Below are 42,314 nucleotides of genomic sequence, written 5' to 3' on the forward strand. Positions count from 1 at the left end.
ATGATGTTTTCCAATCACGTTCCGACACAATGGTTTCTTCAGTTCCATCCGTATAGACTATGCGAAGGTCTAAACAAAATGCCGGCCTTGCCCGCCACGGTGCATTGTGAAAATCCCAGACGGCAAGCGGTTGGTGGTTGTACCAACCATTCCCCAAAACTACGCCGACCGCATTTTTGCCAGATTGAAGCTGGGTGGTCACGTCGTGCACTACATAGAGGGTACGTCTATCAAAACGGGTATACATCGGATCCAGTCGATGATCGCCTACTCGTTCGCCATTTAGGGAGAGCTCATATAATCCGGCTACTGCTATATATGCCCGGGCGGACTCGATCTTCTTTTTTACATCAAACTGCTTTCGGAAATAGGGTGCTTCTTTATGATGGATATCCTGGTTATCGCTGATCCATGTTCCTTTCCAATTATTAGCATATAACATGCCCGTTTCAAAGATGGCTACGCCCGATGGTGTTGCCTTTCCATCTTTATCCCATACGGTCACCTTCCAAAAGTACCGTGTCTGCGCTGCCAGCTTTTGTCCAGCATAGGACACGAGAATATCTGCTTTGGACTGTTTGCCGCTATCCCAAATTCGCCCTTGGTTTTTAACAACTTTCATCGAGTCGGTATCCACAACTACTTGATAAGCTGTCTGTATAGCCCCTGGTCTATCATCGCAAAGCATCCACATCAACCGGGGATTCTTTAGGTCTATCCCTATAGGATTAACTAGATGCTCGCATTTCAGCTGAATGGGTTCACCGTTTACTGGAAAACTCTTTCCATACAGAGTTGTATTTAACATTACCACGGCCAACAGAAAAATTTTTCTCATATTCATACACAATTACTTTTGCGATTCATTTCATTTTCAGAATAGTTGAATTCCTGTTCTGCTTTACAAAAATCAAGTTTTTTAAAAACCATATTGTTGAGTGCTGATCTTTAAAGTTAGGTTTTTTTAACAGAATTATTGGTTAAAACTGCATTTCTATTCTACCATAAGGTGGATGGAAGAAAATACGCGGCTAAATCTGGCGGGTACGGTTTCCTAACACCGATCTAATTGGTTGATTGTTATTGTTAGCAAGCAATTTATCAAAAATGAAATATCAGTACGACGCGATATGACTTAACATATCCCTAACATTAAACTCTTAGATTTGCAAAGTGGTAAAGAGAACCGATATACAGGAACAAGAACTTTTGCAGCGGCTTTCCGAGGGCGATACCGTTGCATTCGATCGGTTGTTCCTGACCTATTACCACGGACTTCTCCGTTATGCAAAGAGCCTGATGCCCTATCCCAGCGATGCGGCGGAAGATATCGTGTGCAATATATTTGGACATCTGTGGGAACATCGCCTACGACTGAATATTTCCACTTCCATCGCTGCATATCTCTACACCTCTGTAAAAAACAAGATACTAAGGGAAATCAACAGGGATAAGTTATACGAACGAACAACTGATCGTACAGAACATATCGATATTGCCGATAGTATCCACTACGAACCGGACAATATTTTACAGTATAAGCAACTGGACGAACGTATCAGAGATCTGATCAACAAACTACCGCAACGCACAAAAATGGTATTCTTGATGAACAGGAATGACAAACTGACCTACGATGAAATAGCAGTATTATTGGATATCTCCATCCATTCTGTAAAAACACACATGTACCGTGCGTTATTGTTTTTAAAGAGCAGTGTTTATATTAAATAAATACATCCTTAACTTTTTGTTCATAAAACACCTCTTCATGTTATCTTTCTGTTAATCTTCATTTTTATTGTAAGGAGATAGAGCGGCCTGTGGCTCTTCGTATATAGTAGCCAGAAAATGGCATAGCTAGATACTATGGACGATCAGGAAATATACTTACTCATTACCCGTTACCTTGCACAGCAGACCACATGGGATGAAAATGAAAAACTCGCCGACTGGATTGCCCTTTCAAAGGAAAACGAAAGCGAGTTCCAGCAAGTAAAGACTATATGGCTGGCCGGAACAGAAGACAGCGATGAACAATCCGCATTAAAGGCACTCCATAAAACCAAGAAAAAGTATGACATTTCGGAAGCAGAGACTTATCAGGAGGAAAAACTGAAACAGAACAGACTGTGGTATTATTGGGGAGCATCGGCTGCGGCAGTTCTTTTATGCGTACTGTACTTTTTTAAATATCAATCCGATGTCCAGCCGCAAGAAGTCGTTTATATCGAAAAAACCACCTTGCCGAGACAGAAGCTCAAACTGACACTGGTAGACAGTACTGTGGTTTACCTGGCGCCAGAAAGCAAATTACGTTATCCTGCAACATTTGCTGCTGGCAAGCGACAGGTATTTTTAGAGGGGGAAGCCTTTTTTGAAGTAAAACGGGATACCTCACGCCCGTTCCTTGTCACCACCGAATTACTGACAACCAAAGTACTGGGAACATCGTTCAATATCAACGCTTTTCCTGGCAGCCCAGATATCCGCATATCTCTTTTTAGCGGAAAGGTGGAAGTATCCAAGGAAAACGAACCCAAACACGCTTATGCGCTTCACCCCGGGCAACAGCTATTATACGATCGCGGCGAGGGACGGATATACCGGCAAGACTTCGATCAAACTGTTGTTAATGGTTGGATGACCAATAAACTGGTTTTTAGAAATACCAAACTGGAGGAGGCTATCCGGAAAATCGAAATCCTGTACGGAGTTAAAATCGTACTGAGTGATAAAAACATCGCCGGTCGCCAATTGTGGGCAAGCTTCGACAATGAGCCTTTGGACAAAGTACTCGATTACCTCAAAATGGCAGGCGGCGTAAATTTCAGAAAAGAAGAGGATGTGATATATATAATCAGTAACAAAGCAATGTAAATAGACCAAAGTCACAAGCGGTAGGAAACTTGCCAGGCAGGTACCACCCCAAAAAAAACCGGCATCTGATCCATGCCGGCTTAACAACGTCATTCAAATCAGTAAAACTTAAAAAACGTATTCGATAAAAATATGAAAAAATACAATGTGGTACAGCATTCCTGTCCAAAAAAAAACACAACAGCATATGAATTTTTATACTTTATGAAGCTTACAGCGATCGGATTTTTCCTTAATACAATTTTCCTGACGGTACTTTCGGCAGCGGGGCATGCACAAAATATTAAAGATGTGCCTTATATCGCAACGAGTGGACAGAAGACACTGGCTGTTCTTTTCGAAGATATAGAAAAGCAGACAGGTTACGCTTTTCTATTGATGGACCAACATGCAAATACCCTCCTCAACAAATCCGTGTCCATCAACAAAGGCACCAATAATCTTGCAGCGGTGTTGAGCCAATTGGAACAAAACTCCCAACTTAAATTTACGGTCAAAGAAAAAAAAATCATTGTCAAACGTAAATCAGAGACAAGGGCTGCCCCTGTACCCCAACAGCCCGGCCGCATCTCCGGCAAGATACTCGATGACCGTGGCGAAACATTGCCCGGTGCCAGCGTTAAAACTTTACAGACCAACCAAACTGTACAGAGCAGTGTGGATGGAAGCTACAATTTCAGTATCGCCCCCGGTAACTACACCATCGAAGTAAGTTATATCTCTTTCCAGACCAAGCGCATCACGCAGGTAGAGGTAAAGGCAGGGCAATTGACCAGCCTTAATATTGTACTGAACCCTGCCACTAACGAACTGAGCCAGGCTACCGTAACTGGAAGCTTCAAAAAAGAAAGTGTCGCCGGATTGTATGCCACACAGAAAAATGCCGCTTCTGTAACCGATGGTATCTCTGCCGAGCAGATTGCACGTACACCCGATAATGATATGGGGCAGGTATTGAAGCGTGTGACGGGGCTGACAACCGTGAACAACCGAAGTGTAATTATAAGGGGAATGTCCGATCGCTATAACCAGGCCATGTTGGATGGTGTAGTCATACCAAGTACTTCGCAGAATAGACGCGATTTCTCCTTTGATATTATTCCTACCGAGATGGTAAGTTCGGTTGTGGTCAACAAAACGGCAACACCTGATGTATCGGCCGAGTTCTCCGGTGGACAGGTGTCGGTAAATACCATAGATATCCCTGAACAGAATTTTACCAGTATTCAATACGGTACAGGAGGTAATTCTCGTACCACAGGCAAAGACTTCTATCGTCTGGGCGAACGAAAGACCAGCGAGTACTTTGGCTTTTTCGATAAATCTGCCAAGATACCTGAAGGAATGAAGACCTGGGTATGGAACGGCAGATCATCACAACTGGATGCGCCTCCCGGTTACAATTTGACCGACCCCGAATTAAACGCCAGCCCGCTCAATCCAGCAGAATTCGGAAATGATGTTAAATTTAATGACCTCGATGCCATTTCCCAATCCAAAAAGCTGAACAATGATCCTTTGCGATTATACCGATATAAAGGTTCACCAAATCAAAATTTCCGCTTCTCGCTCGGACGTGTCTACGATCTGAAGAATGGAAACCGCTTTGGATTTACGGCATCTGCAAATTTCAGAAATGAGCAAAACATCGTGTCTTTCAACAATGTGAGAAAATCTCCTGCCGGTCACTATATAGACAGTTTAGGCCTTGGTGACAACGGTGCAGGCACATCTTATCGGTTTAACAGTAATGGGGGCTTGGTCGCAAATATGGGACTACAGGGGCAACATTTTAAGATCGTCTTGAAAAATATGTATGCGCGTACATACAGTGACAACTACAATGAGTCGATCCAGAAAGCTCGTGAAGAGTCTATTCCGACACCTACTAAAATTGTCTATCAATTGCCTGAAGCCATGTCTTTGCAACAGCACCAGTTAATTGGCGAATACCAGCTAAAATGGAAGATAAAAGCCGAAGGGATGTTTGCTATCAATAAAATCAAGCAGCAGATATTAGATGAGCGTAAACTCTCCTATAGATTAACCACAATAATTGCGGGCGAGCCTTATTTTCAGACACCGGGTTTAATGACTCATTCCACAGCCTCAACTGGTGCTTCCTTCAAGGACTGGCGCATGTGGACAAATATCGATGAAACGGATTACAATTGGAGTGCGGCATTTTCGCGCAGATTTGGAGAAGGTAAACAGGTGTCTACGCTGATCAAATTGGGCTATCAGGCATGGTCAAAAAAGCGATCGTTGGATGTATTCAAATTTGCTCCCTGGACAAGATCATGGGTGGAGGGTACCAGTCAGAAAGCCCCCACGATAGAGGCAAGCTATGAGCAAGTCTTCTCAACCGAAAACATCGGGAATGGCGAGGGCCAGGCTTATTACTATGCAGATGCACTGGGCGGGCGGTACTATAATGGAGATATGAGTTCGCATGCACTATATTTGATGGCCGATCAAAAACTTTGGGACAAACTCCGCTTAGTATATGGGGTACGTGCCGAGTATTTCGGTTTAAATTCGAAACAGGAGGAACTCTATAAGAGAAAACACGGCCCTGGTAAATCAGACCCTAACGCTATAGAAGCCGCAGAGAACAGGGTCAATGAAAATAACTGGCGATTCCTTCCCTCGATTAATGCGACCTATAGTTTGACACCTGAATTCAACATCCGCGGAAGTTATTCGAAAACTCTGATACGTCCTGACTTTAGAGAGGTTGGTCTTTTTGGGATGTATGATTTTGAAATAGATGGATCTGTACATGGTGAACATGTAGAATCCACCTTGATTGACAACTTGGATGTACGGTTAGAATGGTATCCTTCACCGGGTGAGATCATTTCCTTAACAGGATACCACAAAAAGTTGGATAAACCCATCGAATTGGTTCAATCCGAACCAGCCACCAATGCATACACATTTGCCAATATGGAAAATGCCAAAAATCTTGGACTGGAACTGGAGATCCGGAAAAACTTCAGCTTTATATCCGATCAGGATTGGGCTGAAGACCTGTTTATATCCGCAAACGGAACACTGCTCAAATCCAAGGTCAATGTATTGACACACTGGACGTGGGTCAATAATCCGGAAACACAGGTAGCCGAACGTGTCCAGCTGCGTTATCCCAACCAAGACAGACCTTTGATGGGCCAATCTCCCTGGTTATTGAATTTGGCATTAGGCTATTGGGGAGACTGTTTTGGCGCTACTGCAAGCTACAATCATCGTGGATATCGTACAAACCTCGCCAATGTTAACATGGCAAGAGTGGAGTATGAATTGGCACCAAAACAGCTGGATGCCCAATTTTATGCCCGCTTCTTAAAGAAAAAAATGGAGGTTAAACTCAATCTGACCAATCTACTGGACGATTGGACGCGTTACTATGTTAACATACACGATTACGAACAAGATGAAAACAACCTTTATGTATTAAAAGAAGGCAAATCTATCCAGTATAATAAGGAAGAAGGCGACAACATTACCTACCGTAAAAAAGATGGTCGACGTTTCAGTCTGAGTGTCAGTTATAATTTTTAATAAATCAATAATGAGTTTGAAGATCAAAAAATAAACAGATGAAAGCATATATAAGAAACAGTATCGTTATTGCCCTATTGTCGATAGGTTTATATTCCTGTCAGAAAGCAGAGTATGTAAATTCATTCCTGGAATTTGTCGATGTATATTTTGATGCTGATAAAACCGCACTGCGAAACAATGGAGCAGGTGCTCTTATTGCAGCCAGATACAACGGAAGTCCGATCGAATGGGATATACTTTCGAAAAACATCAGAGTGGTTGCAGGTGAAGGAAAATTTGAATTCTATGACACCCGCAATGGAAAAGTGGTTGCGGAAAAAGTGATCGATGTGAAGCTCGGTTCTAAAGAAACCTACATGCTATTCCAGCCTACGATGGATGCCCCGGTCTCTTTTATCGATCCGAGCGAACAGGATACCGAGAGTCCGGCTCCGGCTGGACATATCAAAGTGAAAGTAGCCAATTATGCCCAAGACCTTATTCCATTTGAAAATCTGGACCTCAAAGTTTTCATAAGTTATTTTGATGCCGATTTTAATACAGTGGTCGAGGAGGTTGGGACGATCAAAAATGTAAAAAACAGCGTTGACCAAGCCGAATATCACATCCTCCCCGATGGTCTGCCAAACCCTTTACCTGAATATGCTCACAACTACGTATTCGAATTTGTAAACGGTAGCACTGGGCAGCCCTTGCTCAACTATGGAGGAACAAACTATTCCAATATGGCATTTAGTCCTGCAGGCACTGATCCCATACCTGCCAAAAATATATTTACGTTATACATGATTTCTAGAGAAACCTGGGGAGAAACTCCTTTCTTTATAAAAAAGGGTGATACGTTCTATGAAATAGCCACCAGCGTACTTTTTGAAAAATAGAGCTATAACAATAAATGAAAGCCATCAGCAAGCGAGCGCACCAGGCAATCTTCGCCACGTTCAGACAAGCTCGAAACGTTGACGTTGAGTTCTTACGAGATTTCCGAAGTTTCTAACACTCGGAAATCTCCTTGTCCGCTGATGGCTTTTCTTGCTTCCATCGAGATACTAGTACAAAAGTACGAGCGCTACGAATACCTGCATTCGCAACCGGCATACTATATTGCGGAGTATGAGCTACTGCACAAAGAGGTAAGGATAAATGTGGTCGCAGCGACAGTTCCTATCATGTCATACCACTGTAAACATCTATATATCAATTATATTGATCTCTTAACTTAAGAACTACTAAGATATAGTTTGTAATTCGATGTTGCAAATTTACCCCCCAAAAAAATAATTACGCAATTCTTGCTCCTTTTCTTTCTGTCATAATTGCTCCATCAATTCTTTGATATTTATCCTGTTCATATAATTGGTATCAACAAATTTGTATGTAATGCTACCATTGGTATCTATTACGAAAACGGCAGGAACAGGCAATTCGTTATTATCATTTCCGTTGTATTCTGACAGCTCAATATCTAAACTACCATAAGTAGGAATAACATAATCCTGAAGTCCGAATGAAATACCAACCTGTTTAGCCAAAGCATTGTTTTTGTCCGTCAATAGTTCAAAACCTAAATTGTGATTACCCTTTAATTCTTCACTGTAATCGGGCGTTTGCGGTGAGATTTCCACAAGTGTTGCTTTTCTGTCGATAATCTGTTTTAGGTTCTCCTGCAATGCTTTCAATTCAAGATTGCAATAAGGACACCAACTGCCACGAAAAAAAGCCACAATCACTTTTCCGTTTTGTAGAAGCTCTTGTAACTTTAGAATTTCATTGTTTGTATTTGGCAGGCTGAAATCAGGGAACGTATCGCCTGTGGCAACGCTGTTTTCTTCGATGTTCTTGGTTTTCAAATCCTGAATAGATTTCCCGAATACCTCTAAAACTTCTGTCGGAAGTTGTTTTGCTAAATTTTCATTTAGTTCTTCTATTTGTTGCTTTAACTTTTTCATATCTTGTTTACTATTTTTGCAAAGTTTTGAAAGTAAATCCAGAACCACAATACCGCATATAATTATCCCTATGGGACAAAAAAGTCAATTTTATGAAAACAAAGGAACGAGCGATAGAAGAAAAAATTTGCCCGCTGGAAATAGCTGTTAATGCCATTAGCGGTAAATGGAAAATCCCGATTGTATGGCGTATAAACGAAGGCGAAAAACGTCCGAGCGAAATGCTAAGAGGTATCGCAAAAGTGGATAGACGTGTTTTAAACCAACATCTGAAAGAATTGGAGCAGGACGGAATTTTAAGCAAAAAAAACTTCAATGAATTACCGCCTCGTGTCGAATATTCTCTTACCCCACTTGGCAAACAATTAGTAGAGGTACTTTGGAAATTGAACGATTGGGGAAAAATACTATTAAACGAAAACACAAGAGATTAACTTCTTTTCTTTCCACATAAGCGACCAAAAAAAGAAGGAGAACACCGTTATATTGATATTGGATTTTAGATATTTCATAAATTTGCTGTATCATTAACAAATAAATAGCTCTAAGAATACAAAATACGCATTACGTATATTTACGAGTTGTAGCTAATGCAAAGAAAGCTTTGCATATTTGAAAGTATGGATAGATTAATAGAAAATATAAAAGTATATACACTGCTTAGTGAACCTGAAATTCAGTTGCTTCAAGATGCTGTAGATAAAAAAATCTATCAAAAGAATGAGATATTTTTTACCGAAGGAAAAATATCGGACGAAATCTATTTTGTTACAAAAGGGTGTGTAAGACTTTTTTATAATGTGGACGGTAACAATAAAACAGCGTTCTTTTATACTGAAGGACAATTTATATGTGCTGGGGAGAGCTATACTTTTAATATTCCCGCAATTGAAAATTATCAAGCAATTGAACAAACAGAGATATTTGTTTTTAGGAAATCACAAATCGAAACTTTATTAAAAGAAGTTCCCAAATTTGAAGTGATTGCCAGAATAGCCACAGAGAATGAACTAATTACTTGCCAAAAGGTCATTGCATCATTTGTGACAAAATCAGCAGAAGAACGCTACATTGATTTATTAAATACGAAGGGAGAACTATTCCAGCGTGTTCCACAACAATATATTGCATCGTTTTTAGGTGTATCTCCTGAAACTTTGAGTAGAATAAAAACTAGGGTATTCAACAAAGAAAAAAGTTCTTGACGATAGTCAAGAGAATGAAGATATGTAACCTCTAACTTTGTAATAAAAAAGATGAGTACAAAGAAAGTTTTAGTCGCAGGAGCAACTGGATATTTAGGACAATTTTTGGTAAGGGAACTTAAAAGTAGAGGTTTTTGGGTAAGAGTTTTGATTAGAAAAGAAGCCCAAAAAGACAAATTTAAAAATGTTGACGATTTTTTCATAGGTCAAATAACAGAACCCAATACTATAAAGGGAATAACAAATAATATTGATTGGATTTTTTCCTCAATTGGTATCACTCGTCAAAAGGATGGAATGACTTATATGGATGTTGACTATCAAGGAAATTCAAATTTATTGAAAGAGGCATTAAAAGATAAGGTTGAAGCATTCGAATATATTTCAGCAATAAATGGAGACAAGCTGAAACAGCTAAAAATATTTGAAGCCAAAGAAAAATTTGTTGATGAATTAAAAAGTTCAAGAATCAATTATTGTGTTTTACGTCCAAATGGATTCTTTTCTGACATGAAAGATTTTCTGAATATGGCAAAAGCTGGTCGGGTTTATTTATTTGGAGACGGAAAATTCAAATTAAATCCAATTCACGGTGAAGATTTGGCAAAAGTATGCGTTGATAAGATGATTGCTGGCGCTAAGGAAGAAACAGTAGGTGGAGCTGATATATTAACTCAGAATGAATTAGCAGAACTAGCATTGAACGCGTGGCATAAACCAATTAAAATAAGTCACCTGCCAGATTGGACAAGGCGATTTACAATTTGGTTTATGAGAACATTTACATCATCAAAAACTTATGGACCGATTGAGTTCTTTTTAACAGCGATGGCATTTGATAATATTGCAAACCAATACGGAACTAATCGACTTAAAGATTTTTTTAAATTTGAAGTGAAAAGAATGAAGGAATAACAAGCACTAGCTACAACATTTTGTATAAGTAATGGCAGGCAAAATACTAAATATCAAGGTTTGTAGCCCGCTCAAACTGCCACTACTCATACAATTTACCGATGCTCCTTTACCGACATCCTACATTGACAGCCAAACTACTTGACTTTAACAATTACTTTCCCTTTGGCACGACCACTTGAAACGTAGGACATTGCTTCGTTCATTTCTTCAAATGGAAAAACTTTATCAATGACAGAACGAATGACACCTGTTTCAATCAGCTTTCCAATTTCTGACAATTGTTTTCCATTGGCTTGCATAAAAAGAAACGAATAATCGACACCAAGTTTTTTTGCTTGTTTCCCCACTTTTCTGCTCAAAAAAGAAATCGCTGTTTTCATAAACCACGACAACCCTACTTCTTTTGCAAAATCCGTATCCGGAGGACCTGAAATAGAAATAACTTTTCCGCCTGGTTTTAATATTCGCAAAGACTTTTCCAATGTTTTCTCATCTTGACTGTTCAATACCAAATCATAATTTTTTAGTATTTTTTCAAAATCTTGCGTTTTGTAATCAATAACAACATCAGCACCAAGACTTTTGACAAAATCAAAATTACCGGCACTTGCCGTTGTGGCGACAGTCGCACCCAAATGTCTTGCCAACTGAATAGCAATCGTTCCGACACCACCCGAACCTGCCTGTATAAATACTTTTTGATCCTTTTTGAGTTTTGCTTTTTCAACGAAAGCTTGCCAAGCCGTTAAAGCAACCAACGGAATGGAAGCGGCTTCTTCCATTGAAATGTTTTTAGGTTTCAAAGCGACATCATTTTCATTGACCGCAATGTATTCGGCAAACGCACCGATTTTGAAATCGGCAGGACGAGCAAAAATTTCATCGCCAACTTTGAAACCACTAACTTTTGAACCCACTTTTGTAATAATTCCTGCGACATCGTGTCCTAAAATCAACGGAAATTTATATGGAAGTAACAACTTAAACTCACCACTTTTCAGTTTGACATCTAACGGATTGATACTTGCTGCGTGTATTTCTACCAAAACTTCACTTTCCTTAATATTCTGTTCTGGTATATTAACTAATTGCAGTTTTCCTTCTTTACTATACTTTGAAATACCATATGCTTTCATATCGAATATAATTAATTGACTAACAATTTTTTGTTATTTTTCTTTGAGTTAATCAAACCAAAGGCTACTTTTGGAAGCAAACGGTTCAATAAATAAATTACCTTGCTATCACCAATTCTAACAGTATATTTATTGTTTTCTAAACCATTAATCAGACCACTTATTAATTGTGAAGGACTTATTTTCTTATCATCTCTATTAGCAACCATATCTGTATCTACTAATGGTGGTAGCAGTTCAAAAATCTTAAGCTTACTGTTAATGATCTGCAAGTGTTTGCGCAATGACTGCACATAAAAAGCCAATGCCGTTTTAGAAGACGAATAAGTTGCTTCTATGGCAGACGGAACGATACTAAGAATTGATGTGGTATGGATTATAGCGGCTTCTTTTCTGTCTTTTAGCATATCCATAAAAAGATTGTTCAATCGTATCACACCAAAGTAATTAACTTCCATTTCATAAATGGCACCTTTTAAGTGATTGTTGTTGGGTACACCTAAATTTAAAGGTGGTACGCCAACACCTGCATTATGATACAAAATATCTATGCCGCCTAAGGCTTCTACTTCTTTGTACAAATCGTTTGCATCTTCTTCCTTTGAAGCATCACTTTGTATAGCGATAAGTGCTGGGTAGAGCTTTTTAGCATCTTCTAATTTGCTTTTATCCCTTCCTGTGATGATTACCTTTGCACCTTTCTGCAGAAACTGTCTGGTAGCTTCAAGCCCGATACCGGAACCTCCTCCGGTAATCAAAATCGTTTTATTTTTTAAATCCATTACTTAGGTTTTTATGATGATTTTATCTTCCGGAATGAATGATAATAAATTCATGAAATTTTTGACATTGCTTCTGCAATTGCTGTGGCATACTTTTTCGTTTCACCCACGGGCACATCGAACTGATTGTTTTCAAGAGCAATGAAAAACTCGTCTGCTACTTCTGCCGGTGGAATGCCGTTTGCTCCACCTATTTCTGCTGAAAATTCTGTATTCACCAATGGTGGGTAAATTTCGTACACCTGTATGTTTTTAGCTTCTTCGTATGTAATTCTCAAAGCCATTGTATATGCGTGAAGTGCCGCTTTTGTTGCTCCATAGGTAGGTAAAAACTTGTGGCTGCCAAAGACTGCGATAGAAGAAACATTAGCGACTGCAGCATCTTCTTTTTGCAATAGGTGAGGCAACATCAATTCAGTAAAATGAATGATAGCCAAATAATTCGTATTCATCTCAATGGCAGCTTTTTCGTGTGCGTTGGTAGTTTCGCTCAGTAAATATCCAAATGCTGCACCTGCATTATTGACAATCATATTTACCTCTGGATGATTAACTTTCAAATCTTCCGCAATGCGAATTCTATCTGCCTCTATCGATAAGTCGCCTTGAATGGCAACTGCATTTGAAAGCTCTGCAAGTGCTTTTTCAAGTCGTTCCTCACTACGTCCGTTAATGATAACCTTATTATCTGATGCGCTAAATTTTTTGGCAATTGCAAGACCTATTCCTGCACTTCCTCCACTGATAAAAATTGTATTCCCTGTTGTTTTCATTTTTTTGTTTTAAAAATTTTTGTATTTTTGCTTGCAATTTGCAAGTGCAAAGATATAAAACAACTTTCATTTTGCAAGTGATTTAAAAAATATTTTATGGCAGATAGTAAAAAGAGGTCGGATTGTCCCGTTAGTTGTTCCCTTGAGATTTGGGGCGACAAGTGGTCGTTGTTAATTGTGAGAGATTTAATGTTTGCAAAACAATGTACCTATGGCGATTTTTTAAAATCAGACGAAAAAATTGCGACCAACATTTTAGCTTCGCGGTTACAAACACTTGAGGAAAATGGAATTATTACAAAATTAAACCATCCAGACAGTAAAGCGAAAGTTTTATACAGACTGACACAAAAAGGAATTGATTTACTACCTTTAATGATCGAAATAAATTTGTGGGCCGAAAAGTATTATGACGTGCCTGCCGACATAAAAGCAACGCTGAAAGAGGTTAAAAAGGACAAGGGTAAATTTATCAAAACGGCAAGTAAAGACTTGAAAAAGCAGTAGTTGACAAGGAGTTTTAGGAGTGCTAAATTCGGTGATGGCTCTTCGATTTCTAGGCTGAAAGCCAAGAGGTTGGTGCAAAGGGGCATTTCTTTGTATCCTATTTTTTAATGATTATCTATGTTATGCAGGCTGTTGCGTCTTTACTTCTTGCTGTTGCTTTTCTTTTTTCCTCCCGGGAACATAACCCACAGTGACAATAATCCGAAAACAATTAAGTGTATAAGTTAACCATTTACCAACCTTTTCGATAAGTTGAATAGCAACCGACTTCTCATATATAAGGAAAAGCCTTCTGATCCTATAGCATCATGCCTGTAAATTTTCTACGGCTTATCCAATAGATAGGCCCTATCCCGATAACAGGCAGGATAATAATAATAATAATACCAAGCACTAATTGAGACACCATAAAATCTATTTTAATTTGCTACTAATATTACAAGCCTAATGGCTATAAAGCTTTTATAAACTCACCGTTGTCGTTCACAACCTGATTGCCCCATTTTGTAATAGCTTCTAAAACAGGAACAAGACTTTTTCCAAAATCGGTTAGACTATAAATAACTTTAACAGGCGGTTTGATACCATATACTTTTCTAAGTATCAAGCCGTCTTTTTCTAATTGCTTTAGTTGTAGGCTCAACGTCATTTCAGTAATGGCTGGCATTTCCTTGCGAAGCTCATTGTATCTCTTCGGCTCTTCCTTTAAATGGTAAAGAATAACTGCTTTCCATTTTCCGCCCACCAAATCCATCGTAAGACTTACGGTACAGGGATAAATCTTCCCTTTAAGTTTCACATAATCTCCAATGCACTCTGTCTTCATTTTATACTTTTTTAACCTCTCTATTTTGATAGTTATTGCAGATGCAATTTACTAAAAATACTTTTGTAACTAAAATAATTATAGTATGTCATTAGTAATTTTAGCACACCCGAAGTTTGATAAATCTTTTGCGAACAAAACAATTGTCGAAGAATTAAGGAACAGCAATATTGATATTGAAATGAGGGACATTCACGAATTATATCCTGATTACAAGGTTGATGTAAAAGCAGAACAGGAAGCATTGTTGCGACATAAGACTATCGTTTTCCAATATCCATTTTATTGGTACAGTATGCCTGCCATTTTAAAGCATTGGTTTGATGTAGTGTTGGAATATCAATTTGCCTATGGCTCCAAAGGAGATAAGCTTAAAGGCAAGAATTTTTTAGCAAGTTTTACGGTTGGTTCATCCCAAAACAGCTATACGGCATTAGGTTTTCAGCATTTTCGTGTGCATGAATTTTGCAAGCACCTAGAGCAGACAGCTTACCATATCCAAATGAACTACATTGACCCGATTTATTTTTATGGCACTTCGTTAGCAGCAGGCTATACTGAAGATGAAATAAGAGCCAACGCAAGGCAACACGTCAAAAAACTGATAAAAAAGTTGTTGGAATTGGGATAATCAAATACGAGTATAATACAGGCTACAAAAAAAATAAGTGGCTCGTCATTCGACTGGCCACTTAATCTTAAGAATAATTTTAAATGGACTGCACAACCTCATCCAATTCAAAACGGGATTTTGGAAAAACAGTCGGGTGCATCCAATCACTTAAATCAGCATAGCCTACAGTAACTGCAAATAATGGGACATATCCCTCTTGTGCTAATATCTGTCTATAGGCATCACGGTTGATGCCCTCCATTGGCGTAGCATCAAGTCCTATACTTATGCAGGCACTCAAAAAGTAGCCCAAGGAAAGATAAACCTGATGCTCCATCCACGATTTTACCGCAGCATCGCCATTCGATTTTACCATTGGTTCATAAAATCCTGTTATCCATCCCTCCGGAAGAATAGAAATATTGCGTTTCTCAAAATATTCAACATCTTCCATTACACTGAACACAACTAAAAGATCGACATCGTTAATCGATTGTTCATTCATATAGGATTGGGAAGCTAATTCCCTTTTCACATCTTCTGCTGTAACAAATGTAAATTTCCACGGCTGGCTGTTGATAGAAGATGGACTTAATCGGATTATTTCCTTCAGTTCGTCAATCTGTTCTGCCGAAATCTTTTTAATTGGGTCATACTTTTTGGTTGCATATCTGCGTTTTGCAAGATCTAAAAAATTCATATTTTCTACTTTTTAAAAGTACACTATACTTTTTACTGTTGCAAAACTAAGTATAGTACTTTATCTTTGCAATAACGGTCAAAATTGATAGTAACAGATGTATAGTATAGACGACAAGCAATACCCTTGCAGCACAAGCCTCACGATGAAGTATATAGGAGGTAAATGGAAAGCGGTAATTCTTATTCATTTAATCGAAAAAAAACGATACAGTGAACTAAGAAAACAATGTAAAGTTATTACAGAGCGAACATTAAGCTTACAGTTAAAAGAACTAGAAGAAGACGGTTTAGTTACACGTACCGTTCACACGAGCAAACCACCGTTAAAAGTAGAATATGAGCTAACAGAATTTGGCACAACGCTCATTCCTTTGCTCAAAGCTATTGCCCAATGGGGAACGGAAACCGCTGAAAAAAATAGGCGAATAAAAGTGGTGGAATAATACAAAAAATCGGCTTATCTTTAAAAGATAAGCCTTTGACCAACGGCTACCATTAAGACTCCTGCTATTTTATCCATCTCCATTAAAGAAGTTACTTATATGAAATAGGTGTGTATTTGCAGCTTTAGACCAATATTCTGCATTATGCTCGCCAGAACGTTCTTCATAAATATGCGAAATACTGAGCTCCATAAGTTTTTGATGAAGTTCTCTATTCTGCTTAATAAGAAAATCGGTTATTCCGCAGCTGATGAGAATTTTTTGTTTTGAATTTTTTAGGTGGTTTATTTGAGAATCGGCAGTATAATTTGCCCAAGACTCATTGTTTTCGCCCAGTAATTTTTGCACGCCATACTCTTTTCCATAATTCGTAAAGTCTATAGCACCACAAATACTACCAATAGCTTCGAAAACAGTTTGGTGTCTTGCTCCAATATATAACGCGCCGTGTCCACCCATACTCCATCCCATAATTGCAGTTTTTGACGTATCCGTGATATAACACTTGTCTATATAGGAAACGAGTTCATTTGCAATAAAAGTTTCATATTTTGAGCTGGTTGTTTCACTGTCAATATACCAACTGTCATAATTTCCATCAGGTAAAATAAATAAAGTTTGCATTTCCTGGCTTAAATGAAGTAATGAAGGAATGTCCTCTTTTATTGTTCTTTCAGGATAGCCACTATATCCGTGCAAAATATATACACTAGGAATATTCTTTCTGATATTTTGATCAGGGCTTATTACTAACGTTTTAATATTTTTCTGCATTGAAGGGCTATATACGTTTAAAGTATCTACTTTCTGCGAGAAAGAGTGATTAGCTATACTTAAAACAACCAGAAGAATTATTAAATTTCTCATTTTATATATGTTTAAAATTAATTTAGCCAAAGTTACCCTGTCTATTTTCTTAAAACGTATACATATGTTGAGAGAATAGAATTATTTAAGCAAGTCTTTTTTTTCTACTTAATTGCGTTGGAGTAATTCCTAAATAGGATGATATTTGATGTTGTTTCAGTCTGTTTTGAAGGTGTGTATTGTCTTCTATGAATTTCTGATATCTAATTTTTGCAGTCTTGTATTTAAATCAATTTCCAAAGGTTCTTTATCAACAACCCAATTTTTTTCCAAATAGCTGATGTAAAAAAAGATATTTCTGGATAGAGAACCATTAAATCTTTGTAAGCTTTTTTTGGGTACACGAAATCTGTAAAGTTTTTTCAGGACGAGACACCCTAAAGCCTCCTGCGAATCGAACCTCGGTTCTCATTCTGCCACAAACAAAAAAGTCCGACTTTCGTCAGACTTTTTTTTTGTCGGGGTGGCAGGATTCGAACCTACGACCTCCACATCCCAAATGTGGCGCGATACCGGGCTACGCTACACCCCGAAAAGGTATCTCCTTTAAAGTGATGCAAATATAAGAAGCTTTTTTTAATTATCAGTATGAATATTAAACATAAATCACAACTCGCTGATTTTTTGAAAGATATTTTGAAATAAAGATCTTTACATAAGGAGATTGGTGAGCGGATTACCATATTTCCAAAATTGCGTACACATTACACCTGGCGAAATACTGTTTCTTAAAACCAGTGTTTCTTAAAATTTTACGTATATTAGTAGATATTGCATCTTTTTAAATATGTTATGAAGTTTAATACTACTATAATTATCGCAACAGCACTACTTGCATTCGCTTCCTGCCAAAATGACAACAAGAATAAGAGCAGCGCAAATTCTGAATATTTAGATACCCCCTCTACCACAGAAGAATATACATTAACCAAAGTGGATCAGTATGAGGATTATCTACTTGCATTGGATACGACTGATATCAATAGTATGACAAAAGCCACGAATAAATTCACCGAAATTTTCTCAAAAGACGATAGTGTGCAAAATGACGAGGCTATATTAAAATTCCTAGCCTATCAAGAGAAAGTGGAGTTGAATGGAAATGAAAAAATAATAGACGAACGCGAAGACTACTCGTCACTGGTCGATGTAGAGTATAACAACAAAAAAATACCGAACGAGTTGAGCGCTTTTCACAAGCAAATAAATCAGAATGGATTTAGAATAGAACAGTCTGAAGGTATGTATTATATAAAATCTAGTCCGGCATACATAGAACAAAATTTTTACCGATACGCTTCGCCGACTATGGAAATATACTTAAGACAGTTGGCGAAAGAAAATATCGAAGGCTTTGCTGCCGACGGTGCCATTATTATTCCGTTCGAAACATTTGTTCAACGTACAGTATGGTGGGAGGATTTCAGCCAATCTGTTACCAATCCAGCTATTCGATCCAAGGCTCTTGAGAAATATAAATCTTACTTATTGTTTTTAACTGTGGGAATGAACAATACACCCGCCATAAATTACGAAAATAAAGCGGAAGAATACTTCGTCAATGCGTATACTTATCTAGAAGAAGTGCACCCCACTTCTGACACATTTACAACGCTTAGACCTTATATCAATTTAATAAAAGGAAATAAAATAGCAGAAGCTAGAAAGATGGCTCTTCAAATGATAAAATCGGAATAACACTTCAAATGTGACCGTCCACTACAAAACATACGCTGGCATTCAGATACGAATCTCTTCCTCTGTCTACGGTTATCTTTAAGTGTTATTAAACAAAAACGGGTTCAGATGGTTATATTAGGACAGCTCATACAAACAATTCGCATAACGATAGACGATTAATAGAGTTTTTGCGTTAAATATTAAGACAAAATAAAAAAAGGAGAAAAGATATTTTGACAAGTGATTTTATAGGCAACACACCTATCCGGAGATGCGACTACCTGTCTTCAAAGTATAATACAAACATATTCATTAAAGAAGAATTCCATAATCCAGGCATGTCCTCAAAGGACAGACCTGCACTTTTCATGATAGAAGAGGCTATTCGCAAGGGAAAAATAGAACCTGGAGGCACCTTTGTAGAAGCAAGTAGTGGTAATACGGGGTACGGTCTAGCCATGATCGCAAGAGAAATGGGATATGCATCCAAAATTTTCGTTTCAAAATCCTGTTCTTCCGAAAAAGTAGAAATATTAAAATCTGTGGGTGCTGCTGTAGAAATCTGTGAAAATTCCAATGGTTTACATGATTTTTATTCCACTCAGTTTAGAGCTCAATCCTACGCCGCCAACAATAGTAACTGTTATTTTACAAACCAGTACTATAATTCCTCAAATATAAAAGCCCATTACAAAACCACTGGCCCAGAGATCTGGCAACAAATGAAAGGTGAAGTGACGCATTTTATTGCTGGAATCGGAACCGGAGGAACCATATCGGGGGTAGGGAGATTCTTGAAAGAGAAAAACAAAAATATCAATATATGGGGATTAGAGCCTACTGGATCCATTTTATCCCATTTCCTAACGTACCGAACATTACCAACGGAATACGAAAAATTTGAACCTATAGAAGGAATAGGCAGAACATTCATCCCTGGATCGCTAGATATCAATTGTGTAGATAAAATTTTTCAAATCGGTATAGCGGATAGCAAGTCTGCTGCACAGGAATATAAAAATGCGACCGGATTTTTAATTGGATTCTCCAGTGCTGCGCTAGTGGCGATGCTCGAGGCACATATCAATAGTTTAGCTTTCAAACAAACCGACATAATAGTTGTATTATTCCCAGATCATGGTAGCCGATACATGTCAAAGCTTTATTCGAAAAATGAAATAGTAAATGAAAAATCTAAAGTTATTTAATAACTACGTTGCATGAACCTATTTGAAGACATAGCTATTCCTCTCTCTTGGCCTGATCAAACAGCTCGAGGTGACGAAGCTTGGATGGGATTTTTTAAGAAGATCGGTATTGTTAAAAACTTGAATTTCAAAGTCGGACATGCTGCAATTCTCTTAATAGAAAGACATAGTGGCAATATTCACTATTATGACTTCGGGCGCTACATCACTCCACGCGGTTATGGAAGAGCACGCTCATCCGAATTCGATCCCCGCTTAGCCGTACATACCAAGGCGCGATGGGATGCGAAGAATAATCTCCAAAATTTGGAAGAAATTTTATATGAGCTTTCAAAAAACGAAAAACACACACATGGAGGCGGAAGACTGTACTGCAGTGTTGCACAAGGCATAAACTTTAAAAATGCACGATCGTATGCAGATGATCTAGTAAACGAAGGGCCGTTATTATATGGTGCTTTAGCACCCCAAAACAACAGCTGCTCACGGTATGTCGCACAAATATTAACAAAAGGCATGAACCGGCGCGACCTACGTATTAAATCTATCTTGTATCCAGAGTGTTTGAAAGCCAGCCCCACAAGCAATGTTGTCAACGCTAATAAAAACGACAAAATATTTGTATATCACAAGGGTACGTTAACCCCGATAACAATGAGCCGTAAGGAATCGTTACTATTTCAGGTAGACCTTCTAAAAGATAGCTTATATACCAAGAGAGCCCTAAAGATCAAAGACGATTCAAGGCCTGGGTTAATGGATGAACCCGATAGACCATTACACATTCCGCAGAGTGCGACATGGCTAGGAGGAATTGGCGAAGGGGTATGGCTAGATCTGAAACGCGACGAAGATACATATGAAGTGGTCCGATATCACCACTCCGGAGAAGTGGACTATAAAGTGCCTGTTATTTGCAACCAGCAGATCGATTTAGAGAAAGCCTATACATTTACTTTTCACTTTAAATATGACTATTACAATGTTTTGCAGGATAACAACATCTATCTTTTCAAATCACTGTATATTACCGAACAAACAGCAAAAAACAAAGCAATATAAAAATTACATAAAATGGAATTAACATTATTAAAAGCTAAAATCCACACCGTAAAAGTCACTGAGGCAAATGTTACATATAATGGCTCTATTACAATAGATGCAGATCTACTCGATGCCGCAGGCATTAAAAAGTATGAACAAGTGTATATTAACAATGCTGTATCGGGAAGTCGAATTATGACATATGTGATCCCAGGCACGCGAGGAAGCGGAGAAGTATGCATGAATGGCGGCGCAGCACTGCATGCTAGCGTAGGCGATACAGTACATATCTTATCCTTTATCAATATGTCCCCAGAGGAGGCGGAAACTTATCAACCAACATTGGTTTTCACCGAAGGAAATAATCAGATAAAATCTGTTGAGAAGTACAATTATTAGAAATATGAGATAAGGAGGGTTATTCTAATCCAATAACTCTCCAGATTTCTTTCAGCCTAAATTAAAACATTCAATTGACAGAGGACGGCTTATTATTTCCGATATTTACATTTACTAATTGCGAGGGCTATGAAAGATATTGAACGCTTAGATGACATCAAAATGCTCGTTGACACATTTTACACGAACATTCGAAACGATGATATGCTTGGTATTATTTTTAAGCAAAATATTCAGGATCGTTGGCCACAGCATCTCGATAAAATGTACCGATTTTGGCAAACTATTTTGTTGGAAGAATACACGTATGATGGCCGCCCCTTTCCTCCACATGCTCACTTACCTATTGGTGAAGTACATTTTAACCGATGGCTTGATCTCTTCAACAACACGATAGACGGGCTTTTTTCAGGAACCAAAACAGAAGAAGCTAAATGGCGAGCAAAAAAAATGGCGACGATGTTTCAGCACAAATTAGCCTACATTCAAAACAATCCCGATAAACCGATATTACTGTAGACAGAACGTGTAATTTTGTAAAATGGCGAGAGAATTACGAAGACCTTCTAAAATTGTCGATTTACATGCTGACACCTTTTTAGCAGATTGGGAAGACTATGATGCAGACGAATTACTAGCAGAATCCGTAGAATTGTTACGGGAAGTACTAGACGCCGCTATCTACTGGGAATACACTGAAATCCGATTTATTCACGGAAAGGGAAAGGGTATTCTTCGCAAAGAAGTATACAAAGAATTGGAATTTTATAAAAATTCAGGAGCCATAGCATCGTACCACCCTTCGTACCAAAATGAAGACATTGTTGTCGTTCATATTGGATTATAGATCAATACATTTAATCCAATGTCGATATACGCTCTACGCGCACTTTTTTATTTCCAATTATTGCCCTTGACATATTAGCGCAACAACTGGAAATATTTAATTTCTGACGAAACAGTAAAATTACTGCGCTGGTGTAATACTTATTTTACGGAATTCGATAGGTCCGTGGTCTCCCTGTAAATAGATAGGGCCTGGTTCCCCTTCCCTACTATCTAACGCACCTCCTGTAATACCGGGTATCTCTTGGTTGCTGATAATAGTTTTTCCATTTGATACGATCGTCACCAATCTTCCAATCAATGTTATTTCGTAAGTCTGCCACTCGTTAGGGCCCAACGTAGTCATTTCATTGGGTGCAAGAAATCCATAAACACCGCCGAAGTAAAGCGATCCGGGATGTTTATCTTTTGGTGAATCTTCAATTTGTACTTCGTATCTTCCGCGAAGGTAAATGCCCGAATTACTTCCTTCCGGATAACGAAACTCTACATTTAACTTGAAATCGTCAAACTTTTGCGTTGTTATTAAATTTGCTCCTGCTTGGAGATTCGTCAACACACCTTCTTTTACAACCCACTGATTATCATCTGTAGACGCCGTCCAACCCGTTAGATCCACTCCATTAAACAAGTGAATAGGCTCTCCCCAAACAGGGGCATTTGCACGTACCAAATATGGCGCTTTATCACCTGTGAAGGTGTATTTTTCCCCTTTATTTGTCGTGACCGTACCTCTTAACTTTACTCCGTCCAGTCTTCCTTCAATCACAAAATCACCTTCGCCACCTTCCCATTGCGGAGGAATGGAAAAAGAAAACTTACCATCTACTAATTCTATATGAGAGATAGGTCTGTTGCTCCCACTATCGCCTACATAAGCTCCTACCAATGTATTAAAACCAGATAGTTTAATCTCTAACCAAGAGGGAACCTCATCCCCATTTTTATCTACGGTCAAATCCCATCTTCCAATTAGATCTTTAGACTCTTCAGGTATAGTTTGCGCCGCGGGGTTATGTATTTCTTCGGATTCTTTCTGATTAGAAGAATTCGTATTACATGAGATTACGCCTACCGTTAACAGACAAAGAATTATACCACTACCTAAATATTTCTTGAGCATATTGATGTTTTTATTTTAAGTAAATTAATAACGCATCTACAAATTTATCATTTTCGACGATTTCTAGCCTAGAAACTGAGTTGATTTTTTTATTTAGTTGGGTGAATTAGCACAGGCCAGTCATGCCGGCCTTCACTTTACAATTTAATCTGTTTAATTTGATTTTCGAGCATCGCTAACTCATCCGCCTGTTGATTGATAAATGCATTATCGCTCAGCTTACCTACTACTTTATCCATCTCTTCTTCCGAGTCATACACCATCTTACGGAATTGATTTTCATAATCCTTGGATCGCGATTTAAAAATTTCTTTATTGATCCACTTTTTAGTTTCAAGTGTTTTCTTCATTAGGTTATTAATAAAACTCCTGTCCCACTGACCCGTGGAAAGATTCTCTAATTCCGCATAAGAAATCATAGCATGCTTAAATTTCTCAAGCGGATAGCTCGTACTTAATTTATGATAGCACTCGTGAATTTCATCCCAAGAATTGCATTGACCGGATTTAATCTCTTTCAGTAAAAGATCTAAATCTCTTTTTAATACCAATTGAGAGCCTAGGTTGACAAACTCCTCCCGGTTTGAATCCGATAAATCTGACAACAATTCTTCTAGCTTTTCAATGGAATGTTCAGAAAGATAATTCACAAGCATCACACCAGCATAATAAGTAATCATCCGCTTATACACCGAATAACTTTCCTTAGCCTTCGCAACGAGCACTTTCCTTTTTGACGCTTCTGCATTATCCAATACGATTTCATATTGAAGACGCACCAAAGGATCTATCAGATGTTCTCTCCCTTTTTCCGTACAAAATTGATCGGTTTGGTCTGATGTCTGTATCAAAGATTTCCCGACAGCAGATTCTAATTCCTTGAGCGCCGAGAATATTTCATTTACCGTATCAGGAGCCAAAATATCATACTCTAAATATTGATTTTTCAACTGCCGTTTATCCCGATTCAAAAACTTACTCGTATTGCGCATCAAAGCATACATGTTGTAAAGGAACCAATACCCAGGTATGATGACTACTTGATCATTAGCTACATCATGACTCACTAGAGAAAATGGCATCCTAATATCTAATTCATGCAAGAAATCGCCTTTTACAATTAATGTATACGACGCAAACCTGGAATTGTGCTTTAAGCTGACGCATAAGCCAGGCCAAAACCCTCTTCCAGCAATAATCTCTCCATCAGCTCCTCTCGAATTATGGTTTGATCCTACTGTTGCGCCCGCCGCCATATTACTTTGTCCCTTCACCAACGCAGCACAAAGGAAAGAATTGTTATGATGTTGCTCGTGAGCAGGGAACAACAAAGAATTAAGCACCTCACAGCATGAGATAGTAGAATTGTCGCCCAAGAAAGAGTTAATTAGCCGTGCTCCATATTTTAATTGCGAAAATGAAGAAAGAATAAAACGTACAGCTTTGACACCATAAAAAACCCGACACCCGTACCCGATTATTCCGTTCACTAGTTCACATCCTTCTCCTATTTGTGTATAAGCTCCCTCTATTGAATTGATCGTTAAATTTTTAAGCTTATTGACACCTTTAATATAAGCATGGCTGCCAATTTTCACATCCTTAATGATATTGGAATTTTTGATTACAGTGCGATTCCCAATCATACTGTAAAACCCTCTTCTCTCGCTAAACTGATTTTCGGTAATTTCTAAAAAACGCTGTTGCAATACATCGTCTCCTCTAAATCGGGTGCAAAGATAAGCATCCGCAGCTTGCATTCCTTCAAAAGGAACGACAGAACGTCCACCATTTTCATTGCACAATTCTAAAACGATACGCTGGTTCTCCGATTCGCCTTCCTTTACGATGCCATTACCAAATTTGGCAGTGGGGCTCGTTTCCATTTCATTGACAGAAGATAGAATCACTTCATTTCCCAGTATAAAATGAGATAAGTAACGAACGTGATGGATAGCAACATCATTACCAATATCGCTACTGATAATCTGGCTATTATATATTCCAATCGGTAACTGTAAGTCTCGAAACGCGATAAACGACGGAGACATATTACCAATGCGAACGAGTCCGTAAAATTTCGAATTTTGAATCTGTTCGGGAATAAATTGGTCTGTAACATGTACATCCTTCCAATTTGGCGAATAGTTTCCATTATGAACGAGAATAGCTATTTCTGCAGAAGTAAGATGACGGTAATCATTCGAATTGAGCTGATGTTCAAATCGTCGGGTGTACTCATTTTCTCCCTCACGTAGATATTCGCGATCGACAAAATCATAACCTAAACCTGTTAAGTTACTTTTCTTAAACATTCCCATTTCTATTCTACTGTTACCGATTTAGCTAGATTACGTGGTTTATCAACATCCAAGTCTCTTTCTACGCCAATATAATAAGCGAGCAACTGCATAGGAATTACAGATAACAATGGGGCGATGATCTCATCCGCTGCCGGAACAACCATTGTATCTTCTGCCAATTCCAATGTTGTCATATCCCCGAATGATGCCACGGCAATCAAACGGCCTTTACGCGCTTTGATCTCCTGCATGTTACTTACTATTTTCTCATGATAGGAATCTTTTGTCGCAATAAATACAACAGGTAATGTTAAATCCACCAAAGCTATAGGTCCATGTTTCATTTCGGCAGCAGGATAGCCTTCCGCATGGATATAAGAGATTTCTTTCAATTTCAAAGCCCCTTCTAGCGCAATTGGAAAATTATATCCTCTACCCAAGAATAAAAAATCATTTGCATCCTTATACTTTGTTGCTATGGTCTTAATATTTTCCAATTCATTTTCTAAAATCCACTGTACTTTCTGAGGAACGGCATTTAGCTCATGAAGTAGGTGCACGTATCGTTCTTCTGAAATGGTATTTTTTAGTTTTGCTAGTTTGAGCGCAAACAGTTGCAATACGGCTAGCTGAGCTGTAAAAGCTTTGGTGCTCGCTACACCTATTTCCGGACCAGCGTGTGTATAGGCCCCCGCATCAGAGATCCGAGCGATTGATGATCCCACTACGTTGACAAGTCCAAAAATCGTAGCCCCTTGTTTTTTTGCATTTTCCAAAGCCACTAGTGTATCCGCTGTTTCCCCGCTCTGGGAAATAGCAATAATAACATCTTCTGAGGTGATAATTGGGTTTCGATACCTAAATTCAGAAGCGTATTCCACCTCAACATTTACCCTACATAATTCTTCTATAATATATTCCGCCAGCAAACCTGCATGCCAACTCGTACCACACGCTACAATGATAATACGACGGGCTGCTAACAATTTATCTTTGATACTGTCCAGCCCGCTGAGCAAAATTGTATTGTGCTCCACATCCAGTCTTCCGCGAAAGGAATCATAAATGGTTTTCGGTTGCTCAAAGATTTCCTTTAACATGAAGTGATCATATCCTCCTTTTTCAATAGCAGCTAGATCAAGATCCAACTTTTGAACAAAAGGAGTTACGCGCTCATTACCTAAATTTTTTAAGATTAACTCGTCTGGCTTAACAATGGCCAATTCATAGTCATTTATGTAAACTACTTCTTTCGTATATGCCAGCATTGGCGAAGCATCAGACCCCAAAAAATGTTCGTGATCACCAATACCAATTACTAAAGGAGAACCCTTACGGGCAGCGATAATGGTGTCTGGAAGGTCTTTATCGATCAAAAGAATAACATAAGCACCTGTCACGCGTTTTAAGGCTATTCGTACCGCTTCCTCTAGCGTACAGTTATTATTGAGTTGGATATCTTCAATAAAATTTACAAGTACTTCAGAGTCCGTGTCACTTTTAAACTGGTAACCTTTCTTCACTAATTCCGTTTTTAGCGAAGCATAATTTTCGATGATGCCGTTATGAATCATCGCAATGTTTTCTGACTTAGAATAATGCGGATGCGCATTTCTATCACTCGGTTCACCATGTGTCGCCCATCTCGTGTGCCCTATACCTACTGTAGAGGTCAAATCTTGATTCTTAACAGATTCTTCAAGAGCAGCGACTTTACCTTCCTTCTTAAAAACGTTAATCTTGTTAGCCGACCATAAGGCAACACCTGCACTATCATACCCTCTATATTCTAACTTCTTTAAGCCATCAACAATTATCGGATAAGCTTGCTTGCTACCTACGTAGCCTACTATTCCACACATAAGTTTAATTTTAATTAATAGGAGGATCAAATATATGTAAAAAATTAAATACACAATCGATTGTGGTGTTAATTATTCCTAAATATTCAAGCTGTAATTATCACAATTCAGGTACTTAACATTTTTTTTAACACAAGAATAATTTGCACTTAATTTTGAAAACACTTATCTTTAGACAGCCGTAAATTTATTTATTAACCTCTTTATAATTTATACACTCATGCTCCGCATAATTATTTTAACAATCCTTTTTAGTACTGTTTCTATTAGCTTCTCGCAAGACTTTTCATTTGGAAAAATTAGTCTTACCGATTTTGAAAATTTGATTGACTCCACTGCAGAAGCAGTAGTTTTAAGAGAATACGGCAAAGGAGGCATCGAACTATCTCACCAAGGTGAACTCATCCTACGCTATTATTATCACACAAAAATTCAGATTTTAAAAAATGAAGGGCTTGATAAAGCCAATTTTTCGATACCCCTTTATCGATCCGGAAATCAGAAAGAAATTATCGAATCAATCAAAGGCGCAACTTACAATATGATGAATGGAAAAATAGAGGAAACAGACTTACCAAAAAGCAGCATCATTACCGAAAAAACATCCGACAATTTTAACACGTCGAAGATCGCATTCCCTAATGTAAGGGAAGGGTCCATCATCGAACTTAGATATAGCGTGCAGTCGCCTTTCTTATATAATTTAGAATCATGGAGTTTCCAATCTGACATTCCCAAAATATATTCCGAATTTGTAACAGAAATACCGGAAATATGTGTCTATAATGTGAGCTTAAAAGGAGGATATGGTTTAACAAAGCGAAAACAGGAGTCCTATGACACGAAAATGGAGTCATCAGTAGGGGTAATAAATGGCCAGAAAACTTATTATATCATGGAAAATGTTCCAGCTTTTGTGGAAGAAGATTACATGACATCTGCCGAAAACTACAAATCTATCCTCACGTTTGAACTAGCGCGGTATAGTATTCCATTTGGACCATCTCATAATTTTTCCAGATCGTGGGAAGATGTACAAAAGCAATTGTTAGAATCGGATAATTTTGGTAGAGAAGTACGCAAAAAAAACATCTTTAAATCCGACTTATTAGCTCAGATAACCGATAAAACCTTATCAGATTTAGAGAACGCTATAAAAGTCTACACCTATGTTCAAAAGCAGATTATATGGGATAAGTCTGATGGAATGTTTACCAAAAACGGCCTAAAGGATGCGTTAGAAAAACGTTCAGGAAATGCCGCCGATATCAATCTAAGCTTAGTTAATGCATTACAAGCCATTAATATCCAAGCTTCTCCAGTTATTCTGTCTACCAGAAGTAACGGAATGCCGTCGTTTACACACCCTACCATTAGCAATTACAATTATGTGATTGCACACGCGATAATCGACAGTATAGAGTATCTTCTGGATGCCACGGATGCAAACCTGCCCTTTGGGTTAATACCACTGCGCTGCATTAACTTTCAAGGCAGATTAATCAGCAAAGACTATTCGGATTGGATACAGCTAAAATCGAACTATACATCATCCATTTCTCATATATTCAACGGAGAGCTTTCGGAAGATGGCCAGCTGAAAGGTGCTTTTCAAATCCATAGATACGGATATGCTGCTCTCAATAAAAGAAATGAGCTCAAAGAATTTAACTCACTAGAGGAATACTTTGAAAAATTAGAAGAAAAAACAGGGAACATTCGGTTTCTGAAAAACGCTATGGAAAATATAGATAAATCAGACTTATATCTAATTGAAAATTTTGAAATCGAAGTGGATAATTTTGCTACACCAAGCAATACAGGAATACAGTTTAATCCACTTTTTATTGGTAAAACAATCAAGAATCCATTTAATTTAGATAGCAGAAGCTATCCAGTTGATTTAGGTTCAAAATTAGAGGAAAGCTTTCAATTCGTGATTAAATTACCAGAGTCTTATAGATTGGTCGAAAAACCAAAGAACGTAAATATGAGTTTACCGAACAGGGATGCTCGTTACATTTATAAGATCAATAACCACGACAATACCTTAGAAATACAGATTCTATCGCAGCTTAACAAACCTATGTTTTTGCCAGACGAATACTTGTCTCTGAAAGAATTCTTTTCTAGAATCATACAATCCCAAAAGCTGGACATCAATCTTCAGAAGATTTAATGTCGAATATTCCTTCAAAAAATAAACACTTTTCACAGTAAAAGCCGCTTTAAGCGGCTTTTACTGTGAAATAACTAATCTCGCTAATACTATTAGAAGGTATAACGAGCCGTCACTCCTCCATTCGCATAAAAACCATCTCGGTAATCATACCCATTAACAACGTGAATTGTTGGACGAATATCTGCCGAAAAGGCAAAAGGTGCATTTTTTAATTTGTAATCCACACCGCCGGTTGGGTAAATACCTAAATTGAAACCGCCATCCAAATCATCATTGTTTACAAAAGTATTGGAAAGAGTAGCTCCACCTCCTACAAACCACTTAAAACCTGCAATATTTCCAATGGGAAAATGATGTTGGTATGTTCCAGAAAAAGCAGCGCTCGTATAACGGTTACCACCAACTTTATCCGTATCAAAGCCCAAATCAAACTCTAACGCGCCAGGTTGTGTAATAAATGTCTTAAATGCCACGGCTGCTACATCATAGTATCCGGATCCTAGGCGAATACCGATGGAATTTTTGTAATCCTGAGCAAAGGAACTACCAATAAAGAGGACTGCTGCTAGTAGTAAAGTAATTTTTTTCATAAATATTCATTTAAATTTAAACGTATTAAATAGGTGATTCGCAAAAACCATACCACGTATTTCAATAAATTTCGGGAAAATATAAATTTTGTAGAAAGTGAGATGTATAGGTGACGACATGAATTACGCGTAACCAGCATAATGTTTCCATTTTTTTTATCTTGAAATGATACGATCTTTTAAAATTTTATTAATTTATCAAATAAAAAGTATAACTTTGCACTCCGACAAAGCAGTCGGAATACTCCTCTTTTTAAGGCATTTTTCATTGCTTTGTCTAGTTACTACAAATTCGTATTTTAACTTTTTGAATTAGAAAAATAATGCCAAGAAACACCTCCATTAACTCCGTATTAATTATAGGATCCGGCCCTATTGTAATCGGACAAGCGTGTGAATTTGATTATTCAGGGTCTCAAGCCGCTCTTTCTCTAAAAGAAGAAGGCATTAGAGTTTCCATCATTAATTCCAATCCTGCAACTATCATGACTGACAACGTTGTTGCAGATCATGTGTATTTATTACCGCTTACTTGCGAGAGTATCGAACAAATCCTTCAAGAACAACAGATTGATGCTGTATTGCCTACTATGGGTGGTCAAACTGCACTGAACTTATGTATTGAAGCGTCGAACCTTGGTCTTTGGGAAAAATACAATGTTAAGGTAATTGGTGTTGATGTGGCAGCCATAGAGAAAACAGAAAACCGTGAAGAATTCCGTCAACTCATGGTTGATATTGGTGTAGGTGTAGCCCCTTCAAAAATTGCCAATTCTTTCCTTGAAGGGAAAGAAGCCGCGCAAGAGATTGGTTTCCCACTGGTTATCCGCCCTTCTTACACGCTAGCAGGCACAGGAGGTGGATTCGTACACAGAAAAGAAGACTTTGATGCGGCGCTGAATAGAGGTTTACATGCTTCGCCAACGCATGAGGTATTGGTTGAACAAGCTGTATTAGGCTGGAAAGAATTCGAATTAGAGTTATTGCGTGACACCAATGACAACGTCATTATCATCTGTACGATAGAAAATTTTGATCCAATGGGTATTCATACCGGTGACTCCATAACTGTGGCGCCGGGTATGACACTCTCTGATAAGTGTTACCAAGATATGCGTAATCAAGCGATCAAAATGATGCGTTCTATTGGTAATTTTGCGGGAGGATGTAATGTCCAATTTTCCGTAAATCCGGAAAATGAAGATATAATCGCAATTGAGATTAATCCACGTGTTTCACGTTCTTCTGCTCTCGCTTCTAAAGCAACAGGCTATCCAATTGCTAAAATTGCAGCTAAATTGGCTATAGGATACAATTTGGATGAGCTTCAGAATCAAATTACAAAAACAACTTCCGCATATTTCGAGCCTACGTTAGATTATGTAATCGTAAAAGTTCCACGTTTTAACTTTGATAAATTCAAAGGTGCAAATAAAGAATTGGGATTACAGATGAAAGCAGTTGGAGAAGTGATGGCAATAGGCCGTACATTCATCGAAGCTTTACAGAAAGCGGCCCAATCACTGGAAACAGGTCGCTGGGGATTAGGAGCTGACGGTCGTCAATTGCGCAATCTGGATGAGATAATGTACAGCTTAGAGCACCCAAGTGCAGATCGCTTATTCCATATCAAAGATGCTTTTGAATTAGGAGTTCCACTAGAATCTATCCGGAAAGCTACTTTAATTGACAAGTGGTTTTTAGTTCAAATTCAAGAACTGGTTGCATTGGAGACTGAATTGCGTCGCTACCAATTAAATAATATTCCTCGTGATTTCTTTATGACCTTAAAACAAAAAGGTTATTCAGACGCACAAATTTCTTGGATCTTAGGTAACGTTACGGAAGACCAAGTTTACGATCGTCGTAAAGAACTGGGTATAAACCGTGTGTATAAAATGGTTGATACCTGTGCTGCAGAATTTCCAGCACAAACACCATATTATTATTCTACTTTCGAAGATGAAAATGAATCAATAGTTTCTGATAAAAAGAAAATTGTCGTATTGGGATCCGGTCCAAATCGTATCGGACAAGGGATTGAATTTGACTACTCTTGTGTACACGGTCTACTGGCAGCTAAAGAATGTGGTTTTGAAGCTATCATGGTAAACTGTAACCCAGAAACTGTTTCAACAGATTTCAATATGGCCGATAAATTATATTTTGAACCGGTATTTTGGGAGCATGTCCGTGAAATCATTGAATTAGAGAAACCTGTAGGTGTGATCGTTCAATTAGGAGGACAGACCGCTTTAAAAATGGCCGAACGTTTAGAAGAATTTGGCGTTAAAATAATCGGCACTTCGTTTTCAGACATGGATTTAGCCGAAGACCGTGGTCGCTTCTCTGATTTATTAAAAGAACTAAACATTCCTTATCCGAAATATGGTGTCGCCACTTCCGCGGAGGAAGCCATTCGCGTAGCAAATGAAGTGGGTTACCCTGTATTAGTACGTCCTTCTTATGTATTAGGTGGTCAAGGAATGAGTATCGTCATTAATGACGAAGACTTAGAGAAAGCGGTAGTCAACCTCCTTAAGAGTCTTCCCGGAAACCAAATCTTAATTGACCATTTCCTAGATCGTGCAGAAGAAGCAGAGTCTGATTCTATAAGTGATGGGGAAGATGTCCATATTATCGGCATGATGGAGCACATCGAGCCTGCAGGAATACACTCGGGAGATTCATCCGCAGTATTACCTCCCTTTAGTCTGTCAGACCATGTACAAGCTAAAATGGAGGAATATTCAGTAAAATTAGCACAGGCATTAAATGTTAGAGGTTTATTGAATATTCAATTCGCCATCAAAAATGAAAATGTATACGTTATAGAAGCTAACCCACGTGCTTCACGTACCGTCCCTTTCATTGCTAAAGCATATGATGTACCATACATCAACATCGCGACCAAAGTAATGTTAGGAGAAAATAAATTAAAAGATTTCAAAATTGAACGGAAACTGGAAGGCTGGGCAATCAAAGAGCCAGTATTCTCTTTCTCTAAATTCCCTGAAGTCGACAAACAATTAGGTCCCGAAATGAAATCTACAGGTGAAGCGATACGCTTTATCAAAGATTTGCAAGACCCTTATTTCAGAGAACTAGTATCAAAGAAATCCATGTTCTTAAATGCACAATAAAATAAAAGAAGCCCGCAACTAGCGGGCTTCTTTTATTTTATATCTTTTACGCATCTAAAACCAACGTTGTTCGTCGGACTATTTACCTCTCCTTTCCCTCTGCTACCTGCCTTATATCGCTCACAATACTGATCATTACATAAGAAGGAGCCTCCCCGCTGTACACGCTTTACAGTTCCGGGCTCCTGTGGATCATAAGCCTCAGCAGGGCCTCTGGGATTCAGCTTAGGACTGTTTGCATAATAATCTGGGCGATACAGGTCAGCACACCATTCCCAAACATTTCCTTCCATATCATATAATCCAAAAGCGTTTGCTGGAAAAGATTTTACTGGAGCGGTAATTTCATACCCATCTTCTTTCGTATTATGCGTTGGGAAATCTCCTTGGTATATATTGGCCAACCACTTCCCATTTTCTTTCTTGTCACTTCCCCAATAATAGGTTTCGTATTGATGCTTCCCTGCTTTTGCTGCATATTCCCACTCTGCTTCTGTTGGAAGTCGTTTACCCACCCACTTCGCATATGCCTCCGCATCCTGATACGCAAGCTGGGTAACAGGGTGGCTTTCTTTTCCTGTTATAGAACTCTTAGGTCCTTCTGGATGTCTCCAATTGGCGTCGGGAATATATTCCCACCACTGTAAGTGATTATTCAATCCTTGGATATTCTTAGGCGCACAGAAAACGGCAGAACCCGGAACCAACATTCTCGGATCAACACCAGGAAAATCTGCTGGATCCAAGGGTCTTTCAGCTAAAGTAACATATCCGGTAGCTTCTACAAAAGCTCTAAATTGTGCATTGGTAACTTCGTGTTCATCCATCCAAAAAGAGCTGAGTTCTACGTTGTGCAGAGGTTGTGCATCATCGAAACTAGTGGAGCCCATTTTAAATTCTCCGGCCGGAATCAGTATCATTTTTGCGTTATCATCGCCGGAAATATAGGTAAGAGAGTCTTCCGATATGCGGGAAAATCGATTTGGAATAACACTAGCACATGTAACTGCGCTATCCAATTCGTTTGCATTAGCAGCCTTTTCTGATGGACTTATATTACATCCAAATAGAATCAAAAAAGGAAGACCTGCGTAAAATAGTGCTTTCATTCCTAAAAATAAGTAAAACCAATGAAAAAGCCCAACAAAAATGCTGGGCTCGACATACATATAGCTATACTAGACGTCTAATTGCTTTCCATCTTTTTCAACTTTAGGACGAATTTTAGTGTTTCCACCACCATTCAATGTAAGATCTACCGGTGTATTGGATCTCCAAGCGCCCTTTGTAAAATCTGGGAAGGTAACTGTTTTACAATTTTTACCTACAGATTCTACACTCAAAGGAACAATTGCACTCCATGCTGCTGCATCATAAACATCTTGATCCAAGGGTAAACCATTACGCAAACAATCAATTAATCGCCAGTCCATCATGAAATCCATCCCTCCGTGACCACCTACTTTCTTAGCCTGTTCTCCAATGAACTTCACTAGCTCGGGTGTGTATTTTTCGCGTAACTCTTCTACTTTTTCTTCTGGCAAGAATGAATGTCCATTTTTGTGACTCTTTAGTGAGATTCCTTGTGTTGGATATTTCTCTGCAAAGCCTTTCGTTCCACTTAACAAGTGAATTCTAGAATAAGGCCGTGGAGAAGTAACATCATGTTGAATCATGATTGTTTTTCCTTTTTCTGTTCGGATCAACGTGGTATTCATATTACCACGAAATTTTTTACCAACAAATTGTTGAAATGTAGCATCTTTAGCGGCCAATTCGCGCGCTGTATCAGCCATATGAAAATCATTAGTCTGCATGGCGACCAATGAAGTCATTACATCGCCGCGATTGATATTCATGCATTGCGCAACTGGACCTATACCATGTGTAGGATATAAATTTCCGTTGAAACGAATATTCTCTTTTAACCTCCAGAAATCATCGTAATAAGTCTTGCTAAAATTTAGATCCAATAAATCGTGAATATAAGCACCTTCTGCGTGAATAATATCTCCAAATAGACCTTCTCTAGACATTTTCAACGTCAACATTTCGAAGAAATCATAACAACAGTTCTCCAGCATCATGCAGTGCTTTTTTGTCGATTCCGACACTTTCACAACCTCCCAACAGTCTTTCACAGACAATGCAATAGGAACTTCACAGGCTACGTGGGCACCTGATTTCATACCATCAATCGCCATCACCGTATGTAAATCCCAAGGAGTACAAATATATAATAAATCTATTTCGACTTCTTTCAACATCGTTTGCCAACCATTGTCTCCTGAAAAGCCTTGAGGTTTAGTAAAACCTTTTTCAGTTACAAAATTTTGATGCTTTGTAACACGATCTTCATGACGGTCACACAATGCGACAATCTCTACTCCTTCAATATAAGTATAGCGATCTACCGCACCGGTACCGCGATTTCCTAAACCCACAAAAGCGACGCGCACTTTGTCTAGTTTAGGAGCTCTGTATCCTGACATATTAAATCTCGGAGCCGCATGCACCTCCATACCAATCGAAGGCAACGTAATTGCCACACTTGAAAGTAAGGATACTTTCTTAATAAAATCTCTTCTATCTGAACTCATATTTCAATTTTAAGGAACTTGCAATCAAAAACATTAAAGGGGACAAACGCCCCCTCTAAAATCACCTATTTTAAAACAAACTAAACAGTCTATTAAGGAATAACCAATTTTTTATATTTTAAGGCTATCGGTTATCAATAAGCTACTTATCCGCTTATCTATCACAATAATAATCCTAAAAAATTATAATAAAAAATAAAACACAAACGCAAACGTTTGTTCAAATTACGAAACCGTTTGTGTAACCAGCTGATTACAAATAAGATTAAAAGGACTATAGCGCTATCTGTCCAATAAGCTCTTTTATCGCTACTTCTGATAATTTCGCCTGCAACTTCGCAGAATTAAACCGCGATACCGCATTAATAAAGTTTTCCTGAGCATCTCTAAATTCAACAGTACTAATGCTGCCAATTCGATATTTCTCGAGGGTTATATGTAGGTTCTGTCTTGCGATGTTTTCGTTCTTTTCCTCTAGTACAACCAAAGCTATATTAGTTTGATAGGTTTGATACGCAGTAGCTATTGAAGTCTCAACAAGAAGCTTTTGCTGTCTTATTAACAGATCGGCATTATCAACTTGAATCTTAGCAATGCGTTCATTTCGACGCTGATTAAATCCGTCAAAGATATTAATAGACGCGGTTATGCCATATGTCAGTCCTCTGCCAGTAGAACTGGATACAAAACCTAAACTGGATTCAGATTCTGAAAAGTTGTAGCCGGTGTTTAATCTAACCGTAGGATAGCGATTCGCCTGTACATTTTTCAATTCCAGTTCAGCGATCCTTTTGTTAATTGCTATAATCTGCAAATCCAGATTTTGCGTACTTGCTTGGTCAAATAATGTAGCAAGTTGCAAGCTCTCATCAAACTCAAATTCCTCTACTGTAACGAAGTCTATCAACAGATCCCGAGCCAAGAGACTATTCAGGTTTATTTTCAGGTTTTTTACTACGTCAGCTTGCCGCAATCGATTCGATTCATCTGTATTTAAATTCACCTGCACATTCAAAACCTCCAATCGGGAAACTTTGCCAATAGAAAACCTGTTCTCGGCTATCTCTAGTCTCTCTTTGGAAATAATGATACTAGAATCTATTGCATTCAACAAATTTTGCTGTTCCACAAGGGTATAATATGTTGCAATGACATCAGAAACACGCGTTATTACCACCTGCTTAAACTGAAAATCCCCTTGCTTTTCCAATTCCTTCAGTTGATCATATCTTGAAAACATCCCTAAACCATCAAAAATAGTCCACCCTATACTCACACCATAATTCATGTTATTATTTTTGGCATTATTTAAAGAGCGGGTATCTCCGGTAGCTTGTACCTGCGTTGAATTTTGAAGACTATTATTTTGGGTGAAATTGCCTGTAACCGAAGGTAGCATCCCTGCATTCCCGTAAGAAACATTCTGTTGGGCAATTAAAAAATCATTTTTAGAAAGCCGTATATCGTAATTATTTTCTAATGCTATTTCTACAGCTTCCTTTATCATCAAAACTTCCTGTCCTTTCAATCCCAAAGATTGAATAAAAAAAAACAAAAATATGAAGCTTACAATTCTATTCATCTTAATCTTCTATATTATCAAATTCAGGTCGATGTATTCTCTTTCTAGACATTAATAAATAAAATGCAGGAATAACAAAAAGTGTTAAAATCAACGAGAACAAGGTACCACCTACAATAACGACCCCCATACCGATTCTACTTGTGGAGGCCGCACCCAATGATAAAGCAATAGGCAATGCGCCTAAGGCGATAGTCAACGAAGTCATTAATATTGGTCGTAACCGAGATTCCGAGGCTTGCAATACGGCATTATATTTATCCAAACCTTCTTCGCGTAGCTGATTGGCAAACTCTACAATCAAAACCCCATTCTTTGTGACCAATCCGATCAACATAATAGTCCCGATTTGGCTAAAAATATTCCAAGATTGACCAAAAAGCCATAGTGAAAATAAGGCTCCAGCTACTGCCATAGGAACTGTAAGCAGAATAATAATAGGATCAACGAAACTTTCGAATTGTGCTGCAAGAATCAAAAATATTAATAATACCGCAAGTCCAAACGCAAACGTTGTATTCGAACCACTTTCTACAAAATCTCGAGACTCACCCCCTAAATCTGTTGTGAAATTGGCATCCAACACTTTTTCTTTAACGGCATCCATAGCTTCTATACCTTCTCCCATACTTCTCCCCGGTGCTAGTCCCGCCGAAACAGTGGCAGACATATAGCGGTTATTATGGTATAGCTGTGGTGGACTGCTTCTTTCCTCTATTTCTACTATATTATCTAGTTGAATTAGTTGGCCATTGCTATTTTTTACAAAAATAGCAGCTAGGTCTGTAGGCGTGGATCGATCCTCTCTGTCAAATTGACCCATGACCTGGTACTGTTTACCATTCATCATAAAGTAACCGAACCGTTGTCCAGAAAGAGACAGTTGTAATGTCTGAGCTACATCCAAGACAGAAACACCTAGCGACTGCGCTTTGTCCCTATCAATGGTAACGTATACTTCCGGCTTGTTAAACTTCAAATTAACATCGACTATGGAAAACGTACGATCTTTGGACAATTCTTCCATAAATTCCGGAATTTTCTTTTCAAGTTGCTCAAAATTGGGTGCTTGAATAATATACTGTATGGGTAGCCCTCCCCTCCTGTTAACCGAAATTGTAGGTTGCTGCGACACAGAAACCCGCGCTTCAGAGTACGGTCTCGTAATACGAGACACATCATCCGCAATTTCACCTTGCGAACGTGCTCGCTCATTTGGCTGTACTAGCCCAAGCCTGACGATGCCGCTATTTGAAGAAGCCGAACCGAAACCAGGTGATGTAATCACCAAGCTTACTTTTCTTTCGGGCACAGAATCATTAATAAGAAGTGTTAAATCTGTCATGAAACGATCCATATAGTCGTATGAAACTCCTTCGGGGGCAGTTACTCTAAGGCTAATATAACTTCTGTCGTCATAAGGGGCAGTTTCCTTTGGCAATAGTTGAAAAAATAGATAGATGAGTAAAAAACAACCTACAATCACAGCCATACTTAACCACTTAATTTTCAAGAAATGGCGAAGGGAATTGGTGTATTCCTTATTCATCATCTCGAAATAGCGCTCAGTCCGTACATAAAACTTAGACTGTTTCTGTTCGCCACCTTTCATTAAATATGCATTTAACATAGGCGTCAATGTTAGCGAGACAAAAGCGGAAATTAGCACTGCAGAACCTATTACAATTCCAAATTCGCGAAACAATCGACCGACAAACCCTTCCAAAAAAACAACAGGTAAAAAAACTGCTGCCAGCGTAATGGAAATCGAGATAACCGCAAAAAATATTTCATTAGAACCTTTTATTGCCGCTTGAATGGGGGACATTCCTTCTTCCACTTTCTTAAAAATATTTTCTGTGACCACGATCCCATCATCTACGACCAACCCTGTAGCTAATACAATGGCCAATAGTGTCAGTACGTTAATTGAGAAACCACATAAGTACATGATAAAAAAAGTCGCAATGAGCGAGACGGGAATATCTACCAATGGACGAAACGCAATAGACCAATTTCGGAAAAATAGGAATATAATTAGGATAACCAGTGTGACCGAAATTAGAAGGGTTTCAACGACTTCAAATATTGCTTTTTTCACAAAAAGTGTATTATCGATGGCGACATTCAAATCGAACCCTTCTGGCAAATCATTCTCCAGCTTTTCAAATTCTGTATAGAAACTATTTGCAATATCTAAATAATTGGTACCCGGCTGCGGAATAATGGCTAAACTGACCATTGGGAATCCGGAGTCTGACATCTTAGTTTCAAAGTTTTCCGCTTCTAGGGCAGCATTGCCGATATCACTTAGCCGCACAATCCTATCCCCATCCGATCGCACTATAATATTATTGAATTCCTCTTCATTCGCTAAATTACCAATTGTCTTCACTGCCAGCTCGGTATTCAGTCCTGTCAATTTACCAGAAGGTAACTCTACATTCTGTGCATTAAGTGCATCTCTTACATCCAAAATTGTAAAACCATAGGAAGCTAGACGTACTGGATCTATCCACAAACGCATCGCATATTTCCTCTGACCCCAAATTTGCACGGAACTTACTCCCGGTATGGTCTGCAATCGTTGCGCAATAACATTTTCGGCGTAATCAGATAGTTCAAGCACATTTTTTGTAGAACTTTGGACCGTCATTATAATAATAGGTTCGGAATCCGCATCAGCTTTTGAGACTACAGGTGGCGCATCGATATCCTGAGGTAACCGACGTTGAGCTTCTGAGACCTTATCTCGAACATCATTGGCAGCTGCTTCTAAGTCTTTACCGAGATTAAACTCAATAGTAATATTACTTGAACCTTGATTACTAGAAGAAGAAATATTTCGAATACCATCAATTGCGTTTATAGCTTTTTCAAGAGGTTCCGTTATCTGCGATTCTATAATCTCAGCGTTGGCACCCGTATAATTCGTTCGCACGGAAATCTGAGCTGGATCTATAGAAGGATACTCTCGAACACCTAAAAAAACGTATCCTATAATGCCAAATAAAATGAGCATTAAATTTAACACAATGGTTAATACCGGCCTTTTAATACTTAACGTAGATAAACTCATATCTGATTATCGTAAAGTAACTTGAACAGGGCTCCCATCTCGTAAGGACATCACGCCCGATGTAAGCACGGTATCCCCTTCTTGAATTCCTGATAAAATCAACACATCTTCTTTCGTTCTTGCCCCTGTCTCTACAAGAGATTCGAACGCCTTCCCATTTTTCAGAAGAAATATCTTTTTACCATTTTGTATAGGAATCAGTGCTTCCGCGGGCACCAACAGGCCTCTCTCTATGGTTTCCAAAGGAAAAACAATGTTAGCAAATGTACCGGGAATTAAGCTTTGGGCGGAATTATCTGCAATCGCCTTTACCTGAAGCGTACGCGTGGCTGATTCCACAATAGGCTCAATAGCATAGATCATAGCTGTATGATCTTCTCTACTGCCTTGTATATTCAGTTTAATACTGCTATTATTTTTAACCATTTGGACATATTTCTCCGGAATGGAAAACAGAACTTTTACCCTATCTGTATTTACTAACTGAGCAACACTAGTGGTAGGAGTAATATAACTTCCTTTGGAAATATTCCTTAATCCGATCGTGCCCGAAAAAGGGGCTTTTATGACAGTCTTAGCCAGCTGAGCCTCTATTACTTGAATTTGAGCTTTTGCTGTGCGATAATCCGCGCTGGCAATATCATACTCTTCCTGGCTAATTGCTTCTTTTTCTAGCAGCAATTTAGCTCTTCTTGCATTTTCACCGGCCAAACTGTTTCGTGTAACTGCCTGCGAAAGTTCCGCTCTCAATTCCACATCATTAATCCGAATCAATACTTGTCCTGCTGACACACGACCTCCTTCTGAAAAGCTTATTGCTTCTACAATTCCAGAAATTTCAGGACGTATGTCTACTATTTCATTAGGTTCAATAGAACCGGAAAGCGACAAATGATCAGAAAAGGGCTTACCTTTTATTACTTTTCCATAAACTTTTGTTTGAATGCGACCTCCTGCAACATTGCCAGCACGTTCGCTATCATTTTTATCGTTTGTAGTTATTCGATATAAAACTAAACTTCCGACACCAAGGCCAATTAAAACTAGAAATATGATGGTCTTCCTTTTCATGTATACATAGGATTCAATAGAACATAAAACAGCAAAGAAAAATTTTAATCCGTATGCCGTTCATAAGTTTTGTGTGTAAAGTAGAAAAAAAACACACAACTTTATGTAATATTGTTATTATATAAAGTTAAGCCTATTTTTTCGTTATGTAGTCTGCGCTAAGCTATACAAAAGCTAAGAGGATAGTAGAAATTGTTGCGCTCTTACTTTTTATTCGGACGATATTGGGATATATTGTGAGTTCTGTTTTGTACCGAATTACAAAACGGAGCTGGGGATAGGGGGAAATATAGAAATATAGGTTACAAAAAAAAGCCCTTACTGTTTCCAGCAAGGGCTCTGTATAAAAAAAGGCACCGACCTACTCTCCCACCTGTTACGGCAATACCATCGGCTCTGGCGGGCTTGACTGCTCTGTTCGGAATGGGAAGAGG

At 38.4% G+C, this 42,314-nt stretch carries 35 protein-coding genes, 1 tRNA gene and 1 rRNA gene (1 of these 37 cut by a window edge); 18 read left to right on the top strand and 19 right to left on the bottom strand.

Translation table 11 applies throughout. From position 1 onward, the window contains the following. On the bottom strand, positions 1 to 838 hold the 5' end (the start) of the coding sequence (locus tag FAZ19_RS20845) for an alpha-L-rhamnosidase (protein ID WP_136822697.1). It extends 1,808 nt beyond the left edge of the window; the window shows 838 of its 2,646 coding nt (coding positions 1-838); its start codon is at positions 836 to 838; its stop codon lies beyond the left edge, outside the window. 335 nt (positions 839 to 1,173) lie between these two features. Here FAZ19_RS20845 and FAZ19_RS20850 point away from each other — a divergent pair, with 335 nt between their 5' ends. The 4 genes from FAZ19_RS20850 to FAZ19_RS20865 all read left to right on the top strand — a co-directional run bounded on the left by FAZ19_RS20850 (position 1,174) and on the right by FAZ19_RS20865 (position 7,328). Then, a complete protein-coding gene (locus tag FAZ19_RS20850; protein ID WP_169305729.1) occupies positions 1,174 to 1,734 on the top strand; it encodes an RNA polymerase sigma-70 factor in 561 nt (186 codons plus the stop codon). A gap of 135 nt (positions 1,735 to 1,869) precedes the next feature. After that, on the top strand, positions 1,870 to 2,880 hold the full coding sequence (locus FAZ19_RS20855; protein WP_136822699.1) for a FecR family protein: 1,011 nt from the start codon (positions 1,870 to 1,872) through the stop codon (positions 2,878 to 2,880). A gap of 132 nt (positions 2,881 to 3,012) precedes the next feature. Beyond that, positions 3,013 to 6,444, top strand: a complete 3,432-nt coding sequence (locus FAZ19_RS20860; protein WP_229707654.1) for a TonB-dependent receptor — start codon at positions 3,013 to 3,015, stop codon at positions 6,442 to 6,444. Between the two features lie 38 nt (positions 6,445 to 6,482). Then, positions 6,483 to 7,328 (top strand): hypothetical protein, encoded by an 846-nt coding sequence (locus FAZ19_RS20865; RefSeq protein ID WP_136822700.1) that lies wholly within the window; start codon positions 6,483 to 6,485, stop codon positions 7,326 to 7,328. Positions 7,329 to 7,757: 429 nt separating this feature from the next. Here FAZ19_RS20865 and FAZ19_RS20870 read toward each other — a convergent pair whose 3' ends face one another. Further along, the gene (locus FAZ19_RS20870; protein ID WP_136822701.1) at positions 7,758 to 8,396 is read right to left on the bottom strand and encodes a peroxiredoxin-like family protein; all 639 of its coding nucleotides are present in this window, start codon (positions 8,394 to 8,396) and stop codon (positions 7,758 to 7,760) included. Between the two features lie 92 nt (positions 8,397 to 8,488). On the opposite strand from FAZ19_RS20870, the gene FAZ19_RS20875 reads away from it, so the two are divergent. From FAZ19_RS20875 to FAZ19_RS20885, 3 genes are all read left to right on the top strand, one after another. Further along, positions 8,489 to 8,830 carry a winged helix-turn-helix transcriptional regulator gene (locus tag FAZ19_RS20875; protein ID WP_136822702.1) on the top strand — a complete coding sequence of 114 codons (342 nt, stop codon included), beginning with the start codon at positions 8,489 to 8,491 and terminating at the stop codon, positions 8,828 to 8,830. Between the two features lie 186 nt (positions 8,831 to 9,016). Then, on the top strand, positions 9,017 to 9,601 hold the full coding sequence (locus FAZ19_RS20880) for a Crp/Fnr family transcriptional regulator (protein ID WP_136822703.1): 585 nt from the start codon (positions 9,017 to 9,019) through the stop codon (positions 9,599 to 9,601). Between the two features lie 51 nt (positions 9,602 to 9,652). Next, entirely contained in the window at positions 9,653 to 10,516 is an 864-nt protein-coding gene (locus FAZ19_RS20885) for an SDR family oxidoreductase (protein ID WP_136822704.1), read from the top strand. Positions 10,517 to 10,653: 137 nt separating this feature from the next. Here the strand turns inward: FAZ19_RS20885 and FAZ19_RS20890 are convergent, their stop codons facing one another. The 3 genes from FAZ19_RS20890 to FAZ19_RS20900 are packed head-to-tail and all read right to left on the bottom strand — an operon-like array spanning position 10,654 to position 13,210. After that, a complete protein-coding gene (locus FAZ19_RS20890; protein WP_136822705.1) occupies positions 10,654 to 11,655 on the bottom strand; it encodes an NADP-dependent oxidoreductase in 1,002 nt (333 codons plus the stop codon). Positions 11,656 to 11,666: 11 nt separating this feature from the next. Further along, positions 11,667 to 12,437 carry an SDR family oxidoreductase gene (locus tag FAZ19_RS20895; RefSeq protein WP_136822706.1) on the bottom strand — a complete coding sequence of 257 codons (771 nt, stop codon included), beginning with the start codon at positions 12,435 to 12,437 and terminating at the stop codon, positions 11,667 to 11,669. A 50-nt stretch (positions 12,438 to 12,487) separates the two neighbouring features. Next, complete coding sequence (locus FAZ19_RS20900; protein WP_136822707.1) at positions 12,488 to 13,210, bottom strand: SDR family oxidoreductase; 723 nt, start codon at positions 13,208 to 13,210, stop codon at positions 12,488 to 12,490. 96 nt (positions 13,211 to 13,306) lie between these two features. Here FAZ19_RS20900 and FAZ19_RS20905 point away from each other — a divergent pair, with 96 nt between their 5' ends. Further along, the gene (locus FAZ19_RS20905) at positions 13,307 to 13,717 is read left to right on the top strand and encodes a winged helix-turn-helix transcriptional regulator (RefSeq protein ID WP_136822708.1); all 411 of its coding nucleotides are present in this window, start codon (positions 13,307 to 13,309) and stop codon (positions 13,715 to 13,717) included. Between the two features lie 451 nt (positions 13,718 to 14,168). Here the strand turns inward: FAZ19_RS20905 and FAZ19_RS20915 are convergent, their stop codons facing one another. Next, positions 14,169 to 14,543 (bottom strand): winged helix-turn-helix transcriptional regulator, encoded by a 375-nt coding sequence (locus FAZ19_RS20915; protein ID WP_136822709.1) that lies wholly within the window; start codon positions 14,541 to 14,543, stop codon positions 14,169 to 14,171. An 85-nt stretch (positions 14,544 to 14,628) separates the two neighbouring features. On the opposite strand from FAZ19_RS20915, the gene FAZ19_RS20920 reads away from it, so the two are divergent. Further along, a complete protein-coding gene (locus FAZ19_RS20920; protein WP_136822710.1) occupies positions 14,629 to 15,174 on the top strand; it encodes an NAD(P)H-dependent oxidoreductase in 546 nt (181 codons plus the stop codon). 79 nt (positions 15,175 to 15,253) lie between these two features. On the opposite strand, the gene FAZ19_RS20925 is transcribed toward FAZ19_RS20920, so the two are convergent. Next, positions 15,254 to 15,856 (bottom strand): NAD(P)H-dependent oxidoreductase, encoded by a 603-nt coding sequence (locus tag FAZ19_RS20925; RefSeq protein WP_136822711.1) that lies wholly within the window; start codon positions 15,854 to 15,856, stop codon positions 15,254 to 15,256. A gap of 97 nt (positions 15,857 to 15,953) precedes the next feature. Here FAZ19_RS20925 and FAZ19_RS20930 point away from each other — a divergent pair, with 97 nt between their 5' ends. Continuing rightward, on the top strand, positions 15,954 to 16,301 hold the full coding sequence (locus FAZ19_RS20930) for a winged helix-turn-helix transcriptional regulator (protein ID WP_136822712.1): 348 nt from the start codon (positions 15,954 to 15,956) through the stop codon (positions 16,299 to 16,301). A 69-nt stretch (positions 16,302 to 16,370) separates the two neighbouring features. Here the strand turns inward: FAZ19_RS20930 and FAZ19_RS20935 are convergent, their stop codons facing one another. Continuing rightward, entirely contained in the window at positions 16,371 to 17,168 is a 798-nt protein-coding gene (locus tag FAZ19_RS20935) for an alpha/beta hydrolase (protein WP_136822713.1), read from the bottom strand. A 458-nt stretch (positions 17,169 to 17,626) separates the two neighbouring features. Then, positions 17,627 to 17,700: transfer RNA gene (locus tag FAZ19_RS20940), tRNA-Pro, on the bottom strand. Between the two features lie 260 nt (positions 17,701 to 17,960). On the opposite strand from FAZ19_RS20940, the gene FAZ19_RS20945 reads away from it, so the two are divergent. The 6 genes from FAZ19_RS20945 (at position 17,961) to FAZ19_RS20970 (ending at position 22,346) form a co-directional block, all read left to right on the top strand. Continuing rightward, the gene (locus tag FAZ19_RS20945; RefSeq protein ID WP_136822714.1) at positions 17,961 to 18,866 is read left to right on the top strand and encodes a hypothetical protein; all 906 of its coding nucleotides are present in this window, start codon (positions 17,961 to 17,963) and stop codon (positions 18,864 to 18,866) included. 215 nt (positions 18,867 to 19,081) lie between these two features. Next, the gene (locus tag FAZ19_RS20950) at positions 19,082 to 20,056 is read left to right on the top strand and encodes a PLP-dependent cysteine synthase family protein (protein WP_169305730.1); all 975 of its coding nucleotides are present in this window, start codon (positions 19,082 to 19,084) and stop codon (positions 20,054 to 20,056) included. 12 nt (positions 20,057 to 20,068) lie between these two features. After that, on the top strand, positions 20,069 to 21,118 hold the full coding sequence (locus FAZ19_RS20955) for a DUF6695 family protein (protein ID WP_136822716.1): 1,050 nt from the start codon (positions 20,069 to 20,071) through the stop codon (positions 21,116 to 21,118). A gap of 12 nt (positions 21,119 to 21,130) precedes the next feature. Next, entirely contained in the window at positions 21,131 to 21,499 is a 369-nt protein-coding gene (panD, locus tag FAZ19_RS20960) for an aspartate 1-decarboxylase (protein WP_136822717.1), read from the top strand. 129 nt (positions 21,500 to 21,628) lie between these two features. Next, positions 21,629 to 22,018 carry a group III truncated hemoglobin gene (locus FAZ19_RS20965; protein WP_136822718.1) on the top strand — a complete coding sequence of 130 codons (390 nt, stop codon included), beginning with the start codon at positions 21,629 to 21,631 and terminating at the stop codon, positions 22,016 to 22,018. Positions 22,019 to 22,040: 22 nt separating this feature from the next. Beyond that, positions 22,041 to 22,346 (top strand): Smr/MutS family protein, encoded by a 306-nt coding sequence (locus FAZ19_RS20970; RefSeq protein ID WP_136822719.1) that lies wholly within the window; start codon positions 22,041 to 22,043, stop codon positions 22,344 to 22,346. A 120-nt stretch (positions 22,347 to 22,466) separates the two neighbouring features. Here the strand turns inward: FAZ19_RS20970 and FAZ19_RS20975 are convergent, their stop codons facing one another. The 3 genes from FAZ19_RS20975 to glmS form a co-directional block, all read right to left on the bottom strand. Then, positions 22,467 to 23,468 carry a 3-keto-disaccharide hydrolase gene (locus FAZ19_RS20975; RefSeq protein WP_136822720.1) on the bottom strand — a complete coding sequence of 334 codons (1,002 nt, stop codon included), beginning with the start codon at positions 23,466 to 23,468 and terminating at the stop codon, positions 22,467 to 22,469. Between the two features lie 137 nt (positions 23,469 to 23,605). Beyond that, positions 23,606 to 25,783, bottom strand: a complete 2,178-nt coding sequence (locus tag FAZ19_RS20980; protein WP_229707653.1) for a DUF4954 family protein — start codon at positions 25,781 to 25,783, stop codon at positions 23,606 to 23,608. A gap of 8 nt (positions 25,784 to 25,791) precedes the next feature. After that, entirely contained in the window at positions 25,792 to 27,633 is a 1,842-nt protein-coding gene (glmS, locus tag FAZ19_RS20985; protein WP_136822722.1) for a glutamine--fructose-6-phosphate transaminase (isomerizing), read from the bottom strand. A gap of 220 nt (positions 27,634 to 27,853) precedes the next feature. Here glmS and FAZ19_RS20990 point away from each other — a divergent pair, with 220 nt between their 5' ends. Further along, positions 27,854 to 29,812 (top strand): DUF3857 domain-containing protein, encoded by a 1,959-nt coding sequence (locus tag FAZ19_RS20990; RefSeq protein ID WP_136822723.1) that lies wholly within the window; start codon positions 27,854 to 27,856, stop codon positions 29,810 to 29,812. A gap of 92 nt (positions 29,813 to 29,904) precedes the next feature. Here the strand turns inward: FAZ19_RS20990 and FAZ19_RS20995 are convergent, their stop codons facing one another. After that, the gene (locus FAZ19_RS20995; protein WP_136822724.1) at positions 29,905 to 30,405 is read right to left on the bottom strand and encodes a hypothetical protein; all 501 of its coding nucleotides are present in this window, start codon (positions 30,403 to 30,405) and stop codon (positions 29,905 to 29,907) included. Between the two features lie 323 nt (positions 30,406 to 30,728). On the opposite strand from FAZ19_RS20995, the gene carB reads away from it, so the two are divergent. Continuing rightward, positions 30,729 to 33,548 (top strand): carbamoyl-phosphate synthase large subunit, encoded by a 2,820-nt coding sequence (gene carB, locus FAZ19_RS21000; RefSeq protein ID WP_136822725.1) that lies wholly within the window; start codon positions 30,729 to 30,731, stop codon positions 33,546 to 33,548. 32 nt (positions 33,549 to 33,580) lie between these two features. Here the strand turns inward: carB and FAZ19_RS21005 are convergent, their stop codons facing one another. From FAZ19_RS21005 to rrf, 6 genes are all read right to left on the bottom strand, one after another. Beyond that, the gene (locus FAZ19_RS21005) at positions 33,581 to 34,657 is read right to left on the bottom strand and encodes a formylglycine-generating enzyme family protein (protein WP_136822726.1); all 1,077 of its coding nucleotides are present in this window, start codon (positions 34,655 to 34,657) and stop codon (positions 33,581 to 33,583) included. A 69-nt stretch (positions 34,658 to 34,726) separates the two neighbouring features. After that, positions 34,727 to 36,148, bottom strand: coding sequence for a Gfo/Idh/MocA family protein (locus FAZ19_RS21010; protein ID WP_136822727.1), 1,422 nt, complete (start codon positions 36,146 to 36,148; stop codon positions 34,727 to 34,729). A gap of 274 nt (positions 36,149 to 36,422) precedes the next feature. After that, positions 36,423 to 37,730, bottom strand: coding sequence for a TolC family protein (locus tag FAZ19_RS21015; protein WP_136822728.1), 1,308 nt, complete (start codon positions 37,728 to 37,730; stop codon positions 36,423 to 36,425). 1 nt (position 37,731) lies between these two features. Continuing rightward, on the bottom strand, positions 37,732 to 40,809 hold the full coding sequence (locus FAZ19_RS21020; protein ID WP_136822729.1) for an efflux RND transporter permease subunit: 3,078 nt from the start codon (positions 40,807 to 40,809) through the stop codon (positions 37,732 to 37,734). Between the two features lie 6 nt (positions 40,810 to 40,815). Beyond that, positions 40,816 to 41,880, bottom strand: a complete 1,065-nt coding sequence (locus FAZ19_RS21025; protein ID WP_136822730.1) for an efflux RND transporter periplasmic adaptor subunit — start codon at positions 41,878 to 41,880, stop codon at positions 40,816 to 40,818. Positions 41,881 to 42,228: 348 nt separating this feature from the next. Next, positions 42,229 to 42,314 (bottom strand): 5S ribosomal RNA (gene rrf, locus FAZ19_RS21030); the annotation flags it as partial.

It is taken from the genome of Sphingobacterium alkalisoli (genome assembly GCF_005049105.1).
In the GTDB taxonomy this organism is placed as follows: Bacteria; Bacteroidota; Bacteroidia; order Sphingobacteriales; family Sphingobacteriaceae; genus Sphingobacterium; species Sphingobacterium alkalisoli.

Bases quoted from the DNA above. Each gene is read 5' to 3' on its own strand.
- FAZ19_RS20855 (WP_136822699.1), top strand. From the start codon at position 1,870: ATGGACGATCAGGAAATATACTTACTCATTACCCGTTACCTTGCACAG.
- FAZ19_RS20860 (WP_229707654.1), top strand. From the start codon at position 3,013: ATGAAAAAATACAATGTGGTACAGCATTCCTGTCCAAAAAAAAACACA.
- FAZ19_RS20865 (WP_136822700.1), top strand. From the start codon at position 6,483: ATGAAAGCATATATAAGAAACAGTATCGTTATTGCCCTATTGTCGATA.
- FAZ19_RS20870 (WP_136822701.1), bottom strand. From the start codon at position 8,396: ATGAAAAAGTTAAAGCAACAAATAGAAGAACTAAATGAAAATTTAGCA.
- FAZ19_RS20875 (WP_136822702.1), top strand. From the start codon at position 8,489: ATGAAAACAAAGGAACGAGCGATAGAAGAAAAAATTTGCCCGCTGGAA.
- FAZ19_RS20880 (WP_136822703.1), top strand. From the start codon at position 9,017: ATGGATAGATTAATAGAAAATATAAAAGTATATACACTGCTTAGTGAA.
- FAZ19_RS20885 (WP_136822704.1), top strand. From the start codon at position 9,653: ATGAGTACAAAGAAAGTTTTAGTCGCAGGAGCAACTGGATATTTAGGA.
- FAZ19_RS20890 (WP_136822705.1), bottom strand. From the start codon at position 11,655: ATGAAAGCATATGGTATTTCAAAGTATAGTAAAGAAGGAAAACTGCAA.
- FAZ19_RS20895 (WP_136822706.1), bottom strand. From the start codon at position 12,437: ATGGATTTAAAAAATAAAACGATTTTGATTACCGGAGGAGGTTCCGGT.
- FAZ19_RS20900 (WP_136822707.1), bottom strand. From the start codon at position 13,210: ATGAAAACAACAGGGAATACAATTTTTATCAGTGGAGGAAGTGCAGGA.
- FAZ19_RS20905 (WP_136822708.1), top strand. From the start codon at position 13,307: ATGGCAGATAGTAAAAAGAGGTCGGATTGTCCCGTTAGTTGTTCCCTT.
- FAZ19_RS20915 (WP_136822709.1), bottom strand. From the start codon at position 14,543: ATGAAGACAGAGTGCATTGGAGATTATGTGAAACTTAAAGGGAAGATT.
- FAZ19_RS20920 (WP_136822710.1), top strand. From the start codon at position 14,629: ATGTCATTAGTAATTTTAGCACACCCGAAGTTTGATAAATCTTTTGCG.
- FAZ19_RS20925 (WP_136822711.1), bottom strand. From the start codon at position 15,856: ATGAATTTTTTAGATCTTGCAAAACGCAGATATGCAACCAAAAAGTAT.
- FAZ19_RS20930 (WP_136822712.1), top strand. From the start codon at position 15,954: ATGTATAGTATAGACGACAAGCAATACCCTTGCAGCACAAGCCTCACG.
- FAZ19_RS20935 (WP_136822713.1), bottom strand. From the start codon at position 17,168: ATGAGAAATTTAATAATTCTTCTGGTTGTTTTAAGTATAGCTAATCAC.
- FAZ19_RS20945 (WP_136822714.1), top strand. From the start codon at position 17,961: ATGAAGTTTAATACTACTATAATTATCGCAACAGCACTACTTGCATTC.
- FAZ19_RS20955 (WP_136822716.1), top strand. From the start codon at position 20,069: ATGAACCTATTTGAAGACATAGCTATTCCTCTCTCTTGGCCTGATCAA.
- panD (WP_136822717.1), top strand. From the start codon at position 21,131: ATGGAATTAACATTATTAAAAGCTAAAATCCACACCGTAAAAGTCACT.
- FAZ19_RS20965 (WP_136822718.1), top strand. From the start codon at position 21,629: ATGAAAGATATTGAACGCTTAGATGACATCAAAATGCTCGTTGACACA.
- FAZ19_RS20970 (WP_136822719.1), top strand. From the start codon at position 22,041: ATGGCGAGAGAATTACGAAGACCTTCTAAAATTGTCGATTTACATGCT.
- FAZ19_RS20975 (WP_136822720.1), bottom strand. From the start codon at position 23,468: ATGCTCAAGAAATATTTAGGTAGTGGTATAATTCTTTGTCTGTTAACG.
- FAZ19_RS20980 (WP_229707653.1), bottom strand. From the start codon at position 25,783: ATGTTTAAGAAAAGTAACTTAACAGGTTTAGGTTATGATTTTGTCGAT.
- glmS (WP_136822722.1), bottom strand. From the start codon at position 27,633: ATGTGTGGAATAGTAGGCTACGTAGGTAGCAAGCAAGCTTATCCGATA.
- FAZ19_RS20990 (WP_136822723.1), top strand. From the start codon at position 27,854: ATGCTCCGCATAATTATTTTAACAATCCTTTTTAGTACTGTTTCTATT.
- FAZ19_RS20995 (WP_136822724.1), bottom strand. From the start codon at position 30,405: ATGAAAAAAATTACTTTACTACTAGCAGCAGTCCTCTTTATTGGTAGT.
- carB (WP_136822725.1), top strand. From the start codon at position 30,729: ATGCCAAGAAACACCTCCATTAACTCCGTATTAATTATAGGATCCGGC.
- FAZ19_RS21005 (WP_136822726.1), bottom strand. From the start codon at position 34,657: ATGAAAGCACTATTTTACGCAGGTCTTCCTTTTTTGATTCTATTTGGA.
- FAZ19_RS21010 (WP_136822727.1), bottom strand. From the start codon at position 36,148: ATGAGTTCAGATAGAAGAGATTTTATTAAGAAAGTATCCTTACTTTCA.
- FAZ19_RS21015 (WP_136822728.1), bottom strand. From the start codon at position 37,730: ATGAATAGAATTGTAAGCTTCATATTTTTGTTTTTTTTTATTCAATCT.
- FAZ19_RS21020 (WP_136822729.1), bottom strand. From the start codon at position 40,809: ATGAGTTTATCTACGTTAAGTATTAAAAGGCCGGTATTAACCATTGTG.
- FAZ19_RS21025 (WP_136822730.1), bottom strand. From the start codon at position 41,880: ATGAAAAGGAAGACCATCATATTTCTAGTTTTAATTGGCCTTGGTGTC.